We start from the raw sequence: 56190 nt of genomic DNA, 5'->3' as shown, positions 1-56190 counted from the left end.
CGTGCGTTCCGTATAGTGGCGATCATCCGGAGCGCTCGCCCCGTTTACTCTACAAGGTTGAGGAGACTTTCCATGTCCAAGTGGACCGCCGCGGACATTCCCGACCAGACCGGTCGCGTCGCCGTCGTCACCGGGGCCAACACCGGGCTCGGCTACGAGACCGCCCTGGCACTCGCCGACCACGGCGCCCACGTGGTGCTGGCGGTGCGCAACCTCGACAAGGGCAAGGACGCCGCCGCCCGGATCGTCGCGGCCAGCCCGAACGCCGACGTCGCGCTGACCGAGCTCGACCTGACCTCGCTGGATTCCGTGCGCGCCGCGGCCGACCAGCTCAGGTCCGCCTACGACCGAATCGACCTGTTGATCAACAACGCCGGCGTCATGTACACGCCGAAGGAGACCACCAAAGACGGCTTCGAAATGCAGTTCGGCACCAACCATTTGGGCCACTTCGCGCTGACCGGCCTGCTGTTGGACCGGCTGCTGCCGGCCCCCGGTTCGCGGGTCGTGACCGTGAGCAGCATGGGCCACCGCATCCTGGCCGACATCCACTTCGACGACCTGCAGTGGGAGCGCCGCTACAACCGCGTTGCGGCGTACGGGCAGGCCAAGCTCGCCAACCTGCTGTTCACCTACGAACTGCAGCGCAGGCTCGCCCCGCACGGCACGACCACCGCCGCCGCCGCCCACCCCGGCGGGTCGAACACCGAGTTGGGCCGCTACACGCCCAGGGCGTTCCGGCCGCTGGTCAACGTGTTCTTCAACGTGATCGCGCAGGACGCGGCGATGGGCGCGCTCCCGACGCTGCGCGCCGCCACCGACCCCGGGGTCCTCGGCGGCCAGTACTACGGGCCGGACGGCTTCGCCGAGACCCGCGGCTACCCGAAGCTGGTCTCGTCCAGCGCGAAGTCGCACGACGCCGAGCTGCAGCGCCGGCTGTGGGCGGTGTCCGAGGAGCTCACCGGGGTGGTCTATCCCGTCGACTGACCGGTGGGCCCCGACCGGCTAAGGCAGGTCGAGCAACTGCTCGTAGAAGCCGCCGAAGCCGCGGGCGCGATCGATGAGATGGATTTCGAGGATCCAGTGGCAGACGCGGCCGGTCGGGTCGCCGCGCCGCATCGGTTTGTCGGAGCCGGGCATGATGTACCACTCGACCCCGTCACCGGCGATCTTCTTGTGCGGAAACTCCCCCACCAGGTGGCCGGCGATGTGGCTGCCCCACTCGAAGCCCTCGGCGCGGGCCACATCGACGACGTGGTCGAACAACTGGGCGCCCGTGACGTCGGGGTGGTCGTCGAAATGGTCGCGCCCGGCCGTCCACACCCGCGCCAGCGCGTCGCGGAGGGCGGTCTTGTGCGGGTCGTCGCCCAGCACGAACGTGCGCCCGACGTCGGCCTCCCATTCCCCGAAGATCGGTCCCAGATCGAGGTAGACGATGTCGTCCTCGGCGATCGCGCAGTCCGGCGGGTGTTCCTTGAAGGGCTGCAGCGTGTTCTCCCCGGCCCGCACGATCCGGCGATGCCAGTGCCGGGTCACCCCGAACATCTCGGTGGCGAGGCGGGCGATTTCGTCGGACAACGCCTGTTCGCCGACACCCGGGCGGATCATGCCGCGCCTTTCGATCTCGTCGAACAGTTGCGAAGCCTTGCTCTGGGCGTCCAGAAGCCGTGCTACCCGCAGTTGTTCGTCGGCAGCCCCCACGCCAGCGATGCTAACTGGCAGGCTGAAAACATGTCCCTCGCCGTTCCGCCCTACCCGCCGCCCCGCTACACCAAGGACGAGCCGGAGGTCAGCGCGTGGCTCAAGCGCGCCGACGAACCGCCCGACTACGAGACGTTCGGGACCAAGTACCACTACCTGGCGAACCAGCAGGCCACCGACGGCGATTACGGCCTGTACCGGGTCGACATCGGCCCGGCCGGCGGCGGGCCCCCCGCCCACTTTCACCGGGCCATGTCCGAGGCGTTCTTCGTGCTGTCCGGGACGATGAAGCTCTACGACGGCAAGGAGTGGGTCGACGGGCATCCGGGCGACTTCCTGTACGTCCCGCCCGGCGGCGTGCACGGGTTCCGCAACGAGGCGGAGCAGCCGGCGTCCGTGCTGATGCTGTTCGCCCCCGGGGCGCCGCGCGAGGCCTACTTCGAGGGCTTCGGGGCGCTGGCCGACATGACCGACGACGAACGCCGCGACTGGTTCATCCGCCACGACAACCACTGGATCCACTAGGCCGAGTTAATGGTGGGCAAACTCTCGGTGCCGGGCGCCGACGGGGCGCACGGTGCTCGTAGGGTTTGGCCGTGCAGGTGAGGTCGAAGCGGTCCGCGGCGTGGCTGCGGATGAAGGTCGAGACGGCATTCAGCGCCCCGGCCAGGACGGGTGACCGCGTGAAGCGGCAGAGGCGCCCGGGGCTGACGGGTTTGCGGCGACAGTCACCGGCGTCGGGCGGCCTCCGCCACGGTGGCGGACGTGGGCTGCCCGGCCGGGCCGCCGCGCCTTCGGGGGTTCGCGGCAACGGGGTGGCACCGACCGCGCCCGCCCGGGCCCGCGGGCGCCGGCGCAGGGTCTCGGCCGGTTACCGGTCGAAGCGGTAGTCGGCGTCGACCAGCTCGCGGGTGCGGTCGTAGAACGTCCGCCCGCTGTACGGCAATTGCGTGACGACCTTGCCACTGGGATGCCGGAAGTAGTTGGTGCAGGCGAGCCAGACCTTGCCAGCCATGGCGGCCTGGATCTCGTCGTTGTAGCGGCGCTGCGCGTCCGCGGTGACCTCGATCGTGCGCGCGCCGCGGGCCCCCTTCACGTCGAGGATGTGGCGGACGAACGTGGTCTGCGCCTCGTGGATGTAGATGATCGAGTTCACGCCGTTGGTGTTCGGGCCGTACAGCGTGAAGAAGTTCGGATACCCGGCGATCAGCGTGCCGAGGTAGCCCTCCGCGCCGTCGCTCCAGTCGTCGCGCAGGTGGCGGCCGCCGGTTCCGTACACGTCGATGCTGGCGAGGTAGTCGGCGGCCTTGAACCCGGTCCCGTAGATGACGGTGTCGACGCGGTGCTCGACGCCGTCGGCGGTGCGCACCCCGCGCTCGGTCAGCTCGGCGATGGCGGTCGTTTCCAGGGTGACGTTGGGCAGCGCGAACGTGGGATACCACTCGCGCGACATCAGCGGCCGCTTGCAGCCCGCGGGGTAGTCCGGCGTCAGCTTGGCGCGCAGCTCCGGGTCGGCCACCTTGCGCCGCAGGTAGCTGCGGGCGAGCTCGGTGGCCTCGCGCGTCTGCGTGGCGTCGACGTCGAAGCTCGACGATTCGTAGGCGTCGAAGGCCTCGTCGCGCAGCTTGCGCGCCACCTCGGGGTGGCGCTCGAACTCGTCGTGCTGCTCGGGGGTGAACGGGAAGTCGAAGCGGGGCGCGATCCAGATCGGGGTGCGCTGAAACACCGTGAGGTGCGCCGTTTTCGGCGCGATCGCGGGCACGTACTGGATGGCGCTGGCGCCCGTGCCGATGGACGCGACCCGCTCCCCCGCCGTCGGCCTGCTGTGATCCCAACGGGCGGAATGGAATTGGCGACCGCGGAACCGTCGCGCCCCCGGAATGTCGGGAACGTGGGGCACGTCGAGCATCCCGACGGCGCTCACCACGACGTCGAAGTCGTACTGGGCGCCGTCCTCGGTCGTCAGCGTCCAGCGCCGGCGGTCGTCCGACCACCGCACCATGGCGATCGCGGTGCCCGGCCGCAGGTGCGGCCCCAGCCCGTGGTCGGCGGCGACGGATTCCAGGTACGCCAGGATCTCGGGCTGGTTCGCGTAGGTCTTGCTCCACCGCGGGTTGGGCGCAAAGGAATACGAGTACAGGTGCGACGGGACGTCGCACGCCGCGCCCGGGAACGTGTTGTGCCGCCACGTCCCGCCGAACCCGTCGGCGCGGTCGAAGATGGTGAAGTCGTAGCCGCCCTGCGCCAGCTGGATACCCATCGCGATGCCCCCGGCACCGGCGCCGATGATCCCCACGCGCGGCTTTACCCCCATTGCGCGAAGTACGGTCGCCCGGGCCGGCTCTTCTCCACGAGGATGAACACCACGCCCCACGGGTCGACGAACCAGGTGGTGCGGACCCGCGCCACTTCCGCGACGCCGCTGACCAGGAATCGCACCCCCTTGCCCTCCAGTTCCGCGCGGGTGGCGTCGAGGTCCTCACAGATCAGCCCGACGTGCGACAGGCCGTGATCGGTCAGGGCCCGTTCGGCTCCGTCGGTGCCGTCGACGTTGAGGTACTCGATCACCTCGAGCACCCGGTCGCCGTCGTCTCCGAATCCGACGATGGCCGCCTTCATGCTCGGGTCGGGCACCAGCTCGCCCATGTCGTCGCGAATGGCATTACCGCTCATGACGTACGGCGGCGAGAGCACACGCAGGCCCAACACGTCACGATAGAAGGCCACCGCGGCCTCGCAGTCGGGAACGCACACCCCGGTGTGGGCCAACCCGGTAATCACGTTCTCAACCTTACGTCGGCGAGGCGCCGATCGGGGAGGGCCGATAATGGCCGGGTGCGGTCAGTCGAAGAACATCAGCGAGTCGTGGCGGAGATGATCCGCGCCCGCCCACCGGTCGCGGTCGCGCTGGCCGACGCCCAGGGGCTGGCGCTGGCCGAGGACGTGGTCGCCCGGCTGGCGCTGCCGGTCTTCGACAACTCGGCGATGGACGGCTACGCGGTGCGCGCCGAGGACGTCGCGGGCGCCACCCCGGAACGCCCGGTGGTGTTGCCGGTCGCCGAGGACATCCCGGCCGGGCGGACCGACGAGCTGACGCTGCGGCCGAAGACCGCGCACCGGATCATGACCGGCGCGCCGGTGCCGGCCGGGGCCACGGCCGTGGTGCCGGTCGAGGACACCGACGGCGGTGTCGACTCGGTGGCGATCCGCAGCCCCCGCCCGGGCGGCGCGCACATCCGGCGGGCGGGTGAGGACGTCGCCCCCGGCACCACGGTGCTGCGCCGGGGCCAGGTGGTGACGCCGGCCGTGCTCGGCCTGGCCGCGGCGCTGGGAATGGCGGAGCTGCCGGTGCTTCCGCGCCAGCGGGTGCTGGTGATGTCGACGGGCTCGGAGCTGGTGTCGCCGGGCGAGGCGCTGCGGCCCGGGCAGATCTACGAGTCCAACTCGATCATGCTGGCCGGCGCCGTCCGCGACGCCGGCGCCGAGGTGGTCGCCGTCGTGACCGCCGAGGACGACGTGGCGCAGTTCAGCGCGCTGCTCGACCGGTACGCCGCCCCTGAAAACCAAGTCGACCTGATCATCACCAGCGGCGGCGTCAGCGCCGGCGCGTACGAGGTCGTCAAGGACGCCTTCGGGCGAGACGGGGACCAGGGGGTGGACTTCGTCAAGGTGGCGATGCAGCCCGGCATGCCGCAGGGCATCGGGCGGGTGGCGGGCGCGACGATCGTCACCCTGCCCGGCAACCCGGTCAGCGCGCTGGTGTCCTTCGAGGTGTTCATCCGACCCGCGCTGCGCCGGGCGATGGGCCTGCCCGACCCGGAGCGGCCGCGCCGGCCGGCGGTGCTCGCCGAGTCGCTGACCTCGCCGCGCGGCAAGCGCCAGTTCCGGCGCGCGATCCTCGACCGCGAATCCGGCACCGTCACCAGCTACGGGCCGCCGGCGTCCCACCACTTGCGCTGGCTGGCGTCGGCCAACGGGCTGCTGGACATCCCCGAGGACGTCGTCGAGGTGTCCGAGGGGACCGAGCTGGCCGTCTGGGACCTGAGCTGACGCACGCTCCGTAAGATGGCCGCGTGGCAAGACGCCCCCGCAGCCCTTCTTGTCCGGAAGGCCCCTCCTTCGAGGACCCGGCCTTCAGCCCGCAGCACGCCCTCGAGTTGGTGCGCTCCGCCGTACCGCCCGTGCACCCGGCCGGCCGGCCGTTCGTCGCCGCCGGCCTGGGGGTGGCGCTGGTCGGTCGCCGCCACCGCTGGCTGCGCCGGGCCGGGCTGCTGGCCGCCGGCGCCTGCGCGGGGTTCTTCCGGCACCCGTCCCGGGTGCCGCCCACCCAGCCCGGCGCCGTCGTCGCACCCGCCGACGGCGAGATCTGCGTGATCGACACCGCGGCCCCGCCGGCCGAATTGAGCATGGGCGACGCGCCGTTGCCGCGGGTCAGCATCTTCCTGTCGCTGCTGGACGCCCACGTGCAGCGGGCCCCGGTGAGCGGCGAGGTGGTCGCCGTGCAGCACCGGCCCGGCCGCTTCGGGTCGGCCGACCTTGCCGCGGCCAGCACCGACAACGAGCGGACCAGCCTGCGGATCCGGACCGATGGCGGGGCCGAGGTGGTGGCGGTGCAGATCGCGGGGCTGCTGGCACGCCGCATCATCTGCGACGCCCACGTCGGGGACAAGCTGGCGATCGGCGAGACCTACGGCCTGATCCGGTTCGGCTCCCGGCTCGACACCTACCTTCCGGCCGGGACGGAACCGCTGGTCAGGGTGGGCCAGCGCGCGGTCGCCGGCGAGACCGTGCTGGCCGAACTGCCATGACCGACAAGCCCCGCGGCAGGCGGCCGGTGAACCTGCAGATCCTGCCCAGCGCGATGACCGTGCTGTCCATCTGCGCCGGGCTGACCGCGATCCGGTTCGCCCTGCAGCACCAGCCGGTGCCCGCGATGGCGCTGATCGTCGCCGCCGCCATCCTGGACGGGCTCGACGGCCGGGTGGCCCGCATGCTGGACGCCCAGACCCGCATGGGCGCGGAGATCGACTCGCTGGCCGACGCGGTGAATTTCGGGGTGACGCCCGCGCTGGTGCTCTACGTGTCGATGCTGTCGCGCTGGCCGGTCGGTTGGGTGGTGGTGCTGCTGTACGCGGTGTGCGTCGTGTTGCGGCTCGCGCGCTACAACGCGCTGGCCGACGACGGGACCCAGCCCGCCTACGCCCACGAGTTCTTCGTCGGGATGCCCGCGCCCGCGGGCGCGGTCTCGATGATCGGCCTGATGGGGCTCAAGCTGCAGTTCGGCGAGGGCTGGTGGACCTCGGTGTGGTTCCTGTGCATCTGGGTGACCGGGACGTCGATGCTCATGGTCAGCGGGATCCCGATGAAGAAGATGCACGCGGTGCGGGTTCCGCCCAACTACGCGACCGCGGTGCTGCTGGTGCTGGTGCTCTTCGCCGCCGCCGCCGTGCTGGAGCCCTTCATCACGATCTGGGTGATCATCGTCGCCTACCTGTGCCACGTCCCGTTCGCGGTCCGCAACAAGCGCTGGCTCGACCGGCACCCCGAGGTGTGGGGCGACCAGCCCAAGCAACAGCGCGCCGTGCGCCGGGCGAGCCGCCGGGCGCAGCCGAGCCGCCGGTCGATGACGCGGCTGGGGCTGCGGAAGCCGAGCGGGCGCCTGCGATGATCCCGGCCTCCGGCGAGGCCCGTCAGCTCACCCTCACCGCACGGCTGAACACCTCCGCCGTCGACTCCCGCCGGGGCGTCGTCCGCTTGCATCCGAATGCCGTTGCGGCCCTGGGCATCCGGGAGTGGGACGCGGTGGCGCTCACCGGGTCGCGGACGACGGCGGCGGTCGCGGGCCTGGCCGGTCCGGACACCCCGGTCGGCATCGCGCTGCTCGACGACGTGACGCTGTCCAACGCCGGGCTGCGGGAGGGCACCGCGGTGATCGTCAGCGCGGTCACGGTCTACGGGGCGCGGTCGGTGACGCTGTCCGGCTCGTCGATGGCCGCCGCCTCCATCACGCCGGTCACCCTGCGCCAGGCGCTGCTGGGCAAGGTGATGACGGTCGGCGACGCGGTGTCGCTGCTCCCGCGCGACCTGGGCCCGGGGACCTCCACGTCCGAGGCCACCCGGGCGCTGGCCGCCTCGGTCGGGATCAGCTGGACCTCGGAGCTGCTGACCGTCACCGGCGTCGACCCCGACGGACCGGTCAGCGTGCAGCCGAACTCGTTGGTCAGCTGGGGAACCGGCGTGCCGGCGCCACCGCGCGAACAGCTGACCACCGGCACCCCGGAGATCCTGATCGAGGAGCTCAAGGGTTCCCAGCCGCAGGCCGCCAAGCTCGCCGAATGGCTCAAGCTCTCGCTCGACGAACCGCACCTGCTGAAGGCACTCGGCGCGGGCGCCAACCTCGGCGTGCTGGTGTCGGGCCCGGCCGGGGTGGGCAAGGTGACCCTGGTGCGCGCGGTGTGCGACGGCCGCCGGCTGATCGAGCTCGACGGCCCCGAGGTCGGCGCGCTGGCCGCCGACGATCGGCTGAAAACCGTTGCCGCGGCGGTGCAGCGGGTCCGCGACGGCGGCGGCATCCTGTTGATCGCCGACGTCGACGCGCTGCTCCCGGCCACCGCCGAGCCGGTGGCCGCCCTGATCCTGGGCGAGCTGCGCGCCGCCGTCGCCACCGCCGGCGTCGCGCTGATCGCCACCTCCGCCCACCCCGACCAGCTCGATGCCCGGCTGCGCGCCCCCGACCTGTGCGACCGCGAGCTCGGCCTGCCGCTGCCCGACGCCGGCACCCGCAAGGCGCTGCTGGAGGCGCTGCTCAAACCGGTGCCCACCGGCGACCTCCGCCTCGACGAGATCGCCGGCCGCACACCGGGTTTCGTCGTCGCCGACCTCGCCGCCCTGGTGCGCGAGGCCGCGCTGCGGGCGGCCTCGCGGGCCAGCGCCGACGGCCAGCCACCGAAGCTGAGCCAGGAGGACCTCGTCGGCGCGCTGACCGTCATCCGGCCGCTGTCCCGGTCGGCCAGCGAGGAATTGACCGTCGGGAACGTCACGCTCGACGACGTCGGCGACATGGCCGAGGCGCGGCAGGCGCTCACCGAGGCGGTGTTGTGGCCCCTGCAGCATCCCGACACGTTCGCCCGGCTGGGCGTCGACCCGCCGCGCGGGGTGCTGCTGTACGGGCCGCCCGGGTGCGGCAAGACGTTCGTGGTCCGCGCCCTGGCCAGCACCGGGCAGCTGTCGGTGCACGCGGTCAAGGGCTCCGAGCTGATGGACAAGTGGGTGGGCAGCTCGGAAAAGGCTGTGCGCGAACTCTTCCGGCGGGCCCGGGACTCGGCGCCGTCGCTGGTGTTCCTCGACGAGGTGGACGCGCTGGCGCCGCGGCGCGGGCAGAGCTTCGACTCCGGCGTGACCGACCGGGTGGTGGCCGCGCTGCTGACCGAGCTCGACGGGATCGACCCGCTGCGCGACGTCGTGGTGCTGGGCGCCACCAACCGGCCCGACCTGATCGACCCCGCGCTGCTGCGACCCGGCCGGCTGGAGCGGCGGGTGTTCGTCGAACCGCCCGACGCCGCGGCCCGCGGTGAAATCCTGCGCACGGCAGGCAAATCCATCCCGCTGAGCGACGACGTCGACCTCGATGAGGTGGCCGCCGGGCTCGACGGCTACAGCGCCGCCGACTGCGTGGCGCTGCTGCGCGAGGCGGCCCTGGGCGCCATGCGGCGCTCCATCGACGCCTCCGCCGTGACGGCCGCCGACCTCGAGGCGGCCCGCAAAACCGTGCGGCCGTCGCTGGATCCCGCGCAGGTGGACGGCCTACGGGCGTTCGCGAAAGCTCTCTAGCACCGCCCGCGCCGACGCGGCGACGTCGGCCTCCAGCCAGCCGGGCATCGGATCGTCGTACGCGTGGCGGCGCACCACGGCGTAGGGCAGGTCGGCGACCGCCCGCGCGACGGCGTCGACGGATCGCCGATCGCCGCGCCCGTACAGCTGCCTGGCCAGCGAGGCGACCCGTTCGGTCAGCGGCGCGTTCATCGCGGCGAGCGTCTCCCGAAAGGCCGCGTCGGGCTCCGCGTCGAGCAGGTCGGTCGGCCGGATGGTCAACAAGAACCGGGCGTCCTCGGGGAGTTCGCGCGCGAAGCCGACGGCTGCCACGGCCATGGCCACCGCGGCGTCCAGCGCGGTGTCCGCGTCGGCGGCCATCGCCCGCTCCTGGAAGCGTTCCAGCGCCCGCAGCCATGCCGCCGTCAGGATGCCGTCGCGATTGCCGAACCGGTGATACAGCGTGCCGGCGGGCGCGCCGCTCTCCTTCGCGATCGCCGCCACGCTCGCGGCGCGCGGTCCGTCGTCGAGCACCAGCGCGCGGGCTGCGTCGAGGATCACATCGGTTTCGTGCTTCCGCGGGGGTGCCATGATCTAGTACATTCCTTCTATATGGAACGATTACCCTATATCGATGAGCATGCCATAACCGTGAGCGCCGATCGCGCAGACACGTGGTCGGCGCTACTGCGGGTGCTGTGCCGCGACCCGCGCGATCCCTCGACGGTGCCGCCCGGATTCGTCCTCGATGAGGCGCGGGCGCCCGAGCGTTTGGCCCTGAGGGGCCGCCATCCCTTCGCCGTCTACCGCTGGGTGTTCGAGCTGGACGCCGGGTCCGCGCACCGCACCCGGGTGCGCGCGCTGACGTGGGCCGCCTTCCCCGGCATCCACGGCAAGGCCTATCGCGCGCTCGTCATCGGCACCGGCGGCCACCGCGTCGTGGTGCGCCGGACACTGCATCGCATCGCCGCGGCCGCGGCCCGAGCCGACTACACCGACGTCTTCGAAGTGCCCGTGGCTCAAGGGGATTCGCGCACCGCCGAACAGGCGCTCCGCGACGCGGTGGGGCGCCGCCCGGGCGCGCGCGGAGGCGCGGTGTTGTGGATCCACCGCCACGTGCTGAGGTTTCGCCTGGGCCCGTATTCCTCGCCCGACCACCTCATCGGCTGGCCGATCACGCGTTCGGCGCGCGACGAGATCGTCCTCACCGCGAGCGGTCCGCTGATGCGCGGCGAGCTGGCGCTGCGCCGCCGGCACGGCCGCGCCACGCTCACCACCCGCGTGCACTACGGCCACAAGATCGCCGCCCGAGCGGTCTGGGCCCTGATCGGCCCGCTGCACCGGGCCGTGACACCCCAACTGATGAAACGCATTGCGGCGCACGCCTGAACCATTCGGCTCGGTCGTTCGTGACCACATCGCTGTAACCAGCTCGCATACACACAGGCATGGAGAAGAGCCCCATGAACGACGAGCGGTCGCGATGATCAGGGCGGCGCCGACGACGCGGGTCCTCACGGTGGCCATCCTGGTGTCGACGGTCGTCTTCCTCGACGGCACCGTGGTGAACCTTTCGCTGCCGGCCACCGCGCGCGAACTCGGCGGGGGCATGTGCTCCCAGCAGTGGGTCGTCGACGGCTACCTGCTGGCCGTCGCGGCCATGGTGCTGCCGGGCGGCGCCATCTCGGATCTGTTCGGCCGCATACCGGTGCTGCGCTTCGGGCTGGTCGCCTTCGGGGCGGGCTGCGCGCTGGCGGCCACGGCCGGCACCCCGGCGATGCTGATCGCCGGGCGCATCGTCCAGGGGCTGGGCGGCGCGTTCCTGGTGCCCGGCTCGCTGGCCCTGATCAACTCGACGTTCGACCCCGCGCACCGGCCGGCGGCGATCGGGTCGTGGACGGCGTGGACCAGCACCGCCTTCGCGGTGGGGCCGCTGTTGGGCGGGCTGGCCGTGGACATGCTGAACTGGCGCTGGATCTACGTGTTGTCCGCGGTCCCGATGGCGATCGGATTCGGGTTGACGTTCTGGTTGCACCGGGTGCCCGCGCGCGCCGAACGCGCCCGCCTCGACGTCGCCGGCGCCGCGCTGTCGGCGGTCGGGCTGGCCGCCACGGTCTATGCCCTGATCGAACAGGGCCGCCGGGGGTGGGACGACGCCCTGGTCCGGGCGGCACTGGTGGCGGGCGTGGCGGCATTGCTGGCGTTCGTGGTGTGGCAGCGCCGCACGCCGCACCCGATGGTGCCGCTGAGCCTCTTCACGACCCGCAACTTCGCGGGCGCCAACCTGGTCACCGCGTTCGTCTATGGCGGCATCACGATGGGCTCACTGGCGATCGGCCTGTACCTCCAAGAGGTCGCGGGCTATTCGGCCACCGCCGCGGGGCTGACCACCTTGCCGAGCCCGATCATGTCGTTCCTGTTCGCCCGCGGGGTCGGCGGCATGGCCGCCCGGTTCGGGCACCGGATCTTCCTGATGGTCGGCCCGGCCGTGGCCGGGCTGGGGCTGCTGCTCATCCGCCCCGGACCCGGTTTGCACCTCGGCACGGACGTGCTGCCGGGCCGGATCCTGCTGGCCGTCGGCATGGTCTTGGCGATCACGCCGCTGTCCGCGGTCAATCTGTCGGCCGTCAAGTCCGCGCACAGCGGGATCGCCGCCGCGATCCAGAACGCGACGGGGCGGACCTCGGCGCTGATCGCCGTGGCCTGCGTGGGACTGATCACCGCCAACCGGTTGACCGACGCCAGCTTCACCCGGCTGCTGATGGTCAGCGCGCTGTTGTTCTTCGTCGGCGCCGCCGTCGGCGGCCTCGCGATCAAAAACGCGGCGGGTTCGGCCGAGTCCGCTTCCGACGAGATCACGTTCGCGCTCAACCCCGCGCGCTGACGCTACTGTCATCGACCATGACAGAACGTCGCACCGCCCTGCAGGTCGTCGACGGAATCGACCTCTCGGGCAAGACCTGCGTGATCACCGGTGCGTCCTCCGGGCTGGGCCGGGAGTCCGCACGGGCGCTGGCCGCGGCGGGCGCACACGTCGTCCTTGCCGCGCGCGACCGGGACGCCCTGGCACAGACCGCCCGATGGATCGTCGGCGAAGTGCCGGCCGCGCGGACCTCGGCCGTGCGGCTCGACCTGACCACGCTGGCCGGCGTGGGCGCGGCCGCGAGCGCCATCCTCGACATCGCGCCGGCGATCGACGTCCTGATGAACAACGCCGGCGTCATGTTCACCCCGTTCGGCCGGACCGACGACGGGTTCGAAACACAGATCGGCACAAACCATTTCGGCCACTTCGAGCTCACCCGGCTGCTCGTCCCCCAATTGGCGGTCGCCGCCGGGGCTGGTGGGCAGGCCCGCATCGTCACCCTGTCCTCGGGCGGCCATGTGCTGGGCGACGTCGACTTCGACGATCCCAACTGGGAGACCAGGGAATACGACAAGTTCGCCGCATACGGCGCGTCCAAGACGGCCAACATACTGCACGCGATCGAGGCGGACCGGCGGTTGTGCGAGTTGGGAATCCGCGCCCACGCCGTCCATCCCGGCACCGTGGCCACGTCCCTGGCGCGGTACATGTCCCGGGCGGACTTCGCCCGGCTGCGCGCGATGGCCGCCGCCCGCGGCGCCGCCATCGACCCGTCCACCCCCGAGCAGGGCGCGGCCACCCAGGTGTGGGCGGCGGTCAGCCCGGAGCTGGCGGGCCGGGGCGGGCTGTATCTCGAAGACTGCCGCATCAGCGACGCGGTCGCGCCCTACGCGCGCGATGAACAACGCGCGGCGGACTGGTGGGCCCTCTCCGAAAAGTATTGTGACAGGGCCTGAATCGAGTACGTCGGTGTTCTGACCGAATCCCACCGCGCTTGGACTGTCAACGAGGGACGTCGGGTGCTCTGTGCTGACTTTCCAGGTCCTCGAAGAACTCTCGCAGGTTGACGGTCAGACCGGCACGCGTGGCGGTTTCCTGCCAGCGGGCTTCGATGGCCGCGATCTCGGAGATCGCCGCGCGCACCGCGGCCTTGCCTTTCCTCGTCAGGTGCACCAGGCGGGCCCTGCCGTCGGAGGGGTCGGGTCGCAGCTCGAGGTAACCGTTGCGGCGCAAACCGTCGACCAACTCAGTCATCGCTTGGCGCGTCATGTCGGCGCGCTGAGCAAGCGTCGTCAATCGTGTTCCCCCGGGATCGAGGTTCTCGAAGACGACGTGCTGCGCGGCAGTCATGTCGGTATACCCCGCGGCGTGCAGGCCGGCGATGAGCTCATCGATCATGAGCCGCGCGACCGAGCGGACCGCGCTCACAGCGCTGTTCGCGATGTGGAACGGATGGACGCTGTCGGTGATGGCGGCGAACCGCACGGCGATCCTGCCGGGCGGGTCGACGAACGCGGTGCTGCGGTCGGGGCCCTTTCGGGTCAGTCGCAATCCGCTCTATCTCGGGCTGATCGCGCTTGACGCTGGACTGGCGCTGCTCACCCCGTCGGTGTGGGCGCTGCTGTTCGTCCCGGTGGGGGTCGCTGTGCTGCGCTGGGGCGCGATCGGCCCCGAGGAGCGCTACCTCGCGGCGAAGTTCGGCGCCGATTACGACGCCTACCGGACCAGCGTCCGCAGATGGCTCTAGCAGCGTGGCCCCGGCGGGCTCGCCTGGCACTCACGGCTCCGGCAGCTCGCTCCAGTCGACCGACAGCCGCGAGCTGAACCGCGGCGCCCGGCGATCCAGGAAGGCGCTGACGCCCTCGCGGGCGTCGGCCGTGCCCATCACGCGGTGGTGCAGCCGGGTTTCCAGCGACGCGACCTGCCTTGGGGTGTAGTTGTTGATCGCGGCGTCCCACAGCAGCCGCTTGCACAGCGCGGCCGACATCGGCGCCACGTGGGCCGCGATGTCACGGGCCATCTCGCGCGCATGGTCGAGCACCCGCTCGGAAGGCAGCGCCCGGTTCGCGACGCCGAGCGCCACCGCCTCGGCCCCGGTGAAGGTGCGCCCGGTGAGCAACAGCTCGGCGGCCACCCCCAGGGTGGCCAGGTGCGCGAGCGTCCAGTGCGACATGCAGTCCGGGATCACTCCCCGGCGCACTTGCACCACACCGTATTTGGCGTCTTCGGCGACGATGCGGATGTCGGCCTGCAGGGCGATCGTCAGTCCGATCCCGATGGCGTGGCCGTTGAGCGCGGCGATCACCGGTTTGCGCAACTCGAAGGCGGCCGGGTCGATCGGCGACGCGGAGAACGCGCTGGCGTCCGCCGGGGCGTCGAACGGCGAGATGTTGCCCGAGAAATCCGCCCCCACGCAGAAGGCGCGGCCGGCCCCGGTCACGACAAGGGCCCGGACGTCGTCGTCGGCGTCGCACTGCCGGTAGGCACGGCTCAGCAGCCGGCCCATGTCGGCGGTGTAGGCGTTGAGATGGTCGGGGCGATTCAGCGTCAGCACCGCCACGCCCTCGTTGATGTCGACCGTCACGTCGGCGCTCATCGCCTTGCCCCCTACTCGGACAGCTGGAACTCCACCATGTCGGCAAGCGCGTCCACGGCCTCGGAGAGCGCCGCGAAACGCTCGGCGGCCGACGGCGCCGACAGCACGGTGTAGCGGTCGGCCGCGCCGATCGGGATGCGAGACGCCAGCGCGAACAGGCGCCGTCCCGGGTCGCCCGCTCCGTCACCCAGGAGCGCGTCGCGCTCCGGCAGGCGCGCACCGCGCGCCTCGGCGACCCGCTCGAACAACGCCACCACGCGCTCCTCCAGTGCGAGCAGCTGCGCATCGCTCACCGGCTCCCCCGCTTCGTCGGGCCACACGGCGACCGTCGCGCGCGGATAGGGATCGTCGGGCAGCCACTCACGCACCCGGATCCGCTCGCCGGTCCGGCACCGCAACACGTATCGGCCCGCACCCTGTTCGGCGTGCTCGGCGATCCGGGACAGCACGCCGACGTCGCACCGCGCGTCGCCGCCGCCGACCTCGCGGCCCCGCGCGATCAGCACGACACCGAACGGTTCGTCGGCGTCGAGGCAGTGTTGCACCAGCGCGGCGTAGCGGGGCTCGAAGATGCGCAACGGCAGGTCCTCGTCGGGCAGCAGCGCCGACTCGAGCGGGAACATCGCCAGCTCAACGGGTGCGGAATCGGCCATGACTCCAACCTAGATGTCCAGCTCGGCCACCAGCGCGTCGACGACCGCGCGCAGGTCGCCGTCGTGTTCCTCGGCCACCCGGCGCTGGCGCTGGTAGGACGCGCCGTGGGTCGCGATGTCGGCCACCGCGCGCAGCTCGTCGGCGCACTGCAGCGACTCGGCGACGGGCTCCAGCCGGTTCAGCACGTCGGTGAGGTCGTCGGTCACCAGCCGCTCGTTGCTTTCGGCGTCCAGGATGATCACCGCGTCCAGGCCGTAGCGGGCCGCACGCCACTTGTTCTCCTGGACGTGCCAGGGCGGCATGGTGGGCAGCGTCTCGCCGGCGTCGAGCCTGCGGTCAAGGTCCACGATCAGGCAATGTGTCAACGCCACCAACGCGCCGAGCTCGCGCAGGTTGGAAACGCCGTCGCAGACGCGCACCTCCAGCGTGCCGAGGTGCGGCGAAGGCCTGATGTCCCAACGGATTTCGTCCATGTGGTCGATGATGCCGGTCTTCTTCTGATCGTAGACGAACCCCTCGAACTCCGACCATCGCTGAAAGTGAAACGGCAACCCGGCGGTGGGCAGCTGCTGAAACATCATCGCGCGGTTGCTGGCGTAGCCGGTGTCCTGGCCGCCCCACCACGGCGACGAGGCCGACAGCGCCAGCAGGTGCGGGTAGTACTTCAGCAGGGACGTCATGATCGGCATCACCTTGTTCGCCGACGATATCCCGACGTGGACGTGCACCCCCCAGATCAGCATCTGCCGGCCCCACCACTGGGTGCGCTTGATGAGCTCGGCGTAGCGGGGGGCGTCGGTCAGCTTCTGGGCGGACCACTGGGCGAACGGGTGGGTGCCCGCACAGAACAGCTCCATGCCGCGGTCCCGGACGATCCGGCGGGCCGGGCGCAGGGTCTCGCCCAGGTCCTCCATCGCCTGCGCGGTGCAGTCACAGATGCCGCTGACCACCTCGACGGTGTTGCGGAGCAATTCCTTGTGCACGCGCGGGTTTTCACCGATCTCGGCGATGACGGCGGTGGCCTCGTTGCTCAGGTCGCGGGTCTGCGCGTCGACGAGCGCGAACTCCCACTCCACGCCGATCGTCGGCCGCGGCGAGGGGGCGAAATCGATGCGGGATCTGGCCCTAGCCGGCACCGATGACACCGCACGCCACCCGCTTGCCGGCGTCACCGGTCGTCATCGTCGTCTGGTCGGGACCCGGCGTTCCGTTGGTCTGGTTGTAGCGGTCCGACGGGATGTTGGCGAAGTTGTCGGCGCCGGCGTGAATGATGATCGCCGTCTTCTCGCCGCTGGTCAGGTCCTCCATGGCGAACGCGTCCGTCGTGGTCACCAGCATGCCCACGCCGTCCTTGCGGACCTGCAGCGAGGTCAGGTCGCCGCTCTCGGGCATCCCGGAATGCCCGGGGGCCTGGAAGTGGCCACCGGCCGACAGGAAGTCGCCGGGCGCGCCGCCGGTCGGGGCCGTCGAATTGGGCTCGCACTTGCCCACCTTGTGGATGTGCACCCCGTGGAAGCCGGGCGTGAGGTGCCCCGGGCCGGACGTCGCGATGGTGACGGTGGCATAGCCGTTGCTGAAGTCGAACTTCGCGGTCGCGACCTGGGTCCCGTCCGGCGTCTTGAGCTGGGTGGTCAGGCTCTGCCCCGCCGGCTGCTGCTCGGCGCCGTCGGTGCCCGAGCTGGGCGAGGGCGCGGCCGCTCCGGTCCAGATCGCCGGCGTGGTGCCGGAGACCGTCGACGCGTGCTGGGGCGACGAGCACCCGGTTACCAATGCGATTGCGGACATGGTGGCGGCAGCGGCATTGCGGTGCTTAGGCATAGCGGAAGCCTAGCCCGACGGCCCCCGAAATTGGAGCAGCGCCAACGTCAGCCCGTCACCAGCACGATGACGCCGGGCGGCTGCCCGTTCAGCGCCGGAATGCGCGGCTGGACGGGGGCTCCCAGGTTTTTGCCGACCGCGTCCGCGGTGGCGTGTTCATCGTCGGCGTCGGTGTAGTAGACGGTGGTGGCCGTCACGTCGGGAATCGTCAGGTTGCCGACGTCGGTCACCTTGAAGCCGGCGCCCGAGAGCTGATCCTTGGTGTGGGCGGCGACGCCCTCTTTGGACGAGATGTTGTACACGCGGACCTCGGCCTGGTTCGCCGGGGCGGCGCTGGTGGTGGGCGGCGCGCTGACGCTGCTGGTCGCGGTGGAGACGGCCGACGCCGAGTCGTCGTCGGATTTGCCCGAGGAACTCAGCGCCTGCCAGCCGAGCAGCAGGAAGATGACGCCGAGGAACAACAGCACCATCACCATGGCCCGCAGGGGAAGCCCCGTGGAATCGGGAACACGCTCTTTCATCGCGCCCCACTGTAGCGAGTCAGGTCACCTCGAAGCCGAGCCGCCGCGCCGCCCGCGCCTTCTGCCGGCTGGCACGCAACCGCCGCAGCCTCTTCACCAGCATCGGGTCGGCGGCCAGCGCCTCGGGCCGATCGACCAGCGCGTTGAGCACCTGGTAGTAACGCGTCGCCGACATCGAGAACAGCTCCTTGATGGCGTCTTCCTTGACCCCGGCGTACTTCCACCACTGGCGTTCGAACGCCAGGATGTCGTGTTCACGGCGGGTGAGGCCATCTGCGATGTCAGCGTCGTCCCCCGATCGATTTGCCCGCGCCATGGCGCTGTCCATATCGCTTCCCCTGGACCCTTCCGGCGATGCTCAAAGTGTTCGAATGACTTAATACATAGGCGTTTTTAGGGCATGCTTCGCGCGAATATTGAACCACGCCGCGAACCCTCAAGCCGTAATGCAGACCCGCGAGTCTCCCGATTGGCCGCGATTGCCCGGCGCCGTCCACCCCCGCCCGCGAACGTAACGGCACGGTGGAAAATCACGCGAAGATTCGCCACGGCGTTACGCTCGCGGGCACGCGGCGGTCGGGCACCCGGCCCGCGCATCGCCGCCGGGCCTAAGCTTTCCGACCATGGCAGTCGTACCGATACGCATCGTGGGGGATCCGGTGCTGCACACCCCGACGACGCCGGTGCCCGTCGGCGCCGACGGTTCGCTGCCGCCGGACCTGGCCGAGTTGATCGCCACCATGTACGACACCATGGACGCCGCGCACGGCGTCGGCCTGGCCGCCAACCAGATCGGCTACGGCCTGCGGCTGTTCGTCTACGACTGCGCCGAAGACCGCGGGCTGACCGACCGCCAGCGCGGCGTCGTCATCAATCCCGTTCTGGAAACCTCCGACATCCCCGAGACCATGCCCGACCCGGGCACCGACGAGGAGGGCTGCCTGTCCGTTCCCGGCGAGTCGTTCCCGACCGGCCGGGCGAAATGGGCGCGGGTCACCGGACTCGACGCCGACGGCAAGCCGATCACCATCGAGGGCACCGGCCTGTTCGCGCGGATGCTGCAGCACGAAACCGGGCACCTGGACGGGTTCCTGTACCTGGACCGCCTCATCGGCCGGTACGCGCGGAGCGCGAAACGGGCGGTGAAGTCCCACGGTTGGGGCGTCCCCGGATTGTCGTGGCTACCGGGCGAGGGGCCGGACCCGTTCGGTCACTGATGGTTTCGTGGCCGGCCCTGGGAACCCGGGTCACGGTTCGCTACCGGCGCCCGGCCGGATCGGTTCCGCCGCTCACCGACGCCGTCGGGCACCTGCTGGCGGTTGATCCGCTGGTGCGCGTGCGGACGAAGACGGGCGCGGAGGTCCAGTTCCCCGCCGCCGACGTCGTCGCGCTGCGGGCGCTGACCGACGCGCCGGTGCGCACCTCCGACATCCGGGCGCTCGAGCACGCGGCCGCCACGGCCCGGCCCGGTGCCGAACGGGTCTGGCTCGACGGGTGGCTGCTGCGAGCCGGGCATGGGGCCGCGCCGGCCGCCAATTCGGCCGTGCCGCTGGATGTTTCGGCCCGGTGGACCGCGATCCCCGAGATCGTCGCGTGGTACGAGCTTCGCGGCCTGGCGCCGCGGCTGGCCATTCCCGAGCGCTTGTTGTCGCTGCCGCCCGGGGTCACGGCCGAGCTCACGGAGCAGGTCCTGGTGCGCGACCTGGCCGGCGTCACGCCGGGACAACCGGACCGCGGGACCTGGCGCGCGACGGTGACCGACGCGCCCGACGGCACCCGGTGGCTGGGGCTGTCGGCGCCACTGCGCGAGGGGGTGTTGGCCTGGGGCGCGAGCCGCGGGGCGACCCGCGCCTACGTGGAACTCGCCGACGGCGACACCGACACGATTGGCCTCGCCGAGTCCCTCGGCTTCCGCCCGCACCATCGTCGGCGCTACATCCGGGCCCGACGAGCCGATACCGTCTAGCCATGCTTCGCCTGGCCACCTGGAACGTGAACTCGATCCGCACCCGGCTGGACCGCGTCCTGGACTGGCTGGCCCGCGCCGACGTCGACGTGCTGGCCATGCAGGAGACCAAATGCGCCGACGGCCAATTCCCCACCCTGCCGTTCTTCGAGCTCGGCTATGAGGTGGCACACGTCGGGTTCAATCAGTGGAACGGCGTGGCCATCGCCTCCCGCGTCGGCCTCGACGACGTGCAGGTCGGGTTCGAGGGCCAGCCCACCTGGAGCGCGAAACCGGAAGTGGCCGCCACCGCGGAGGCGCGCGCGCTGGGGGCCACCTGCGACGGCATCCGGGTGTGGAGCCTGTATGTGCCCAACGGGCGCGCCGTGGGTGATCCGCACTACACCTACAAGCTGAATTGGCTTGCGGCGCTGCGGGATACGGCTTCCGGCTGGCTGCGCGACGATCCCGGCGCGCCGATCGCACTCGTCGGCGACTGGAACATCGCCCCGACGGATGAAGACGTGTGGAGCACCGAGTTCTATGCCGGCGCGACCCACGTCTCCGCGCCGGAGCGGAACGCCTTCAACGCGATCGTCGACGCGCAATTCACCGACGTGGTAAGGCCTTTCACGCCCGGCCCCGGCGTCTACACCTACTGGGATTACACCCAGCTGAGGTTCCCGAAGGCACAGGGCATGCGCATCGACTTCATCCTCGCCTCGCCGGCGCTGGCCGGCCGCGTCACCGGCGCGCAGATCGTCCGGGACGAACGCAAGGGCAAGGCGCCAAGCGATCACGCACCCGTCCTGATCGATGTGAGCCCGCTCTGAGAAGTTGCTCGTTGTACGCGCGTTTGTAACGTGGCAGGCTTTCGCCCTAGAGAACAATTTCGTTGTTGCTGTTAACCTCGCGTTCAACGGGTATACGGGTTGCCACGCGGTTCCCAGTGAGAGCGATCAGAGACCAGGGAGTCACCATGGGCGTCGTCGGCGGGGCAGTCCGCAACGTGAGCAAAACAGTGGGTCGTGCCGCGGACGCGACCACAGCGGCCGCCGGCGCTGTCGGCGGCGCCGCGGTCAACGGAATCGTCGGCGGCGTAACGGGAGCCGCGGACGGCATCAAGCGCGGCATCAGCAGCGGCAGTCACTCGACGCCGGCCGCCGCGCTGGCCCTCGGCGCGATCGGCGTCGCCGGCCTGGTCGAATGGCCGGTGTTGCTCGCCGTCGGCGGCGGCGCGCTGTTGCTGCACCGGATGCAGCACAAGCAGCAGGGCCAGACGGCATCGAAGGCCAACCTCAAGCCGGTGCCGTCGGAGCCCGCACCCAAGAAGGTCACGCCGGCAAAGTCCGCCGCCAAGCCGGCGGCCAAGAAGGCGACCGGGCGCCGCGCCGGTGCCGCCGAGTTGCGCAGCACCAACTGAGACCCGTCTGAGCCGCCCTTGAGCATTGTCACGTCATTACCACGATCGACACCGCTGCGGGCTCTCACCTCACTGGCGCACGAGGCCGTCCACATCGCGGCGATTCCGCTGCGCGAAGGCGCCCGGGCGCTCACCGGCGACCTTCCCCACGAGACGCTGGGCCGGCGCTGCTGGCGTGGCCAGAGCCGCGCCTGGATCGAAGTGCGCGGCCTCGAGGACGACGAATCGGGTGAACTCGGGCCCGCCGTGCTCGACGCGGTCCGCGCCCACCGCGGCGTCACCGCGGCCGGCCTGAACCGCCCGTTGTCGCGTGTCGTCGTCACGCCCGGCGATGCGGACACCTCGCTGCGCGACCTGTGCCGCCTCGTCGAGGGTGCCGAAAGGCATTGCCGCTCAACGAGAAAACCCTCGGCGATGGCCCTTCCCGGCGACGGGGTGGTGGCCGCGACCAGAGCGGTGACCGTGGCCGCCAACGCCGCCGGGCTGGGCATTGCGCTGGCCGGGCGGGCGCTGCGCTGGCCCCGGCTGCCGATCGGCGTGCAGGCGCCCATCGTGGCGCTGGATTACCAGCCCTGGCTGCGGCGCCTGCTCGAGGACCGCATCGGCGGCCCTGCGACGGACACCGTCCTGACGCTGGCCATGACGGCGGCGGAAACCGTCACGCTGGCGCCGGCGTCGCTGTCGGTGGGCCTGCTGATGCAGTCGCTGAAGGCCGCCGAATGCCGCGCCGAGGCGCGCGCGTGGCGCCGGCACGAGCCCGAGCTGGCGCGCCACGCCGGGCAACCGGGCGGTGACGCGCCGCCGCCGCGACCGCCCCGCGCCCGCATCGTGGAGCGCAACGCGGGCCGTTTCGCGCTGGTGCAGGCGCTGGGTGCCGGGCTGGTCGGCGCCACCACCCGCAACCCGAACATGGTCGCCACCGCGCTGCTGGTGACCGCCCCCAAGGCCAGCCGCACCACGCCGGAGGCGTTCGCCGCGGCGCTCGGACGCGGATTGGCCGACCAGCACGCCGTCCTGTCGCTGCGGCCCGACGCGCTGCGCCGCCTGGACCGCGTCGACGCGATCGTCATCGACCCGCGCGTGTTGTGCACCACCGGGCTGCGGGTGGCGCGCATCCGCGGCGCCGGCGAGATCGACCTCTCCGCGGCGTGGGACCGCGCCCAACTGGCGCTGGAGCGCAACGGGCACCGGCCGGGCTGGCACCGGGTGCCCGGCATGTCGGCCGCCGAACGGGGCTCCGCGGTCGAGGCGCTCTTCCGCCCCGGCCACGACCCGTTGGCGTCGGCCGTGGTCGCCGAGGCGCATCGCACGGGCGCCGAGCTGGTCTCGGTCGACGTCGATTCGCTGGGTGAGTTGCGGCCGGCGTTCGACGACATCAAGCCGTTGGGCGAGGGCTCGGTCGACGACGCGCTCGCCCGCGCGGTCACGGACCTGCAACGGGCCGGCCGCACCGTGGCGGTGCTGTCATCGCTTGGCGCACAAGCGATCTCGGCTGCCGACGTGGCGCTGGGCGTGCTGCCCCAGCCCGCCGCGGGCCCGCCGCCCTGGTGTGCCGATCTGCTGCTGCCCGACCTCGCGGCCGCCTGGCGGGTGCTGCACGCGCTGCCGGCGGCCAGGACCGCCACCCAGCGCGGCGCCGGGATTTCGGCCGGCGCGACGGCGATGGGTTCGCTGCTGATGATCCCGGGCATCCGCGGCCTGGGCCCCGGGCCGGTGACCACCGGCGCGGCGGCCGGCGCGCTCTCCGGTTACCTGCTGGCGCGCGGGATCATGACCGCGAACGTGCCGCGGCCGGCGTCGGTCCACGAGTGGCACGCGATGTCGGTCGACCAGGTCCGCCGGGCGCTCCCCCCGCCGCCCCCATCGGAGGCGGACGCCTCGCCGCAAGGGCGGGCCCCGACGCCCCCGCCCGCGCTCTGGCAGCTCGTCAAGGCCGTCCGCGCCGAGCTGACCGACCCGCTGACCCCGGTGCTGGCGCTCGGGTCGGCGGCCAGCGCGGTGCTGGGTTCGCCCGTCGACGCCGTCCTGGTGTTCTCGGTGCTGACCGGCAACTCCATCCTGGCGGCCAGCCAGCGGCTGCGCGCCGAGAACCGCCTGAACCGCCTGCTCGAGCAGCAGATCCCGCCCGCCCGGAAGGTCGGGATCGGTCCCGACGGGCAGCGCACCTACACCGACGTCATCGCCGCGCAGTTGCGGCCCGGCGACGTCATCGAGATCCGGACGCACGAGGTGGTGCCGGCCGACGCCCGCATCGTCGAGGAGGTCGACGTCGAGGTCGACGAGTCGACGCTCACCGGCGAGTCGCTGTCGGTGGAGAAGCAGGTCGACGCCACACCCGGAGCCGACCTCGCCGAGCGTCGCTGCATGCTCTACGCCGGGACCACCGTGGTCGCGGGCACCGCGGTCGCGCTGGTGACCGCGGTCGGGGCCGACACCCAGGAACGCCGGGCCGCCGAGCTGGTGTCCGGCGACCTGTCATCCGACATCGGGCTGCAGCACCAGCTCAGCCAGCTCACCAACCGGGCCTTCCCCGTCAGCGTGACCGGCGGCGCGCTGGTGGGCGGGCTGGGGCTGTTGCGCGGCACGGGACTGCGCCAGGCGGTGTCCAGCGGCATCGCCATCGCCGTCGCGGCGGTGCCCGAGGGCATGCCGCTGGTGGCGACGCTGGCGCAATCGGCGTCGGCGCGGCGGCTCACCAGGTTCGGCGCGCTGGTCCGCGTGCCGCGCTCGGTGGAGGCGCTCGGCCGCATCGACGTGGTCTGCTTCGACAAGACGGGAACGCTCAGCCAAAACCGCCTGCGGGTGGCGCAGGTCCGCACGGCGCCGGGTTGCTCGCCCGAGGAAGTTCTGCGCCACGCCGCGCACGCCGCACCGGCCGCCAACGGCAACCCACACGTGCACGCCACCGATGTCGCGATCGTCGAGGCGGCCAGGCGTTCGCTCAACGGCTCCACACCGGACACCGAGTCGGACGCCCATCTGCCCTTCCGCTCCGGCAGGTCGTTCTCGGCCTCCGTCACCGGAACCGAGCTGACCGTCAAGGGTGCGCCCGAGGTGGTGCTGGCCGCGTGCGGGAACGTCGACCCGAAGATCGACGCGACGGTCTCCGAGCTGGCCACCGACGGGCTGCGGGTGATCGCGGTGGCCCGGCGCGAGCTGACGCCGCAACAGGCCCGCGCGATCCGGGACGACCCGGACGACATCGCGGAGTTCTGCACCGACGGGCTGACACTGACGGGGTTCCTCGGCCTGTCCGACACCCCGCGCCCCGAGGCCGTCGGGCTGCTCGCCGACCTGCGCCGGCAGGGCGTGGGCGTGAAGCTGATCACCGGTGACCACCCCATCACCGCGCTGGCCATCGCCCGCGAGCTGGGCCTGTCGGTGACCGACGAGCAGGTGATCAGCGGGGTCGAGTGGGACTCGCTGTCGCGCAAGGACCAGGCGCGGGTGGTGACCGAGCGGGTGATCTTCGCGCGGATGACGCCTGAGAACAAGGTGCAGGTCGTGCAGACCCTCGAGGGCGCCGGCGTGCTGTGCGCGATGGTCGGCGACGGCTCCAACGACGCCGCCGCCATCCGGGCCGCCACCGTCGGCATCGGGGTGGTGGCGGGGGGCAGCGACCCGGCCCACCTGGCCGCCGACGTCGTCCTGGTCGACGCCCGCATCGAGGCGCTGGTGGAGGCCATCGCGGAAGGCCGCCAACTGTGGCAGCGGGTGCAGGCGGCGGTGTCGGTGCTGCTCGGCGGCAACGCCGGCGAGGTGCTGTTCGCCATCATCGGCAGCGCGATCACCGGCACGTCGCCGCTGAACACCCGGCAGCTGCTGCTGGTGAACATGATGACCGACGCGCTGCCGGCGGCCGCCCTGGCGGTCAGCAAGCCCAGCGGCCAGATCGACCCCGGCCTGCGCGGCCCGGACCGTCCCGCGCTGTGGCGGGCCGTGGCGATCCGCGGGGTCACCACGGCCGCGGCGACGACGGCGGCGTGGGCGATGGCGGGCGTCACCGGACGCCCCCAGCGGGCGTCCACCGTCGCGCTGGTCGCGCTGGTCGGGGCCGAATTGGGTCAGACGCTGCTGGATTCCCGCGCCCCGCTGGTGGTGCTCACGGCGGTCGGGTCGCTGGGTGCGATGGGGACGCTGATCAGCATCCCGGTGGTCAGCCAGTTGCTCGGCTGTACACCGCTGGGTCCGGTCGGCTGGGGGCAGGCTCTGGGAGCCGCCGCCGGGGCGACCGTCGGGGTGGCCGTTCTGAATCGTGTCGCGGAAGGTTGGGGCAGGCCGAGCCCATCGCACACGCTGCCACCCGGACCTGGCGCGCCCCGGCCGAACGTTGAGCCCGGCGACCGGGATGACGAATCTCCACAATCCCGACCCGCCACAACAGCGCATAGAGTTCCAGTAACGGCACCCGCAGCACCAGAGCAATCGACGAAACCAGCGGATCGCCGCCGGGGTCGGTCATCGTCGACATAGCTCCGACGGTGGCCTCAGTACCCGGCGGGGCGGCAAACCTATAGTTACCGGAAGGCAAATGATGGCGGAAAAGAAGACCCGCAGGGGGACCTCGCAGCGCGAAGCGGTAGAGAAGATCCGCGAGGGCGAGACGTTCGTGGTGAACGTGCCGGTGGTGGGGCAGGTGGAGATACCGCGCCCGGAGCAGTTGGCCTACTTCGGAGGCCTGGCCGCCCTGGCCGCGCTCGAGCTCATCGACTGGCCGGTCGCCCTGGTCATCGCGGCGGGGCACCTGCTGGCCAGCAACCACCACAACAAGATCCTGGAGGAGCTCGGCGAGGCGATGGAAGAGGCCTAGGCTTCCCGGCCGCTCACGTGACGGCGACGGCTCGCTCGAAGGTCAGCGTGACCCGGGTGCCCCCGGGGGTCCGGACGGTGTCGACGCGGTCGGCGAGCCCACCGATCAGGGTCAGCCCGCGGCCGCGCCGCCTGCTGCGCAGGCTGGCCGACGAATCACCGACCCAGCGCCCGCTGTCGCTGACGGTTATCGCGACGGTCTCGTCGTGCAGGAAGGCCTCGACGGACACGGTTTTGCGTGGCTGGCTCTGGCTGCCGTGCTCGATCGCGTTGGTCACCGCTTCCCCGGTCGCCAGCAGGATGTCCTCCTCGCGGCCTGGATCCACGGCGATGCTGTCCAGCCAGGCCCGCAACTGCTTGCGCGCGACGGGAATCTGCGGCGGCGCGGCCGGCAGCACCGTGGCGAAGCTGCGCGCCGCCGAGTGGCTCGGCCGCAGCGCGAGCACCACGACGTCGTCGCGGTAACCCTTGGGCGGCGTCATCCGCGCGAGCAGTTCGGTGCAGACGGATTCGACCGGCAGCCCGGCGCACTCGGCGGCGGCGGCCCTCAGCCGGGCGAATCCGTCGTCGAGCGTCTCGCCGGCCCGCTCGATGAGCCCGTCGGTGTACAGCAGGATCATGCTTCCGGGCGCCAGCTCGACCGTCGCGGCGGCGCCGGCCGGCTGGCCGTCCTCGACGGCCACCGGGGGGCGGCGCCCCGACTCGAGGAAGACCGGGTCACCGTCGGACGGGACCAGTAACGGGTAGGGATGCCCGGCGCAGCTGTAGCTCACGGTGGCGCCGCCCGCGCCCGCCCCGGTGTCGACCAGGGCGTAGGCCACCGTCGCACAGCGAGCGCCGGTGACGCTGGCCGCGTACCTGTCCAGGGCGGCCAGCACCGCGGGCGGTTCGGCGGCGGTGAGCGCCGAGGCGGCCACGGCGGCGCGCAGCCGGCTCATCACGATCGCGGCGGCCAGGCCGTGCCCGACGACGTCGCCGACCGAGATCCCGATCAGGCCGGCGCGGCCGAGCGGGGTGACCGAGTACCAGTCGCCGCCCACCCGCATCGCTTCGCCGGCCGGCTGGTAGACGGCCGCCACGACCGCGGCGGTCGAGCCGCGATCCAGGTCCAGCAGGTGCTCTTGGAAGTCGACGGCGATCCGGTGTTCCTGCGCCATCGCCCGGACCCGGTCCAGGGCGGACTGGGTCAGCTCGGCGATCCGGCCGAACGTGGCGAGCTCGGCGGGCTCGAACTGGCGCGGCGTGGGCCACAGCAACGCCAGCGCGCCGACGACGCGACCGGTGTTGTCGCGCAACGGTTGCGCGACGCAGGCGCGCACGCTGTCCGCCGTGTCGCGCACGGCGTGCTGATAGCGCTGCGGCAGGCCGAACGTGTCGGGGACGATCATCGGCTCGCCGCTGCTGATGACGTCGGCGCCGATCAACGGCGCGTCGAGCGCGGCCACGTGGTAGCGATCCCGCACTTCCACCGGCAGGTCCCCGGCGTACTCGAAGCGGACGTGGTGCTCCCCGTCGAGCACGCCGATGGTCACCGCGGCGGGATCGCCCGACCCGGATGCGTGGCCGATCAGCGCGTCCAGGATCCCGGCGACCGAGTCGGTGGCCTGCAGGGCGGAGTCGAGGTGCACCAGGTCGAGCCGCGCCTCGCGGCGCTGGCGGTCGCGCTCGCGGGCGACCGCCGACAACCGCGACGCCACCCTGTCGACCAGCTCCTGGGAGCGGAACGGTTTCGGCAGGTAGTCGTCGGCCCCGCCGGCGAAGCCCTCGTCGACGGCCTCCGCGCCGGCCCGGGCCGACAGCATCAGGACCGGCGTGGCCGCCAGCGCGGGATCCGCGCGGATCGCCGCAACCAGCTCGAAGCCGTTGAGGCCGGGCATCATGACATCGGTCACGATCGCGTCCGGGTGCAGCTCTTTGGTGGCGGCCAGGGCCGACTCGCCGTCGGCGGCCAGAACCGTGTCCCAGTGGGCGGACAGCACCCGGTCCAGGTGCGCGCGCATGTCGGCGTTGTCGTCGGCGATCAGCACCAGCTGGCGGGCGCCGCCGGGCGCCCGGTGGGCGGTCGGCACGGCGGCGGGCTCGGCGGCCGGCGGCAGCCACTGACGCGCCTCGGCCACGTACGGGTTGCTTTCGTCCGGCGCTCCCGCGGGGACCTGCTCGACCGCCTCGCCCGCGACCGACCGCGGCAGCCGGATGGTGACCGTCGTTCCGCGATCCAGTTCGCTGTCGATCTCCACCGTTCCGCGTTGCAGGTCGACCAGGCCGCGCACCAGCGCCAGTCCGATGCCGGTGCCCTCCACGCTGCGCCCGCGCACGTTGTCGGCCCGGTAGAAGCGTTCGAACAGGCGGTCCAGGTCCTCGGGGGCGATCCCGACCCCGGTGTCGGCCATCGTGATCCGGCACTGCGCGGACTCGGCGCGGACCCGGACCGAAATGGAGCCCCGCAGGGTGTATTTGACGGCGTTGGACAGCAGGTTGAGGACGATCGTCTCCCACATGCCCGGATCGACGTCGGCCAGCGCCGGGCCGCAGTCCAGCACGAGGTCCAACCCCGCCCGTTGGCACAGCTCGGTGAACGACGACGCGATGTGGGCGGTCAGCGCGCCCACGTCGGTGCACACCAGCTTCGCGTTCGCGCGGCCGGCCTCGATGCGGGAGAAATCGAGCAGCGAGTCGACCAGGCGCTGCAGGCGCCGCGCGTTGCGTCCCGCGGCGCTCAGCCGATCCGCCAGGACGCTTTCCGGCGGGGCGTCGGACAGCGCGTCGTCGAGCGGTCCCAGCAAAAGCGTTAGCGGCGTGCGGAATTCGTGGCTGACGTTGGCCAGAAACGCCGTCTTGGCCCGATCCAGCTCGGCGAGCGCGTCCGCTCGCCGCCGCTGCTCCTCATAGGAGACCACGGAGGCCAGCGCCGACGACAACTGGTCGGCGAGCAGCTGGCAGAAGCCGCGGTACATCGCGTCGAGGGGGCGGCGCGGGCTGGCCCCGATCACCAGCGCCCCGGCGTCCGCGCCCTCGCCCAGCGGCAACACCACGGCCTGCCGCGGGCAGTTCTCGCCGAGAACGCCCGCGATGCCCGGGATCGTCTGTTCGAGCGCGTCGATGGTGTGTGCGGCCCGCGAATGCGGTGCCGGGTCCCGGCCCGTGAGCTCGGTCAGGGAGCCCGGCAGCAGCCCCAGGACCGAGGGCGTCGCGCCGCGCAGCGTGCCGCCGAGGTACACCGCGATGAACGGGAGGTCCAGCGGCTGCGCGCCGCACACCGCAACGGCGCTGTGCACGGCGTCGTCGATGGCGTGGACGTCCATCAGGGCGGTCGCCACCGCATTGAGCAGATGCAGCCGGCGTTCGCTCAACACCCGCTCGGTGGTTTCCCGGACGGCGCAGAAGATCCCGTAAACGTCTCCCGCACTGCCGATCAGCGGGCTGTAGCTGAAGGTGAAGTACCGCTCCTCGGGCTGGTCGCCGGTAATCAGCGACAGCATCAGGTCGTCGGACCAGGTCGCTTTTCCGGTGTCGAGGACGCTGGTGAGCATCGGGTGAATCTGGTCCCAGATCTCCCACCACACCTGCTCCGCCGGGCGGCCCAGGGCCGCCGGGTGCTTGTTGCCCAGGATCTGCGCGTAGGCGTCGTTGTACACGAGGTACAGATCCGTCGGGCCCAACCACAGGACGATGGGAAACCGCGACGTCAACGCCACCGCCACGGCCACCCGCGCCTCGGCCGACCATTGATCCGGCGGACCCAACGGGTGGGCGGCCCAGTCGCACTCGGCGAAACGGCGACCCATCTCGCCGCCCAACGCGACCGCAGCCGCCAGATCAGCCGGCAGCCCGGGGTTCATTGCCGGTGGTCGCGGTGCAACGCGTCGGCCAGCGTCGGAGAGATGTCGAGGATGCGGTCCAGCTCGGTCACCTGGATCGGCCTGAGCACCAGGTCGTGGTCGGCCACCAGACGGACCGACGTACCGGCTGCCTTCCCCTCCTCGTGGCACTCGAGGACGGCGTTCAGCGCCGCGCTTCCGAAGAAGCTGACCGATTGCATGTCGATGACGACCAGCCGCCGCGGGTGGGTCGCGGCCACCTGGAGCGCGGCGATGAGGTGGGTGGCGAGCTCGTCGACGTTGCTGGAATCGACGTCGCCCTTGACGCGCACGACTACCGCATCCTCATTGGCCTCGTGGTCGACCGCCAACAAATCCATGCCTTTCGCCCTACAGCATGTGCCGTCCAGATTTTGAAGATTAACCCGTGCCCGACCCGGTGCGTTCGCATAGTGCGCTGGTTACCCAATGGGCTCGTCGGGAATCCTCTCGTGCACCGTCAGCAACAAGTGGTCGAACTGACTCTGCACCGCGGGCGCGGGGGCGATCAGCGTCGTCACCTCGGCGAGCAGTTGCTTCGCCAGGGCACGCAGCTTCACGTTGGTTTCCTGCGAGCGCCACTGCAGCACGCGAAAGGCTTGCTCGGCGCTGACCCGGTAGACGTACATCAGCACGCCCTTGGCCTGCTCGATGGCCGCACGGTTCTCGAACAGATCGGGCAGAGCCGCGTCGAGCACCTCCTGCCGCGCCTCGTCGAAGGTGTCGGTGAGATCGATGTAATAGCCCGCGGTCCCCACCACCGCGCCCGACTCGTCCAGCATCCGGTCGGCGACCACGATCGCGTCGTGCACGGTGCCCCCGGTGTCGATGAACCGGTGCCGGCTGGAGAATGATTCCGCCGACTGCAGGGCGTAGTCGAGCAATTCCTGGACGTGCGCGCGGTCGTCGGGATGCTTGTGCGATAGCAGCAGTTTCGTCGTCGGCTCGACGGTCCCCGGTTCGTAGCCGTGCATCCTGGCGACCTCGTCGGACCATTCCCAGCGCTGGCCGACGAACCAGAACCGGAAGGCGCCGACGTTCAAATACCGCGCGTCCGCCTCGAGCGCGCTCGCCGGCTGGTCGGGGGTCCCCGCTGGTTGCACGATTAGCATCCTTCCACCCGGCGGGTATCCCGGGCTACCGCTGCAGGGGGTAACGTCGCGTGCGGACCATCCACACAACGCGGGAGCGCACGCCGAGTGCGCTGAGAGGACGGCTCGGGGCCGTCGACCGTACGAACCTGACCGGGTAATGCCGGCGTAGGGAGATGAGAAAATGACCGAAACCCTGTCGAGCGCTGCACCGAGCGTCACCACCGGCCCCATCGCCGGCAGCACGAAGGCCTACCGCGAACTGGAGGGCGTACCCGGCGCGCGCGTTCCGTTCCGGCGGGTCCACCTGTCGACCGGGGACCACTTCGATCTCTACGACACGTCCGGGCCCTACACCGATCCGGACGCCGTCATCGACCTGACGGCGGGGTTGCCGGCGCGTCCCGGGGTGGTGCGCGACAGCGGCACCCAGCTGCAGCGCGCCCGCGCCGGCGAGATCACCGCCGAGATGGCATACATCGCCGCCCGCGAGGAACTGCCCGCCGAGCTGGTGCGCGACGAGGTCGCCCGCGGCCGAGCGGTGATCCCGGCCAACCACAACCATCCCGAGAGCGAGCCGATGATCATCGGCAAGGCGTTCGCGGTCAAGGTCAACGCCAACATCGGCAACTCGGCGGTGACGTCGTCGATCGCCGAGGAGGTCGACAAGATGGTGTGGGCCACCCGCTGGGGCGCCGACACCATCATGGACCTGTCCACCGGCAAGAACATCCACGAAACCCGCGAGTGGATCCTGCGCAACTCCCCGGTGCCGGTCGGCACGGTGCCGATCTACCAGGCGCTCGAGAAGGTCAAGGGTGACCCGACCGAGTTGACGTGGGAGATCTACCGCGACACCGTGATCGAGCAGTGCGAGCAGGGCGTGGACTACATGACCGTGCACGCCGGCGTGCTGCTGCGGTACGTGCCGCTGACGGCCAAGCGGGTCACCGGGATCGTGTCCCGCGGCGGGTCGATCATGGCGGCCTGGTGCCTGGCACATCACCGGGAGTCGTTCCTCTACACGCATTTCGAGGAGCTCGCCGACATCTTCGCGCGCTACGACGTGACGTTCTCCCTCGGCGACGGGCTTCGACCGGGATCGATCGCCGACGCCAACGACGCCGCGCAATTCGCCGAGCTGCGCACCCTGGGCGAGCTGACCAAGATCGCGAAAGCCCATGGCGCGCAGGTGATGATCGAGGGCCCCGGGCACATCCCGATGCACAAGATCGTCGAGAACGTGCGGCTGGAAGAGGAGCTGTGCGAGGAGGCCCCGTTCTACACGCTGGGCCCGCTGGCGACCGACATCGCGCCGGCCTACGACCACATCACCTCGGCGATCGGCGCGGCGATCATCGCCCAGGCCGGCACGGCGATGCTGTGCTACGTGACCCCGAAGGAGCACCTGGGTCTGCCCGACCGTAAGGACGTCAAGGACGGGGTGATCGCCTACAAGATCGCCGCGCACTCGGCCGATCTGGCCAAGGGGCATCCGCGCGCGCAGGAGCGCGACGACGCGCTGTCGACGGCCCGCTTCGAATTCCGCTGGAACGACCAGTTCGCGCTGTCACTCGACCCCGACACCGCGCGGGAGTACCACGACGAGACGCTGCCCGCCGAGCCCGCCAAGACCGCGCACTTCTGCTCGATGTGCGGGCCGAAGTTCTGCTCGATGCGGATCACCCAGGACGTGCGCGACTTCGCCGCCAAGCACGGGCTGGAGACCGAAGAGGACATCGAGGCCATGCTGAGCGAGGGGATGGCCGAGAAGTCGCGCGAGTTCGCCGAGCACGGCAATCGGGTGTACCTGCCCATCACCCAGTGAGCTACCTGCCGCTGGCCCAGGCGGGCAGCACGCCGTTGCGCGTGCTGACCATCGCCGGATCGGACTCGGGCGGCGGGGCCGGCATCCAGGCCGACATGCGGACCATGGCGCTGCTCGGCGTGCACGCCTGCGTCGCGGTCACCGCGGTGACGGTGCAGAACACCGTGGGCGTGAAGGACTTTCACGCGGTGCCTGCCGATGTCGTCGCCACCCAGATCGAGGCGGTGGTCACCGACATCGGCATTCACGCCGCCAAGACCGGGATGCTGGCGTCGTCGGACATCATCGGCGCGGTGGCCGCCACCTGGCGCCGGCTGGGTCTGACGGGCACGCCGCTGGTCGTCGATCCGGTGTGCGCGTCCATGCACGGCGACGCCCTGCTGGCGACGTCCGCCCTGGATTCCCTTCGCGACCAACTGTTTCCGCTGGCCACGTTGGTGACGCCGAACCTCGACGAGGTGCGCCTGCTGGTCAATATCGACGTCGTCGACCCGGCCTCGCAGCGCGCGGCGGCCAAGGCGCTGCACGCGCTGGGCCCGCGGTGGGCCCTGGTCAAGGGCGGTCACCTGCGGTCCTCCGATCGCAGTTGCGACCTGCTCTATGACGGCGACTCCTACTACGAGTTCGACGCCGAGCGGCTGCCGGGCGGCAACGACCACGGCGGCGGCGACACGCTCGCATCCGCGGTCGCGTGCGCGCTGGCGCACGGCCTCACCGTGCCGGACGCGGTCGGTTTCGGAAAGCGTTGGGTCACCGAGTGTCTGCGCGCCGCCTATCCCCTGGGCCGCGGACACGGGCCCGTGTCCCCCCTGTTCAGGCTCGCATGAATCTCGAGGACATCGCGGGCGTCGCGCACGAACCCGAGGGCGCGTCGTCGGGCGTGGTGGTGCTGACCCACGGCGCCGGCGGGGACCGGGATTCGGTTCTCCTGCAGCAGATTTGCGACGAATGGGCCCGGCGCGGCTGGCTCGCGGTGCGGTACAACCTGCCCTACCGCCGGCGCCGGCCCAAAGGTCCGCCATCGGGGTCCGCGGCCGCCGACCGCGCGGGAATCGTCGAGGCGATCGCCGTGTGCCGCGGCCTGTCCGGCGGCCCGCTGATCGCCGGCGGGCATTCCTACGGCGGCCGGCAGACGTCCATGGTGGTCGCCGCCGGGGAGGCGCCGGTGGACGCGCTGACGCTGTTCTCCTACCCGGTCCACCCACCGGGCAAGCCGGAGCGCCTCCGCACCGAGCACCTGCCCGGCATCCGGGTGCCCACCGTGTTCACCCACGGCACGTCGGATCCGTTCGGCACGCCCGACGAGGTGCGCCGCGCCGCGGCGATGATCGCCGCGCCCACCGAGGTCGTCGAGATCGCCGGCGCGCGGCACGATCTGCGCTCGAAGACCCTGGACGTGCCCGCGCTCGCGGTCGACGCGGCGCTGCGGCTGCTTGGCTGAAGGGACCGCGCACGTCGGCACGGCTCGAATTAGACAGCTGAAACTGGACAGTTTCAACTGTCTAATCTAGCCTGGGTTCATGGACGGCATCGGTGACTCTGCCGTGACGGCCGCCCGCGACCTGCGGGTGTTGTTCAGCCGGCTGCGACGCCGGTTGCGGAGTCTGCGGGTCGACGACGACCTGACGCCGTCCCAGACCGCGGTGCTCACCCGCCTCTGGAAGGAGGGGGCGTCCTCGGCCAGCGCGCTGGCCGGTGCCGAAGGGGTGCGCCCGCAGTCGATGGCCACCATCGTGGCCGCGCTCGAGCAACGTGGGCTCGTCGCCCGCGCTCCCGACCCCGAAGACGGCCGCCGCCAGGTCGTTTCGCTGACCGCCGCCGGGCGGCGGCGCGCCGAGAGCAATCGGCAGGTGCGGGAGGAGTGGCTGGCACGCGCCATCCAGGAGCGGTATTCCGAACGGGAACGGCGCATCATCCTCGAGGCGCTGTCGCTGCTCGAGCGTCTCACCGAGTGACGAGAGGGGAACCGCTGCAATGGAATTGGGTGTGCACTTCATCGATTTTCTCCCCGGGGATCCGGCGAGGCTGGGTCCGACGCTGGCCGAGTCCGCCAGGGCCGCCGAGCAGGGCGGCGCCACCATGTTCACGCTGGCCGACCACTTCTTCCAGATGGAAAACGTTGGGCGAGCAGAGGATCCGTTCCTGGAGGGCTACACGTCGCTGGGTTTTCTGGCCGCGCAGACCACGACGATCGAGTTGACCCTGCTGGTCACCGGGGTCACCTACCGCTTTCCGGGCGTGCTGGCCAAAACGGTCACCACGCTCGACGTGTTGTCGCAGGGCCGGTCGATGCTGGGGCTCGGCGCGGCGTGGTACGACCGCGAGCACCTCGCCCTGGGCGTTCCGTACCCGCCCCTTGGTGCGCGGTTCGAAATGCTGGAGGAGACGCTGCAGATCTGCCGGCAGATGTGGAGCGACGACGACGGGCCGTACCGCGGCAAGCACTACCAGCTGGCCGAGACGATCTGTGTGCCGCAGCCGATCCGGCGACCGCCGATCCTGCTCGGCGGCGACGGCGAGAAGAAGACGCTGCGACTGGTGGCGCAGTATGCCGACGTCTGGAACAGCACGACGAGCGACGTCGCCGAACTCGAGCACAAGATCGACGTCCTGAACAGGCACTGCGACGCGGTGGGCCGGGATCCGCGCGAAATCCGCAAGACGGTAGGGCTTTTCGTCGACCCGTTCGCGGACACCGCAGGGTTCCTGAAGACGGTGCAACGCCACGCCGAGCTGGGCGTGGAGTTGATCAACCTGGGTCCCTTCCCCGGAAACCCCGATCCCGTCGGCTTCATCCGCCGCCTCGGCGACGAGGTGGTTCCCAGGATCGCCGACATCGCCTGACGGCTATCCGGGATAGCGCGAATAGCAGGCGTCCATGTTGCCGGCGACGCCGCCGCGGAAGGCGGCGATACGGGTGAACCCGGCGGGCACGCTGACGCCGTCGGCGTCGCTGGCGACCAGGTGGTTGGTGAGCAGGCCGGAGACGGCTTCGTCGAGGTCGCCGGCGGTCAGGATGAGCTGCTTCTGCGACGGCGTATCGATCGGTTCGGCCATCTTGCGATGCACCACACCGGTCAGGCACGCGGTTCGCAAGGCGGTCCAGGGGCTTTGCATGGGCAGGCCGCGCTCGTGCTGCACCGCCAGCGCGTACCTCGACATGACGATCGACAGCGCGGTGTCATCGCCTTGTGGCAGCGTGTGCTCGTTCTCGGCGGCGGCCTGGCCCACCTTCGCGAGCGCGGGAAGGTCGATCACGATGGTGTTGGTCGCCGGACAGTAGGACGCCGGCGGGCTGGGCTTGGCGTCCGGGCAATCGGCGGGCTGGTAGGACAGCGTCGGCGGGCTCTTCGGGGAGAAGATCTTTCCCAGGAGTTCGATGAGGGTCGACAGCGTGTCTTCGTCGATCGCGACCCCGCCCGTGCCCGGGTCCCGGTTCGGGTCGGCCTGCATGGTGGTGGGCAGGTCGCCGCGGCGCTGCGCGATCTCCTGCTTGTTGATGGTCGCGCATGCCGGGGCGCCCGTGAGGAAGCCCATCTGGAACGCGCTGATCCGATCCAGCGCCGACCCGTGTTCGTCGTCGTTGGTGGTGTCGGCGTCCATCACCGGGTCGCGGGTGGTGATGATGCCGGCCAGCACGTGGTCGAGCCCGTCGGCGGTGCTCAGTGTGAAGCGCGGCGACTTGCCGTCGGCGACCCAGTACAGGTAGACGCCCGCGAAGCAATCGGCCTGCTGCTCGCGAACGATGGTCGGGTCCCTTCTGGTCACGAGTTTGGCCATCTGCTGCAAGGCGTGCCCGAATTCGTGCGCGAGCACACCGGTGACGGACATGTCGCCGAAGTAGCGCTGCGCGACCGGCATGAAAACCCCGCGATCCCAGGCGATCAGGTTGCAGCGGGCGGTGAAGAAGGCGTTGACGAGCTGATAGGTCTCGCTGTGGCAAACGATCGGACTGCTCGGATTCTCGGAGTCGTAGGACACCAGCTTGCCGACCGGCACGAAGGTTCCCTTCAGCGATTGGCTGTACACCGACTGCCAATACTCCTCGATATCGTTGACCGAGAGCAAAGACAGCTTGTCGATCGGCCCGTTGTCCGTGTTGACCACCGTGCCGGTGGGGCTGGGCGCGTTCGACCGGATTCCGCTGGGCCCGTTGGTCGCCGGCAGGCCGCCCACCCGGAACGGGTCGTTGAGCATCGAAAGAGCGCGCCCGTCGACGAAGCTGGTGCATCCCGCCACCACGAGTGCCGCCCCGGCGCAGGCGATTGCCGCCCTCAGACGTCGACTCCGCCGGCGCACGCTCATGACGACCTCATCCCGACCGGGCTGCAAGGCAGCATCAAAGGGATCCCATTGTAAATCCCGCGGCTAACTCTGACAGCCCGAATCAAACTTGCGGTTTGCGCCGGTTACCCATTGCGAAACGTCAACGGGCGGGCTGCCATTCGGACTGCAAACGACGGGTGCCGAGTCTCGCGGGGCGGCCCCTCGCGGGCCGGCTCCTACTAGTCGTCCCCGATCGCGTAACCGTGGGCCGCGTGCCTGCCGTGGCTGAAGGATTCGCTGATTCCCACGCGATCGTGCACCCAGGCGAGTGGTTTTGGGGCCCACCAGTTGAGCCGGCCCAGCACATGCATGAATGCCGGCAGCAGCACCGTGCGCACCAGGGTCGCATCCATCAGCACCGCAAGCGTGAGACCGAGCCCGAACATCCTCATGAATGACACCTGCGATGCCGTCAGTGCGGCGAACGAAATTGCCATCACCAGCGCGGCGGCGGTGATCACGCGCCCGGTGCGAGCAACGCCCAGCGCCACGCTCTCGTCATTGGCTCGGCGGGTGCGTGAGGACGCGAGCCAATACTCGCGGATCCTGGATACCACGAACACCTCATAGTCCATCGACAAGCCGAATGCGACGCAGAACATCAGGACCGGCGTGTTGGCGATCAACGTTCCGGTCGGTGTGGTTCCCAAGGCGCCAAGGTGACCCTCCTGGAAAATCCAAACCATCGCGCCGAACGTCGCCGTCAGCGACAACACGTTGAGGATCAACGCTTTTAGCGGCAGAACCACGCTGCCGGTGAGAAGAAACAGCAGCAGGAAGGTGATGACAGCCATCAACCCGAGCACCAGCCCCAGCCGCGAGGTGATGGCCTCGACGCTGTCTCGATTGGCTTGCGCGAGCCCGCCGAACAGGACCGGCCGGCCGGCCGGAGCCGGCACATCGTGCAGCCGGTCGAGCTGGACGTCCGATGCCGGCGAGTTCAGCGGCGCGGTGCTGACGACGGTCAGATACGCACTGCCGCCGGCCACGCCGGTGGGCGCCGCGGGTGGTCCGACTTTAGCGCCGCCGCTGAAGGTGCCGGTCGGGGCGGCCACGGCCGAGACATCGGGCACCCGCGACAGGTCGGCGGCGTAGCGGTCCAGATCGGCCCGGTCGGGAGCATCCCGGATGACGACGGGTATCGCGGCAGCGGAGTCGTTGGCGAAATCATTGCGCAGCTGATCGCCCACCTGATGCGCGGACGCGGAGCGCGGCAGCATCCGGTCGTCGGAAAAACCCCACTGGATTCGCAGAAATGGAACCCCGAGCAGCACCAGCACGGCCGTCACAACCAGACCGATGGGCACAGCTCGGCGCATCACCAGGATGGTTGCCCGGTACCACAACAGCTGCTCCGGCGGTTTGGGCACCGGGTCGTGCCGGTGCAGCACCCGTCGTACCAGCCGGCGAACATCCACGGAGTCCAACCGCGGGCCCAGCAGCGTGATGGCCGCCGGGGTTATCACGATCGCCGCGATGCCGGCGAACGCGACGGTGGCGACTCCGGCGTAGGCGAACGATCTCAGGAAGGACATCGGGAACAACACCATCACCGCCATCGACAGCGCGACCGTCGTGGCGGAAAACAACACGGTGCGCCCGGCGGTGGCCATCGTCCGGATCAGCGCCTCGCGGGGGGCGGCGCCCACGGTCAGCTCGTCGCGGTAGCGGCTGACGATCAGCAGCGTGTAGTCGATCGCCAGCGCCAGGCCCAACGCGGTGGTCAGGTTGAGCGCGAAAATCGACACCTCGGTGCCGAAGGTGATCAGGCGCAGGATCGACATCGAGCCCACGATGGCGAACAGCCCCACGGCAATCGGCAAACCCGCCGCCAGCACCCCGCCGAACACCCACACCAGCGCCAAGAAGCTGAGCGGGACGGCAATGGATTCCATCAGCACCATGTCGCGTTGGATCTGATCGTTGACCTGCGCGTAGGTCACCGCGATGCCGCCGGCACGCACGGTGGCGCCGTCCCGGTCGCGCACCACCTCGCCGGACAGTGTTCTGGCGTACTTCTGCGCGCTGTTTTCCCCGCCTTCGAGGTTCGCCACGATCAAGCCGGCCTTGCCGTCCTTGCTCACCAGCCCCGCCGCGACCTGTGGCGCGGACGTCCACGCCGAGGCCACGCTGTAAACGTGGGGGGACCGCTGCAGGTGGTCAACGATATCGGCGCCGACCCGATGAGCCTGCTCGCTGCGGGCGCCCGCGGGCGCGGTCACCACGATCAGCATCTGCTGATCGCTTTGACCGAACCTATCCGCCAACAGCTCACCGGCCCGCGCCGACTCCGAGCGCGGATCCCGAAATCCCCCCGCGGAAAGGCTTTGGGCGACCGGAATGCCGAACACCGACGCCCCGATGAAGATCAGCACGGCCACCGCGATGACCCGCCGTGGGGCCGCGATGGCCATCATCGCGATCCGGTGCAGCATGTAGTGTCCCTCCGAGGTTGTCGCAAAGACATGGCCCAATGACGCACCCTAGTCGGTGCAGTAACATGAGTACACACCGCTGGCAGCAACGTGAAACGAGAGTACAAATGGGCGGTGACGTGACGGCTAAAGCTGCGGAGACGGGCGACCTGGCGGGCCGGCTGAACAAGCTGTTCGAGGTCATCCGTCGACCGAATACGCCGCCGCTGTCGAACGCCGCGGCCGCGGCCGCGATCACCGATCAAACCGGCGTCTCGATCAGCCCGGCCTACCTGTGGCAGCTGAGAAACGGCCTCAAGGACAACCCCACGGTCCAGCATCTGCGCGCCATCGCCGAGTATTTCGGGGTGCCGGCGAGCTATCTCATCGACCGCGACCCGAACCCGCGGATCGACGCGCAACTCGATCTCCTGCAAGCATTGCGGGACAGCGGCGTGCGGGACTTGGCAACGCGCGCATCCGGGCTGACTCCCCAGGCGCTCAACAGCCTGGCAGCGATCATCGACCATCTTCGCGAACTTGAGCACCTGCCCCCAATTGCCCCCCAGGGAGACGACCAATCCGATGGCAGTATCGAACGCTGACCTGCTCGCGCTGACGCGCGGGCTCCCGATCCCGGTGCCGTGGAATCGCGGCGTCTTCGTCGACAACGTGGCAAAAATGCGCGGTCGGGCGATCAGGCTGATCCCGACGGACACCGCGACCCTGGCGGAGAGCCCGTGCGGACTCTGGCTGGCTTGCGACGACGAGGACCTGATCCTGCATGAGGTCGGAACCACCGCCTACCACATCGACCAGATCGTGGGCCACGAGATCGGGCACATCCTGCTGGGCCATGGTCGAAGCGGCGCTCGCGGTGTCGAGGATGCACGCGCACGGATGCTGTGCCGCCAGGCGTTGCCCGACATCGATCCTGACACGGTGCGCGCCGTATTGGGCCGCACCGACTATGGCAGCGATCAGGAACGCGATGCCGAGATGTTCGCCTCCCTGCTGATGATCGCCGCCGCCGAGGTCAACGAACGCTCCTCGGTGATGATGCGTAGCGCCTTCTTCCGCCGATGACGTCCACGATCCCGGGGATCGTCGCCTGGCCCGTGATCACGTTGATGGCGATCCTTCTCGCGGCGCGTTTGCGGTGGTGCAGGACCAACCTCTACGACATCTACTACGGCAATCTGATGGCATGGCTCATGCTGGCCCAGCTCTTGCGTGAGCGCGACGTCGAAGTCGTGTTGTCCAGAAGCGCCCTGATGACCGTCACCATGGCCCAGCAATTGTCTTGCGTGGCAATGATTTTAGCCTGCGTCGAACTGATCGGGTTCACTTTGCTGTGGCGGCGGCTCTCGCCGGCTGAAACCCGCCGAGGTCACCGCTATTACCGTTTGACGGCCGTCGCCTTGAGCGTGGCATTCCTGGTCGCGGCCACCCGCGCTCGCGTCGCGGGTCAAACGCTTGAAGTCTCCGGTGGCTGGGACGCGATCCTGGCGTGGAGCTGTTATGTGGCCCTGATTCTGGTTCTGGCGGCTCAGGCAAGTTGGATGTTCGCCGCCGAACTGAGCACGAGCACCCGCAACCGTGAGTTCCTGCTCGCCGTCGGCGGGCTGTTGCTCGGTGTCGTGACCGCGGCGGGCTGCCTGGAGGCGCTGGTCTTGGCCGTGACCGACCAGATCGGCTGGACCGACACGCTGAAGTTCCGCCTGTGGTTCCACGGCTTCGAGTTCTTCTGGGTCGCGGTCGTCGTCTACCTGTTCGGCGCGGTTCCACTCGCAACCAGACTGCTGTGTTACCTCGGGCTGGATCCCACCAGTCGAGCCTGGAAAAAATTGGAGCCGCTGCGGCTCAGCATGATAACCGCGGTCCCAGAAAGCAGATTCAACCCCGATCACGGCGACCATCGATTTCAGAAGACAAGCCTGCAGCTGCACCAAACCGTGATCGAAATCCGCGACGCGATCCTGCAGCTGCGACCGTATTTCCGGGACATCGCCCCAGACACGCTCGCCGGCTTGCTCGAGGCACACTCCGTGCCGGCCGACGAACGCGGCGCCGCCACCTACGCGTTTCAGCTGGCCAATGCCGTCCGAGCCAAAACCACAGGCGCTCAACCGGAATCACCCGATCTGGCCCTGATCGTGCGCTCACGATCGACAAGCCTGGACGAAGAGGCCGCCGATCTCCTGTCACTGGCGAAATGGTGGACGCCCGCCTGCGCAGCCACCGACCACTCCGCCCCGGTGACCCCCGAAGCGCAACTGCACTCGCAAGGATGACCGCTGGCACTCGGCCCACCCGTCACGTCGGCAACAACCGCTCGGGCCCCTACGGCATCCGCTTGCGGTGCCGCTTGTCGTGCGGCGGGACGCCGTTGACCCCGCCGATCGACTCCGCATAGGTGCCCACCGCGAACGCCACGCCGGAACCCATGACGGCCAAGGCATCCCGGTTGACGGCCTCGACGGTGTCGCGGGGACCCTGGAAATCGGGGTCGAACGGGACGCCCGCCTGGCCGCCCCACAGGCGCGCCTGCACGGTCGTCTTCAGCTGCGAGGCGCCGGCCGTCATGCCCCCGACCGGCACACCCGCGATCATGAAGGGGTGGTAGTCGGTCCTGGCGCCCAAGGGCATGTCGGCGGGCCGCTTCCCGGCCAGGTTCAGGTAGCCGCCCAGCGTGCGCTCGATGCCGGCGGAGCCCTCGGGCACGTCGCCGGCGGCGATTCCGGGCGTGGGCGGACCGGACTGGTCGCCGTCGTCGGTGAAGAAGCCGGCATTCGGTGACCCGAGCATGGTGAAGTCCAGGTACATCGCGATGTCGTTGAGCTGATCCCGATCCATGCCGAACACGTAATCCGTGACACCGTTGAGCCCGTCCTCGTCGGCGCCCCAGAACGCGAACCGCACCGCGTCGTTCACGGGGGCCAACGGGCCCAGTTGCAGCGCCGTCTCCAGCACCGCGGCCACGCCGGTCGCGTTGTCGTTGATGCCGGGACCGTCGCGCGGGCCGTCGAGGTGCGCACCGACCACGACCGCCTCATGCGGCGATCCGGTTTCAGTCTGCGCCAACACGTTTCGCGAGGTGATCTTGATGTTCTCGGCGTCGAGCACCAGGCGAACAGGCGCGGTGTCCCGCTCGAGCGCGGCGGCACCGTCGGCGCCGACGACGGCGACCGGCACCGTCAGTTGCTTGAAGTAACCGGGGACGAAGAGGCCCGGCGGAGCGCCCTGGCTGCTGGGCCCGCTGACCACGATGAGCGCCGCCGCGCCCCGGGCCACCGCGCTGTTCTGCTTGTCGACCACCGAGCAGCCCGAATCGTCGACGACGGCGATCGCGCCCTTGGGCATCGCGGCCGGGTAATCGCCGACGGCGCAGCCCGACGGTCGCGCCGGGTGGACCGGCTGCCCGGTCAGCCCGCCGGGCGGCGTTCGGACGAGCATCGACGCCTGGTCGACCTGAAAGGTGCGGCCGGTCACCGTGAGGGCGGGCTTACCGGGCGAAACGTTGTAGAGCCGGTCGAACTGCGGTGTCGACACGTTGAAACCCCTGGCCCGCAACGCGTTGGCCACATAGTCGACGCTGGCGTCGTAGCCCGGGGTGCCGTCCGCGCGGTTGCCGCGGTTGGCGTTGGCGATATCCTGCAGCGCACGCAGGTGGGCTACCATCCGGTCGGCGGTGACCTTCGCGGCCAGTCCCCGAGCGAGGTCCGGTGCGGAAGCCGGCGGTGCGGGACGGGGCCCTGAGCACCCCGCCACCAGAGCCATCAGCACCAATGCGGACCCGAGCCGGCGGTTCACGGCCCCCATCATGGCTTGGTGAGCACGTGGCGCGTGCGATCCGCCAGCACCGGAACCCCGTTGCGGCCGCCGAGGTCCTGCGCGTACAGGGCCACCGCGTAGGCGACACCGGCGCCGTTGACGCCCAGCGAGGTGCGGTCGATATGGTCGAGGGTGTCGGTCTTCTGGTGATAGTTGGGGTCGAACGGCTGGTCGGCGGCCCCGCCCCACAGCTTGGCCTGCTCGGCGGACTTCTTGACTTCCGCGCCCGAGAACAGGCCGCCCGCCGGGATGCCGGCCAGCGTGAATCCGTCGTAGTCCGAACGCCCGTCGAACGAGGTGTCCTGCGCGGTTTTGCCGGCCGAGTTCAGGTAGGCGACCAGCGTGCGCTCGATGCCGGCCGAGCCCTCCGGCACCACCGGCTGGCCCCGCGCGTCCGCAGGCAGCGACTGGTCGCCGTCATAGGTGAAGTAACCGGGGTTGGGCGACGCGAGCATGTCGAAGTTCAGGTACAGCGCAAGGTCTTTGAGCGCGTCGAGGTTCAGCGATTCCACGTAGTTGCGCGATCCGATCAGGCCGAGCTCCTCGGCGCCCCAGAACGCGAACCGCACCGCGTTGTGCACCGGCGGCGAACTGCCCAGCTGCACAGCGGTTTCCAGGACGGCGGCCACCCCAGACCCGTTGTCGTTGATGCCCGGCCCCTCGGGCACGCTGTCCAGGTGGGCACCCGCCATCACCACGTCGGTGGGCGACCCGGTCTTGGTCTGCGCGATGACGTTGCGGGCCTTGACGTTTTGGACGCTCGCGTTGAGCTTGATGGTGGTGGGCCCCGGTTGCGCGCGCAGCTGAATCCCGAGGGATTTGGTGACGCTCAATACCGGGATCTTCACGTCGGTGTCGGGCCCAAGGGTGCCGCCCATCTGCTGCTCGTCGACGTTGTCGGTGACGATCATCGCGACGGCGCCGCGCTGCGCGGCGGCGTTCTCCTTCTGGGCGAACGGGCAGGTCCCGCGTTCCACCAGCACCACCGCGCCCTGCACCCGTGGCCCGTCGTAATCGGCGGGCTGACACCCGTCGCCAATGGCTACCGGCACCAGTGGCCCGCTCACCCCGTCGGGCGGGGTGCCGAGGCTGAACTCCAGCGGGCGCGCCTCCACAGCCGTGCCGCCGACCGTCACCGCCGGCTTGTCGCCGTGGAACACCCGGGCCGAGAACTCCGGCGTCTGGACGTCGAAACCGCTGTTGCGCAACGTGTTAGCCACATAATCGACGCTGGCCTCGTAGCCGGGGGTGCCCACGGCGCGGGTGCCGTTGTTGGCGTTCGCGATGTCCTGCAGTTTCGACAGGTGCGCCATCATCGCGTCGGTCGTGACCTTGTTGTGCAGGGCGGTGGCGAACTCGGCGGCGGCGGGGTTACCGCTCGCCTGCCCCGGGTTGGCGCAGCGCTGCGAGCAGCCGGCCGGGAAGGCGGTCAGAGCGACGACGGCCACGACCGCCGGGATCGTCCGCGACTTTTTTACCATCGCGCCCAAGGTTAGACATACAGCGCGCTGAATGGGGCAAAAGGAATGTTGCGCACCACAAACCAAACCGCCACCAAAAGCAGCGTCACCATCGCAGCCCAGCGCTGGTGCTGCCAGCCCCTGATCCGCCGGCCCGTCACCCGGCCGTAGGTCCACGCCCCATACGCCCACACCAACAGGACCAACGCCACCAGGCCCAGCGCGTTGAAGCGGGCGGCCGCCGCCACGTTGCCGTGCATCAGCGAATACAACATCCGCGCGCTGCCGCATCCCGGGCAGTCGATGCCCAGCAGCGCCTTGGTGGGACAGACCGGCAGTGGACCGCCCGGCGTGGTGGGATCACCCACCCAGGTGGCGGCGCACACCAACGTGGCGGACGCCGCCACCAGGAGCGGCGCGCCCAAGGCGAACCGAACCGGCCGTTGGCGGGTAACCACGAGCGTGCGCCTAGAACATCGCGGCGATCATCGCGGCGCTCGTGTTGTCGGCGTTCATGCCCACCGTCACCGTGTAGACGATGGCGACGACCACCCAGATGACCCAGATGACGACGGACCAGATGACCCACTTGCGGGCGCTGGCGGCGGACGCCTGCGCCTCGGCGTGCAAACCCTGCGCCCACATTCCGTTCACCTGGGCGGCTTTCACGATCGCGACGATCCCGGTGATGGGAAAGCAGAATATCGTCGCCAAAATCGCCCACACCAAGTAGTTATTCGGCGCTCGCCCGGCGGGTTGCTGCGGCGGGTATCCCGGCGACGGCGGTGGCTGTGTCATGGATTCTCCGGTCGGGAGCAGTTAACTGGCATGAGGCGGTGATTACCCTACCCGAGGGACGCGATGACGGCACCATCTCGATGAAAATCGCCCGAAAACCGCTGGCCGTTAACCGCTTTGCTGTGCGGTAATGGCCGTGCGGTTCCGGCCGAAAAGATGCCCAAACAGACAATTTCCGGCGGAATGTGTTGCATGGACAGGACATACCCCTACGATCCCCTTAGCGGAAACATTGTTTCCGGCGAGCGCCGCAACCGTTAGGAGTCAAGGATGCCTCATCTCAGCAAGGCGCTGCGGGCCGCGACGGCCACCGCGCTCGCGGGCGGTTTCGCGTTCGCCGGTGCCGCCGCTGCGACCGCGGACCCCACCAACACCGGTAACTCGGCGGACATCAACACGCTGGCCGCCTCGCTGTCCAAGGGCTACGGCCTCAACAACTGCACCGCCGGCAACATCGATGCGGGCGAATTGGCCGTGCTCACCTGCGGGCAGAACCCCGACCCCAGCGGCCCGGTCCAGGCGAGGTACATCTTGTTGAACAACGCCGACAGCCTGGCCGGCTCGTTCAAGGCCAGCATCAAGGACGACGTGTTGACCGCGTGCGGGGACAGCGGCCAGTCGCCCACGACCTGGCACCAGGGCAGCAACAACGCCAACTCCGGATCCGTGGCGTGCGGCACCTACCAGAATGCCGCGGAGGTCATCTGGACCACGGATTCCAAGAACGTGTTGGGCCTTGTCCGCGGAGCCAACTCCGACGTCGCGGCGCTCTACCAGTGGTGGCGCGCGAACGGCTGACGTCAACGCCCGGGCCGCAACGCATTCCGTCGCCGCGGCCCGAAAGATGCTCGGATTCCTCGAATTTCCCCACAACAAAGGAGTTCAGAATGTCCCCTCTCTCCAAGGCGCTGCGAGCCGCGACGGCCCTGGCGCTCATGGGCGGTTCCGCCCTCGTCGGCGCGGCCACGGCGACCGCGGACCCCGGCACCGGCAGCTCGGCGGACATCAACACCCTGGCGGGCGCGCTGTCGAAGGGCTACGGCCTCAACAATTGCCAGGCCGCGCCGCTGTCGGGTCCCCTTCTGGCCGAACTGGATTGCGGGCAAAACCCCGATTCCAACGGGCCGGCCGCCGGCGTCTACCAACTCTTCAGCAACGGCAGCGACCTGGCCGCCGCTTTCACCTCCGGCATCAACGGCGTGTCGCTGAGCGCGTGCGGTGACAACGGTCAATCGCCGGGCACCTGGCATCAGGGCAGTTCGGGCGCCACGGCGGGACAGGTGGCGTGCGGAACCTACAAGAACGCCGCCGTCATCACCTGGACCACCGATGCCAAAAACGTGCTGAGCCACGTCCGCGCGTCCAACACCGATGTGAACGCGCTTTACCAGTGGTGGCGCACCAACGGCTGACGATCACAGCCGGGCCGCTACCAGGTCGGCGACCGCGCGCATCCCGGCGCCGTTGGGGTGCAGCGGCGCCGGCCGACCCGGCAGCGGCACACCGGGTTTCGTCGTCCACGGCTCCGCCGACCAGGCGTGGTGTTGCCGGCTGGCCTCCGCGGCGCCGACGATTCCGCACCCGGTGGCCGCGGCCGCGTCGGCGGTGAGGCGTTCCAGCGTCGCGGCGACGTGCCGGCCCAGGTCGGCGTCGGCGTCCGCGAGCGGCGGAGCGGGCACACCGGCGGGCGGCAGCAGCGTCAGGTAGTCGACGAAGAACACCCGGGCGCCCGCGGCACGCCGGCGCACCGCGGTGCCGACCGCGCACAGCGCATCGAAGACGTCGGCCAGCGCCCGATCGCGCGCGTCGCGGTCCAGCAGTTCGGCCACCCGCCCACCCAGCAGCGGCAGCCCGCGCGCGATCCGCGGCAGCGCGGCGGCCATCAACAGCGGCACGTAGCCGACGTCGTTGCCGCCGATGGTCACGGTGACCAGGCTCTCCGAGCCGTCCAGCGCGGCGATCTGCGGTGGCCTGCCGTGCTGGCGATCGGAGAGCACGTGGGCGGTGGTGGCGCCGGAAAAGGTGACGTCGACCAGATCGAGGTTCAGCCGCCGGGCCACCAGGTGGGGGTAGTTGCGGGCCGAGCGGCCCGACCACCGCGGGGCGCCCTCCACCCGGGGCCGGATGCCGGGACCGGCGGCCATCGAACTGCCCAGCGCGACATAGCGTTTCATCGACGGTACCTGATTGCCCGGCTCCTCAGCGGCCTACCGCGCGGGCCGCGTCGTCGCCAGGTCGGGGCTGGAGGCCTGCGCCCAGAACCGCTTGGGGATCCGTCCGGCGCGCCGCGCCAGGTGGCCCGCGGTGACGGCGGCGGCCATCGCGGCGGCCATCGCCGGGGGGTCGGCGGCGCGGGTCACCGCGGTGGCCAACAGCACGGCGTCGCAACCCAATTCCATCGCCAGCGCGGCGTCGCTGGCGGTGCCGATGCCGGCGTCGAGCACCACCGGGACGCCGGCGCGCGCGACGATCATCTCGATGTTGTGCGGGTTGGTGATGCCCAGGCCGGTGCCGATCGGGGCGCCCAGCGGCATCACCGCCGCGCAGCCGGCGTCTTCCAGCCGACGGGCCAGCGCCGGATCGTCGTTGGTGTAGGGCAGGACGACGAACCCGTCGTCGACCAATTGCTCTGCCGCCCTGACCAATTCCACCCCGTCGGGCAGCAGCGTGCGCTCGTCGGCGATCACCTCGAGCTTGACCCAGTTGGTGTTCAGCGCCTCGCGTGCCAGCTGCGCGGTGAGCACCGCCTCGGCCGCGCTGCGGCACCCCGCGGTGTTGGGCAGCGGCGTGATGCCCAGCCTGCCCAGCAGGTCCAGCAGCCCGGTCCCGCCCTCGGCGTCGACGCGCCGGATCGCGACGGTGGTCAGCTCGGTGCCCGACGCGATCAGCGCCTCCTCGAGCACCGCCAGGTTCGACGCACCCCCGGTGCCCATGATGAGCCGCGAGGCGAAGCTGCGATCGGCGATCGCCAGTTTGGTTTCCGAGGAACGGGACAGTCCGGATTCAGCCACCTTGCACCGCCGTCACCACCTCGAGTCGCGCGCCGTCGAAAAGCGGTGCGGTCCAGCCGGATCGGGGCAGGACCGCGTCGCCCACCGCCACCGCGACACCTCGGTCGGGGAAGCCCAGCGACTCCAGCAGCGCGGCGACGGTGGTCCGCTCGTCGACCTCGACCCGTCGCTCGTTGACCGTGACGATCATGGGTGCGCTCCGACCGGCAGGAGTTCGGACACGATCTGTTCGGCGGTCCACGGCGCCAGCAGGAATCCCGACCGGCCGTGGCCGGCGGCGACGAGGGTTCGCTCGTCCAGGCGTTGCACGATGGGCAGATTGTCGGGCGTCATCGGCCGCAACCCGGCGGCGCACTCGGCCAGCTCGTACTCCCCCAGCGCGGGCAGCACCGCACACGCGTCGTCGAGCAGGTCGCGCACCCCCGACACCACCGGCGCCGTGTCGCGTCCGTGTTCGTATTGGGTGGCGCCGACGACGACGCCGTCCGGGCGCGGCACCAGGTACACCTGCCGCCCGTGCACGCGGGCCCGAATCACCCTCTGCAGCAATGGCATACACCCCTTTCGCCAGCGCAGCCGCAGCACCTCGCCCTTCACCGGGCGCACCGGCAACCCGGGCCACAGCGCGGGCGCGTCGATGCCGTTGGCGATCACCACCGCGTCGGCGCCCACCCGGGCCAGCTCGGTGACCGGCCCGGCCCAGCTCACGCCCAGGCGCTCGCAGGCGGCGCGCAGCGCGTCGAGCACCGCGCGGTTGTCCACCGCGAGCTCGGTGGGCGCCCGGAAGCCGTGCCGGATACCCTGCGCCAGCAGGGGCTCCACATCCCGTGCGGCCGACTCCCAGACCACCGGGTGCCCCTGCGCGGACAACCAGTCGGCGACGGTGCGCAGGTCCGCGACGTCGGCCCGGTCGACGGCCACCACCAGCGACTCCCGCGCCGTGACCACGCCCGGGGACAGCCCGTCCAGATAGCCGCCCTCGCGCCACAGCCGTAGCGATTCCAGGCCCAGCCGCAGCAACTTCTCCTCACCCGGCCAGCCTTCGCTGTGCGGGGCGAGCATGCCGCCCGCCACCCACGACGCGCCCGCGTCCCGGGTGCGATGCACGCGCACCGACCATCCGGCCTGCGCCGCCCGGCGCGCCACCGACAGCCCGATGACGCCGCCGCCGATGACGGCGAGTGAGTTGGGCATCCTGTGCTCCCTTCGCCGGCATGACCCGGATCAGGTGTGACGGTAAGGGCACGCGCGCCCACTCTCAGTCCCCGCTCGCCGGGACTCCCGTGTTCTTCGGTGTCCACGCTAGCGCGATACCGTCGCGCTGTGCACCACGCTGCCCGTCTCGCCGCCGCGAGGCTGTACCTGTGTACCGACGCGCGCCGCGAGCGGGGTGACCTGGCCGAGTTCGCCGACGCCGCCCTGGCCGGCGGCGTCGACATCATCCAGCTGCGCGACAAGGGGTCGGCCGGTGAGCAGCGCTTCGGCCCCCTCGAGGCGCGTGACGAGCTGGCCGCGTGCGAGGTCCTCGCCGAGGCGGCCCGCCGGCACGGCGCCCTGTTCGCGGTCAACGACCGCGCCGACATCGCCCGCGCGGCCGGCGCCGACGTGCTGCACCTGGGCCAGGGCGACCTGCCCTTGGCCGTGGCGCGCGAGATCGTCGGGCCGGACACGGTGATCGGGCTGTCCAGCCACGACGCCGACCAGGCCGCCGCGGCCGCGGAGAGCCAGGCCGGCTACTTCTGCGTCGGCCCGTGCTGGCCCACCCCGACGAAACCCGGGCGCCGGGCGCCGGGCCTGCCGCTGGTCCGGCTGGCCGCCGGGCTCGCCACCGACAAGCCCTGGTTCGCGATCGGCGGCATCGATGCGGACCGGCTGCCCGAGGTGCTCGACGCCGGGGCGCGACGCGTCGTGGTGGTGCGGGCCATCACCGGGGCCGAGGATCCGCGGGCCGCCGCGCGGCGGCTCAGGTCAGCGCTTGCAGCAGCGAGTTGATCCGGGGATGCGTCGGCGTCTCATCGGCCTGAAGGGGATCGCCCGGCATGCACCACACGAATACCCCGGCCTCGATCTCGAGCGTGCGGGGCAGGTGCCGGCGCCGTTCGTCGCCGTGGTCCAGCGGCACCAGCGCCGGGGCGGCGCGCAGCCGCTGCCAGCTGGCCGCGAAACCGGGGTGCAGCGGCAGGTCGGCCACCTCGCTCTCGGCGACCCAGCGCATCTCGGCGCTTTCCCGGTTGGGCACGGTCTGCAGCAACTCGGCCGCGTCGGCGACGACGGTGGTGTAGCTCCAGCGGGTGCCGCCCATCCCGGAGACCTCCGCGGTGACGACCGTGGCGCGGACGGCGACCAGGTCCGCCGGCAGGCCGGCCTCCTCGTGCGCCTCGCGGACCGCGGTCTGCTCCGGGGTCTCGTGGCTGTCCCGGGCGCCTCCCGGCAGCCCCCAGGTGCCACCCTGGTGGCTCCACACCGCCCGATGCTGCAGCAGCACCGCGGGCGTGCCGTCGGCCGCGGGGGCCCGCAGCAGCAGGCCGGCCGCGCCGTACCGGCCCCAATAATGAGCGCCGCCGTCGGATACCACCCATCCGTCACCGTCGCCGTGCACGAGATCAGGATATGCAGGCCATCCGCCCGGTCAATCGGGTCGCATCCCCCCATCCGGCGCAACATTCTCTTAGAATTCGCTTATTCGGGTTCGTGCGGCGAATTTCCAGGCCGAAGGATGAGGGCTGAGCAGACGTGACGGTTGAGCTGGCGCACCCGTCGACCGAGCCGAAGGGGTCGCGGTCGCCGGCCGAACCGGCGCATCCGCGCTGGTGGTTCATCTCCACGACGCCGGGCCGGATCCTCAGCATCGGGATCGTGCTGGCCGCCCTGGGCGTCTCCAGCGCCTTCGCCACCTCGACGACGATCAACCACCGCCAGCAGGTGCTGTCCACGGTGCTCAACCACACCGAGCCGTTGTCGTTCGCCGCCGGGCGGCTGTACACCACGCTGTCGGTGGCCGACGCGGCAGCGGCCACCGCGTTCATCGCCCAGGCCGAGCCGCGTCCGGTCCGGCTGCGCTACGAGCAGGCCATCACCGACGCCGCGGTGGCCGTGACCCGGGCGTCGAGCGGGCTGACCGACGAACCGCTGGTGCAGTTGCTGGGCCGGATCAACGCCGAACTGGCCGTCTATACCGGGCTGATCGAGATCGCGCGCACCAACAACCGGGAGGGCAACCCGGTCGGGTCGTCGTACCTGTCCGAGGCCTCGGGGCTGATGCAGTCGAGGATCCTGCCGGACGCCGCGCAGCTGTACCAGGCGACGTCGGAGCGGGTGGACAGCGAGACCACCGCGTCCACGCACTTCCCCGCCCCGGTGATCCTCGTCGTCGCCAGCACGGTGGTGTTCGGCGCGTTCTCCCATCGCTGGCTGGCCCGGCGCACCCGGCGCCGGATCAACCCGGGGCTGGTCGTCGGCGCCCTCGGTATCCTCGTCATGGTGGTATGGGTCGGGACCGCGCTAACCATCTCCACGACGGCGAGCCGTAGCGCCAAGGACACCGCCGCGGAGTCGCTGCGGACCGTCACCAACGTCGCCATCACCGCCCAGCAGGCGCGGGCCGACGAGACGCTGTCGCTGATTCGCCGCGGCGACGAGGAGATGCGCAAGCAGTCGTTCTACGACCGCATCGACTCCATGCACTCCCAGCTCGACCAGTACCTGTCGCGCAGCGACGCCGTCGACAAGCCCGACCTGCAGGGCGCCGACCAGCTGCTGCTGCGCTGGCGGCAGGCCAACGACCGGATCAACTCCTACATCTCGGTGGGCAACTACCGCGCCGCCACCCAGGTCGCCCTCGGCAGCGGCGAGGACGACTCCACCCCGGCGTTCGACAAGCTCGAGGACCTGCTGGGCAAGGCCATGGACCAGAGCCGCACGCACCTGCGCAACGACGTGCTCAACGCGCGCAGCGGGCTGTCCGGCGCCCAGGTGGGCGGCGTGGTGCTGTCCCTGGGGGCCGCGATCGCCGTGGCGCTGGGGCTGTGGCCGCGGTTGAAGGAGTACCGATGATGACGGCCCTGCGCCGGGGGCTCGCCGCGGCCGCGGTCGGCACGGTGCTGGCGGGCTGCGGGCACACCGAATCGCTGACCGTGGCCACCGTGCCGACGCTGCCGCCGCCCACGCCGGTCGGGATGGAGCAGCTGCCGCCGCAGCCGCCGCTGCCGCCGGACGACGCCGGCCAGGGCTGCAACGCGACCGCCAGCCTGCGCCCGTTCCCCACCAAGGCCGAGGCCGACGCGGCCGTCGCCGACATCCGGGCCCGCGGCCGGCTGATCGTCGGGCTCGACATCGGCAGCAACCTGTTCAGCTTCCGCGACCCGATCACCGGCGAGATCACCGGCTTCGACGTCGACGTCGCCGGCGAGATCGCGCGCGACATCTTCGGCGCCCCGTCGCATGTCGAGTACCGGATCCTGTCGTCGGAGGAGCGGGTCACCGCGCTGCAGCGCTCCGAGGTCGACGTCGTGGTCAAGACCATGACCATCACCTGCGAGCGGCGCAAGCTGGTGAACTTCTCCACCGTCTACCTCGACGCCAATCAGCGCATCCTGGCCCCGCGGGACTCGCCGATCGCCAAGGTGGCCGACCTGTCCGGCAAGCGGGTCTGCGTGGCCAGGGGCACCACGTCGCTGCACCGCATCCAGCAGATCGACCCGCCGCCGGTCATCGTGTCGGTGGTGAACTGGGCCGACTGCCTGGTGGCCATGCAGCAGCGGGAGATCGACGCCGTCAGCACCGACGACTCGATCCTGGCCGGGCTGGTCGAAGAGGACCCCTATCTGCACATCGTCGGGCCGAATATGGCCACCCAGCCGTACGGCATCGGCGTCAACCTGAACAACACCGGCCTGGTCCGGTTCGTCAACGGCACGCTGGAACGCATCCGCCGGGACGGCACGTGGAACACGTTGTACCGCAAGTGGTTGACGGTTCTCGGTCCCGCGCCCGCCCCGCCGACGCCGAGGTACGTGGACTGATGGCCGAGCTGGATCACACCGAGCAGCCCGGCGCCGACGAGGGCGCCGCAGCCCCGGACACGCAGGGCGGTCCGGTAACGGGGCGAATCCAGGCCACCCAGGCGCTGTTCCGCCCCGACTTCGACGACGATGACGACGACTTCCTCATCCCCGGGATCGACACCGACGCGCCGATGACGGTCGCCACCCGAGTGCTGCCGCCGACCCGGCAACTCGGCGGCGGCCTGGTCGAGATCCCGCGGGTGCGGGACATCGACCCGCTCGAGGCGCTGATGACCAACCCGGTGGTGCCGGAGTCCAAGCGCTTCTGCTGGAACTGCGGCAAACCGGTCGGCCGGTCCGGGGAGGGCGACAAGGGCGCGTCCGAGGGCTGGTGCCCCTCCTGCGGCAGCCCGTATTCCTTTTTGCCGCAGCTGAACACGGGCGACATCGTCGCCGGCCAGTACGAGGTCAAGGGCTGCATCGCGCACGGCGGGCTGGGCTGGGTGTACCTGGCGCTCGACCACAACGTCAACGACCGCCCGGTGGTGCTCAAGGGCCTGGTGCATTCCGGTGACGCCGAGGCGCAGGCCATCGCGATGGCCGAGCGCCAGTTCCTCGCCGAGGTGGTGCACCCGCAGATCGTGCAGATCTTCAATTTCGTCGAGCACACCGATTCGCACGGGGACCCCGTCGGCTACATCGTGATGGAGTACATCGGCGGCCAGTCGCTCAAGCGGGTCCTCAAGGACCGCAAATCCGAGAAGCTACCCGTCGCCGAGGCGATCGCCTACCTGCTGGAGATCCTGCCCGCGCTGACCTACCTGCACTCCATCGGCCTGGTCTACAACGACCTGAAGCCGGAGAACATCATGCTCACCGAGGAGCAGCTCAAGCTCATCGACCTGGGCGCGGTGTCGCGGATCAATTCGTTCGGATACCTCTACGGCACACCGGGTTTCCAGGCGCCGGAGATCGTGCGGACCGGTCCGACGATCGCCACCGACATCTACACGGTGGGTCGCACGCTGGCGGCGCTGACGCTGAACCTGCGCACCCGCAACGGACGCTACGTGGACGGCCTGCCGGACGACGATCCGGTGCTGAAGAACTACGACTCGTTCGGCCGGCTGCTGCGCCGCGCCACCGACCCCGACCCGCGGCGCCGGTTCTCCACCGCGGACGAGATGTCCGCCCAGTTGATGGGCGTGCTGCGCGAGGTGGTCGCGCACGACACCGGGATACCGAGACCCGGTCTGTCGACGGTCTTTTCGCCCAGCCGATCGACGTTCGGGGTGGACCTGCTCGTCGCGCACACCGACGTGTATCTGGACGGGCAGGTGCACTCGGAGAAGCTGACCGCCCGGGAGATCGTGACCGCGCTGCCGGTGCCGTTGGTCGACCCGACCGACGTCGCCGCGCCCGTGCTGCAGGCGACGGTGCTGTCCCAGCCGGTGCAGACGCTGGACTCGTTGCGTGCGGCCCGGCACGGCTCGCTGGACGCCGACGGCATCGAGGTGGCCGAGTCGATCGAGCTGCCGCTGATGGAGGTCCGCGCGCTGCTGGACCTCGGCGACGTGGCCAAGGCCACCCGCAAACTCGACGACCTGGCCGAGCGCGTCGGCTGGCGGTGGCGGTTGGTCTGGTACCGGGCCGTCGCCGAGCTGCTCACCGGCGACTACGAGTCCGCCACAAAGCATTTCACCGAGGTGCTGGACACCTTCCCCGGCGAGCTCGGGCCCAAGCTGGCCCTGGCCGCCACCGCCGAGCTGGCCGGCAACACCGACGAGCACAAGTTCTACCAGACCGTGTGGAAGACCAACGACGGCGTGATCTCCGCGGCCTTCGGCCTGGCCAGATCCCTTTCGGCCGAGGGCGATCGGGAGGCCGCGGTCAACACCCTGGACGAGGTGCCGCCCACCTCAAGGCATTTCACCACCGCGCGGCTGACCAGCGCGGTGACCCTGATGTCCGGCCGGTCCACGAGCGAGATCACCGAGGCGCAGATCCGCGACGCTGCCCGGCGCGTGGAGGCGTTGCCGCCCACCGAGCCGCGCGTGCTGCAGATCCGCGCCCTGGTGCTGGGCGGCGCGATGGACTGGCTGCAGGACAACGAGGCCAGCACCAACCACATCCTCGGCTTCCCGTTCACCGAGCACGGCCTGCGGCTGGGCGTCGAGGCGTCGCTGCGCAGCCTGGCCCGCGTCGCGCCCACCCAGCGGCACCGCTACACGCTGGTGGACATGGCCAATCGGGTGCGGCCGACGAGCACGTTCTAGGTCTCGGGTTTCGGCCCATGTGAGTGTGAATCCTGGGCTTTGGCTTTCGCGCCGAGTGCGGATGGCGCTGGTCGAACGCGGTCGGATCGCGGGTTGACGCGTTGATTGTGCGCCTACGGCTTTGACTGTGAAGCCTGGGCTTTGAGTGTG

At 70.6% G+C, this 56190-nt stretch carries 55 protein-coding genes, 1 pseudogene and 2 riboswitches; of the genes and pseudogenes, 30 read left to right on the top strand and 26 right to left on the bottom strand.

The window, feature by feature from the left end:
* The first annotated feature begins 72 nt into the window (after positions 1–72).
* Positions 73–987 (top strand): SDR family NAD(P)-dependent oxidoreductase, encoded by a 915-nt coding sequence (locus A5705_RS18610; RefSeq protein WP_068279214.1) that lies wholly within the window; start codon positions 73–75, stop codon positions 985–987.
* Between the two features lie 18 nt (positions 988–1005).
* Here the strand turns inward: A5705_RS18610 and A5705_RS18605 are convergent, their stop codons facing one another.
* Positions 1006–1701, bottom strand: a complete 696-nt coding sequence (locus tag A5705_RS18605) for a M24 family metallopeptidase (protein ID WP_068279210.1) — start codon at positions 1699–1701, stop codon at positions 1006–1008.
* A gap of 30 nt (positions 1702–1731) precedes the next feature.
* Between A5705_RS18605 and A5705_RS18600 the strand changes: the two genes are divergently transcribed.
* Positions 1732–2226 (top strand): cupin domain-containing protein, encoded by a 495-nt coding sequence (locus A5705_RS18600; protein ID WP_068279207.1) that lies wholly within the window; start codon positions 1732–1734, stop codon positions 2224–2226.
* 346 nt (positions 2227–2572) lie between these two features.
* Here the strand turns inward: A5705_RS18600 and A5705_RS18595 are convergent, their stop codons facing one another.
* Both A5705_RS18595 and A5705_RS18590 read right to left on the bottom strand, forming a co-directional pair.
* Positions 2573–4015, bottom strand: coding sequence for an NAD(P)/FAD-dependent oxidoreductase (locus tag A5705_RS18595; RefSeq protein ID WP_068279205.1), 1443 nt, complete (start codon positions 4013–4015; stop codon positions 2573–2575).
* Positions 4006–4482 (bottom strand): VOC family protein, encoded by a 477-nt coding sequence (locus tag A5705_RS18590; RefSeq protein WP_068279202.1) that lies wholly within the window; start codon positions 4480–4482, stop codon positions 4006–4008. Before A5705_RS18590 ends, A5705_RS18595 begins: the two co-directional genes overlap by 10 nt.
* A gap of 54 nt (positions 4483–4536) precedes the next feature.
* Between A5705_RS18590 and glp the strand changes: the two genes are divergently transcribed.
* The 4 genes from glp to A5705_RS18570 are packed head-to-tail and all read left to right on the top strand — an operon-like array spanning position 4537 to position 9531.
* Positions 4537–5751 carry a gephyrin-like molybdotransferase Glp gene (glp, locus tag A5705_RS18585; RefSeq protein ID WP_068279199.1) on the top strand — a complete coding sequence of 405 codons (1215 nt, stop codon included), beginning with the start codon at positions 4537–4539 and terminating at the stop codon, positions 5749–5751.
* Between the two features lie 23 nt (positions 5752–5774).
* Positions 5775–6509 carry a phosphatidylserine decarboxylase gene (locus tag A5705_RS18580; protein WP_068279195.1) on the top strand — a complete coding sequence of 245 codons (735 nt, stop codon included), beginning with the start codon at positions 5775–5777 and terminating at the stop codon, positions 6507–6509.
* Positions 6506–7369 carry a CDP-diacylglycerol--serine O-phosphatidyltransferase gene (gene pssA, locus A5705_RS18575; protein WP_067882778.1) on the top strand — a complete coding sequence of 288 codons (864 nt, stop codon included), beginning with the start codon at positions 6506–6508 and terminating at the stop codon, positions 7367–7369. The genes A5705_RS18580 and pssA overlap by 4 nt, the downstream gene beginning before the upstream one ends.
* The gene (locus A5705_RS18570) at positions 7366–9531 is read left to right on the top strand and encodes an AAA family ATPase (protein WP_068279193.1); all 2166 of its coding nucleotides are present in this window, start codon (positions 7366–7368) and stop codon (positions 9529–9531) included. Before pssA ends, A5705_RS18570 begins: the two co-directional genes overlap by 4 nt.
* Here A5705_RS18570 and A5705_RS18565 read toward each other — a convergent pair.
* Positions 9505–10101 (bottom strand): TetR/AcrR family transcriptional regulator, encoded by a 597-nt coding sequence (locus A5705_RS18565; protein WP_068279190.1) that lies wholly within the window; start codon positions 10099–10101, stop codon positions 9505–9507. The two genes, A5705_RS18570 and A5705_RS18565, sit on opposite strands and share 27 nt — an antisense overlap.
* 21 nt (positions 10102–10122) lie before the next feature.
* On the opposite strand from A5705_RS18565, the gene A5705_RS18560 reads away from it, so the two are divergent.
* The 3 genes from A5705_RS18560 (at position 10123) to A5705_RS18550 (ending at position 13332) form a co-directional block, all read left to right on the top strand.
* Entirely contained in the window at positions 10123–10899 is a 777-nt protein-coding gene (locus A5705_RS18560; protein ID WP_068279187.1) for a DUF2867 domain-containing protein, read from the top strand.
* A 94-nt stretch (positions 10900–10993) separates the two neighbouring features.
* Positions 10994–12394, top strand: coding sequence for an MFS transporter (locus tag A5705_RS18555; protein WP_068279184.1), 1401 nt, complete (start codon positions 10994–10996; stop codon positions 12392–12394).
* Between the two features lie 17 nt (positions 12395–12411).
* Complete coding sequence (locus A5705_RS18550) at positions 12412–13332, top strand: SDR family NAD(P)-dependent oxidoreductase (RefSeq protein ID WP_068279181.1); 921 nt, start codon at positions 12412–12414, stop codon at positions 13330–13332.
* Between the two features lie 46 nt (positions 13333–13378).
* On the opposite strand, the gene A5705_RS18545 is transcribed toward A5705_RS18550, so the two are convergent.
* Positions 13379–13774 (bottom strand): MarR family winged helix-turn-helix transcriptional regulator, encoded by a 396-nt coding sequence (locus A5705_RS18545; protein ID WP_067882772.1) that lies wholly within the window; start codon positions 13772–13774, stop codon positions 13379–13381.
* Here A5705_RS18545 and A5705_RS18540 point away from each other — a divergent pair.
* A complete protein-coding gene (locus tag A5705_RS18540; protein ID WP_068279179.1) occupies positions 13773–14123 on the top strand; it encodes an isoprenylcysteine carboxylmethyltransferase family protein in 351 nt (116 codons plus the stop codon). The genes A5705_RS18545 and A5705_RS18540 overlap by 2 nt on opposite strands.
* A gap of 30 nt (positions 14124–14153) precedes the next feature.
* Here the strand turns inward: A5705_RS18540 and A5705_RS18535 are convergent, their stop codons facing one another.
* Genes A5705_RS18535 through A5705_RS18510 form a run of 6 tightly spaced genes read right to left on the bottom strand, consistent with a single transcriptional unit; the run spans position 14154 to position 18293 of the window.
* Positions 14154–14972 (bottom strand): enoyl-CoA hydratase-related protein, encoded by an 819-nt coding sequence (locus tag A5705_RS18535; RefSeq protein ID WP_067882770.1) that lies wholly within the window; start codon positions 14970–14972, stop codon positions 14154–14156.
* 11 nt (positions 14973–14983) lie between these two features.
* Entirely contained in the window at positions 14984–15625 is a 642-nt protein-coding gene (locus A5705_RS18530; protein ID WP_067882769.1) for an LON peptidase substrate-binding domain-containing protein, read from the bottom strand.
* A 9-nt stretch (positions 15626–15634) separates the two neighbouring features.
* Positions 15635–16762 carry a glutamate--cysteine ligase gene (locus A5705_RS18525; RefSeq protein ID WP_082956549.1) on the bottom strand — a complete coding sequence of 376 codons (1128 nt, stop codon included), beginning with the start codon at positions 16760–16762 and terminating at the stop codon, positions 15635–15637.
* Positions 16752–17444: a superoxide dismutase family protein gene (locus A5705_RS18520; protein ID WP_067882767.1), complete on the bottom strand. Its 693-nt coding sequence runs from the start codon at positions 17442–17444 to the stop codon at positions 16752–16754. The genes A5705_RS18525 and A5705_RS18520 overlap by 11 nt, the downstream gene beginning before the upstream one ends.
* Before the next feature lie 47 nt (positions 17445–17491).
* Positions 17492–17965 (bottom strand): LytR C-terminal domain-containing protein, encoded by a 474-nt coding sequence (locus A5705_RS18515; RefSeq protein ID WP_067882766.1) that lies wholly within the window; start codon positions 17963–17965, stop codon positions 17492–17494.
* Positions 17966–17984: 19 nt separating this feature from the next.
* Positions 17985–18293 (bottom strand): DUF3263 domain-containing protein, encoded by a 309-nt coding sequence (locus tag A5705_RS18510; RefSeq protein ID WP_066917645.1) that lies wholly within the window; start codon positions 18291–18293, stop codon positions 17985–17987.
* Between the two features lie 295 nt (positions 18294–18588).
* On the opposite strand from A5705_RS18510, the gene A5705_RS18505 reads away from it, so the two are divergent.
* The 5 genes and pseudogenes from A5705_RS18505 to A5705_RS29220 form a co-directional block, all read left to right on the top strand.
* Positions 18589–19182 (top strand): peptide deformylase, encoded by a 594-nt coding sequence (locus A5705_RS18505; RefSeq protein ID WP_067882765.1) that lies wholly within the window; start codon positions 18589–18591, stop codon positions 19180–19182.
* The gene (locus A5705_RS18500) at positions 19182–19931 is read left to right on the top strand and encodes a GCN5 family acetyltransferase (protein ID WP_067882764.1); all 750 of its coding nucleotides are present in this window, start codon (positions 19182–19184) and stop codon (positions 19929–19931) included. The genes A5705_RS18505 and A5705_RS18500 overlap by 1 nt, the downstream gene beginning before the upstream one ends.
* A 2-nt stretch (positions 19932–19933) precedes the next feature.
* Positions 19934–20743 (top strand): exodeoxyribonuclease III, encoded by an 810-nt coding sequence (locus tag A5705_RS18495; RefSeq protein ID WP_067882763.1) that lies wholly within the window; start codon positions 19934–19936, stop codon positions 20741–20743.
* A gap of 146 nt (positions 20744–20889) precedes the next feature.
* On the top strand, positions 20890–21333 hold the full coding sequence (locus A5705_RS18490; RefSeq protein WP_068279175.1) for a hypothetical protein: 444 nt from the start codon (positions 20890–20892) through the stop codon (positions 21331–21333).
* A 414-nt stretch (positions 21334–21747) separates the two neighbouring features.
* Positions 21748–25518: pseudogene (locus A5705_RS29220) on the top strand (HAD-IC family P-type ATPase); the annotation flags it as partial.
* On the opposite strand, the gene A5705_RS28900 reads toward A5705_RS29220, so the two are convergent.
* Positions 25490–25795, bottom strand: coding sequence for an Rv1535 domain-containing protein (locus tag A5705_RS28900; protein WP_255382823.1), 306 nt, complete (start codon positions 25793–25795; stop codon positions 25490–25492). The pseudogene A5705_RS29220 and the gene A5705_RS28900 overlap by 29 nt on opposite strands.
* 72 nt (positions 25796–25867) lie before the next feature.
* Here A5705_RS28900 and A5705_RS18480 point away from each other — a divergent pair, with 72 nt between their 5' ends.
* Positions 25868–26143, top strand: coding sequence for a hypothetical protein (locus tag A5705_RS18480; protein ID WP_156738553.1), 276 nt, complete (start codon positions 25868–25870; stop codon positions 26141–26143).
* Positions 26144–26156: 13 nt separating this feature from the next.
* Here A5705_RS18480 and A5705_RS18475 read toward each other — a convergent pair whose 3' ends face one another.
* The 3 genes from A5705_RS18475 to A5705_RS18465 form a co-directional block, all read right to left on the bottom strand.
* Positions 26157–29981 carry a SpoIIE family protein phosphatase gene (locus A5705_RS18475; protein ID WP_068279169.1) on the bottom strand — a complete coding sequence of 1275 codons (3825 nt, stop codon included), beginning with the start codon at positions 29979–29981 and terminating at the stop codon, positions 26157–26159.
* Complete coding sequence (locus A5705_RS18470; RefSeq protein WP_068279167.1) at positions 29978–30340, bottom strand: STAS domain-containing protein; 363 nt, start codon at positions 30338–30340, stop codon at positions 29978–29980. The genes A5705_RS18475 and A5705_RS18470 overlap by 4 nt, the downstream gene beginning before the upstream one ends.
* Before the next feature lie 81 nt (positions 30341–30421).
* Complete coding sequence (locus tag A5705_RS18465; RefSeq protein ID WP_068279163.1) at positions 30422–31111, bottom strand: PAS and ANTAR domain-containing protein; 690 nt, start codon at positions 31109–31111, stop codon at positions 30422–30424.
* A gap of 60 nt (positions 31112–31171) precedes the next feature.
* A riboswitch (TPP riboswitch) is annotated at positions 31172–31282 on the top strand.
* On the opposite strand from A5705_RS18465, the gene thiC reads away from it, so the two are divergent.
* The 5 genes from thiC to A5705_RS18440 all read left to right on the top strand — a co-directional run bounded on the left by thiC (position 31275) and on the right by A5705_RS18440 (position 35762).
* Entirely contained in the window at positions 31275–32918 is a 1644-nt protein-coding gene (thiC, locus tag A5705_RS18460; protein WP_068279160.1) for a phosphomethylpyrimidine synthase ThiC, read from the top strand. It overlaps the preceding riboswitch by 8 nt.
* Positions 32915–33745 carry a bifunctional hydroxymethylpyrimidine kinase/phosphomethylpyrimidine kinase gene (thiD, locus tag A5705_RS18455; RefSeq protein ID WP_068279158.1) on the top strand — a complete coding sequence of 277 codons (831 nt, stop codon included), beginning with the start codon at positions 32915–32917 and terminating at the stop codon, positions 33743–33745. Before thiC ends, thiD begins: the two co-directional genes overlap by 4 nt.
* Positions 33742–34359, top strand: coding sequence for an alpha/beta family hydrolase (locus A5705_RS18450; protein WP_068279155.1), 618 nt, complete (start codon positions 33742–33744; stop codon positions 34357–34359). Before thiD ends, A5705_RS18450 begins: the two co-directional genes overlap by 4 nt.
* Positions 34360–34438: 79 nt before the next feature.
* The gene (locus A5705_RS18445; protein ID WP_068279152.1) at positions 34439–34873 is read left to right on the top strand and encodes a MarR family winged helix-turn-helix transcriptional regulator; all 435 of its coding nucleotides are present in this window, start codon (positions 34439–34441) and stop codon (positions 34871–34873) included.
* 19 nt (positions 34874–34892) lie between these two features.
* Positions 34893–35762, top strand: a complete 870-nt coding sequence (locus A5705_RS18440) for an LLM class F420-dependent oxidoreductase (protein ID WP_067883235.1) — start codon at positions 34893–34895, stop codon at positions 35760–35762.
* A gap of 3 nt (positions 35763–35765) precedes the next feature.
* On the opposite strand, the gene A5705_RS18435 is transcribed toward A5705_RS18440, so the two are convergent.
* Together A5705_RS18435 and A5705_RS18430 are read right to left on the bottom strand one after the other, a co-directional pair.
* A complete protein-coding gene (locus tag A5705_RS18435) occupies positions 35766–37223 on the bottom strand; it encodes a peptidase (RefSeq protein WP_068279149.1) in 1458 nt (485 codons plus the stop codon).
* Between the two features lie 200 nt (positions 37224–37423).
* Positions 37424–39679, bottom strand: a complete 2256-nt coding sequence (locus A5705_RS18430; RefSeq protein ID WP_068279140.1) for an MMPL family transporter — start codon at positions 39677–39679, stop codon at positions 37424–37426.
* Between the two features lie 107 nt (positions 39680–39786).
* Between A5705_RS18430 and A5705_RS18425 the strand changes: the two genes are divergently transcribed.
* The 3 genes from A5705_RS18425 to A5705_RS18415 are packed head-to-tail and all read left to right on the top strand — an operon-like array spanning position 39787 to position 41952.
* A complete protein-coding gene (locus A5705_RS18425) occupies positions 39787–40263 on the top strand; it encodes a helix-turn-helix domain-containing protein (RefSeq protein ID WP_067883238.1) in 477 nt (158 codons plus the stop codon).
* Entirely contained in the window at positions 40244–40744 is a 501-nt protein-coding gene (locus A5705_RS18420; protein ID WP_068279137.1) for a hypothetical protein, read from the top strand. The genes A5705_RS18425 and A5705_RS18420 overlap by 20 nt, the downstream gene beginning before the upstream one ends.
* The gene (locus A5705_RS18415; RefSeq protein ID WP_068279134.1) at positions 40741–41952 is read left to right on the top strand and encodes a DUF6545 domain-containing protein; all 1212 of its coding nucleotides are present in this window, start codon (positions 40741–40743) and stop codon (positions 41950–41952) included. Before A5705_RS18420 ends, A5705_RS18415 begins: the two co-directional genes overlap by 4 nt.
* Before the next feature lie 49 nt (positions 41953–42001).
* Here the strand turns inward: A5705_RS18415 and A5705_RS18410 are convergent, their stop codons facing one another.
* The 4 genes from A5705_RS18410 to A5705_RS18395 are packed head-to-tail and all read right to left on the bottom strand — an operon-like array spanning position 42002 to position 45750.
* Positions 42002–43471, bottom strand: a complete 1470-nt coding sequence (locus tag A5705_RS18410; RefSeq protein ID WP_156763160.1) for a M28 family peptidase — start codon at positions 43469–43471, stop codon at positions 42002–42004.
* A gap of 8 nt (positions 43472–43479) precedes the next feature.
* Positions 43480–44973, bottom strand: a complete 1494-nt coding sequence (locus A5705_RS18405; protein ID WP_067883282.1) for a M28 family metallopeptidase — start codon at positions 44971–44973, stop codon at positions 43480–43482.
* Positions 44974–44984: 11 nt separating this feature from the next.
* A complete protein-coding gene (locus tag A5705_RS18400) occupies positions 44985–45410 on the bottom strand; it encodes a DUF2752 domain-containing protein (RefSeq protein WP_067883242.1) in 426 nt (141 codons plus the stop codon).
* A gap of 10 nt (positions 45411–45420) precedes the next feature.
* A complete protein-coding gene (locus A5705_RS18395) occupies positions 45421–45750 on the bottom strand; it encodes a CD225/dispanin family protein (RefSeq protein ID WP_067883243.1) in 330 nt (109 codons plus the stop codon).
* A 270-nt stretch (positions 45751–46020) separates the two neighbouring features.
* Between A5705_RS18395 and A5705_RS18390 the strand changes: the two genes are divergently transcribed.
* On the top strand, positions 46021–46548 hold the full coding sequence (locus A5705_RS18390) for a serine/threonine protein kinase (RefSeq protein ID WP_067883244.1): 528 nt from the start codon (positions 46021–46023) through the stop codon (positions 46546–46548).
* Between the two features lie 89 nt (positions 46549–46637).
* Positions 46638–47162 (top strand): serine/threonine protein kinase, encoded by a 525-nt coding sequence (locus A5705_RS18385; RefSeq protein ID WP_067883245.1) that lies wholly within the window; start codon positions 46638–46640, stop codon positions 47160–47162.
* Positions 47163–47165: 3 nt separating this feature from the next.
* Here the strand turns inward: A5705_RS18385 and A5705_RS18380 are convergent, their stop codons facing one another.
* The 4 genes from A5705_RS18380 to thiO form a co-directional block, all read right to left on the bottom strand.
* Positions 47166–47924, bottom strand: a complete 759-nt coding sequence (locus A5705_RS18380) for an SGNH/GDSL hydrolase family protein (RefSeq protein WP_067883246.1) — start codon at positions 47922–47924, stop codon at positions 47166–47168.
* A gap of 33 nt (positions 47925–47957) precedes the next feature.
* The gene (locus A5705_RS18375) at positions 47958–48746 is read right to left on the bottom strand and encodes a thiazole synthase (protein WP_255382824.1); all 789 of its coding nucleotides are present in this window, start codon (positions 48744–48746) and stop codon (positions 47958–47960) included.
* Between the two features lie 7 nt (positions 48747–48753).
* Entirely contained in the window at positions 48754–48951 is a 198-nt protein-coding gene (gene thiS / locus A5705_RS18370) for a sulfur carrier protein ThiS (RefSeq protein WP_068279130.1), read from the bottom strand.
* Positions 48948–49955 (bottom strand): glycine oxidase ThiO, encoded by a 1008-nt coding sequence (thiO, locus tag A5705_RS18365; RefSeq protein WP_068279227.1) that lies wholly within the window; start codon positions 49953–49955, stop codon positions 48948–48950. The genes thiS and thiO overlap by 4 nt, the downstream gene beginning before the upstream one ends.
* Positions 49946–50056, bottom strand: a riboswitch (TPP riboswitch). Its footprint overlaps the gene before it by 10 nt.
* Before the next feature lie 28 nt (positions 50057–50084).
* On the opposite strand from thiO, the gene thiE reads away from it, so the two are divergent.
* Positions 50085–50753 (top strand): thiamine phosphate synthase, encoded by a 669-nt coding sequence (gene thiE, locus A5705_RS18360; protein WP_067883248.1) that lies wholly within the window; start codon positions 50085–50087, stop codon positions 50751–50753.
* Here the strand turns inward: thiE and A5705_RS18355 are convergent.
* On the bottom strand, positions 50725–51360 hold the full coding sequence (locus A5705_RS18355) for an NUDIX hydrolase (protein WP_067883249.1): 636 nt from the start codon (positions 51358–51360) through the stop codon (positions 50725–50727). The two genes, thiE and A5705_RS18355, sit on opposite strands and share 29 nt — an antisense overlap.
* 134 nt (positions 51361–51494) lie before the next feature.
* Between A5705_RS18355 and glnX the strand changes: the two genes are divergently transcribed.
* The 3 genes from glnX to A5705_RS18340 are packed head-to-tail and all read left to right on the top strand — an operon-like array spanning position 51495 to position 56040.
* Entirely contained in the window at positions 51495–52814 is a 1320-nt protein-coding gene (glnX, locus tag A5705_RS18350; protein ID WP_067883250.1) for a protein kinase G-activating protein GlnX, read from the top strand.
* Positions 52814–53782, top strand: coding sequence for a glutamate ABC transporter substrate-binding protein (locus A5705_RS18345; protein WP_369829610.1), 969 nt, complete (start codon positions 52814–52816; stop codon positions 53780–53782). The genes glnX and A5705_RS18345 overlap by 1 nt, the downstream gene beginning before the upstream one ends.
* Positions 53782–56040, top strand: a complete 2259-nt coding sequence (locus tag A5705_RS18340) for a serine/threonine-protein kinase PknG (protein ID WP_067883252.1) — start codon at positions 53782–53784, stop codon at positions 56038–56040. The genes A5705_RS18345 and A5705_RS18340 overlap by 1 nt, the downstream gene beginning before the upstream one ends.
* Positions 56041–56190 lie beyond the last annotated feature (150 nt).

This window comes from Mycobacterium sp. E787 (genome assembly GCF_001668725.1).
Taxonomy (GTDB): Bacteria; Actinomycetota; Actinomycetes; order Mycobacteriales; family Mycobacteriaceae; genus Mycobacterium.
Note: the sequence above shows the minus strand (reverse complement) of the source record. Positions and strands in the feature narration are given on the sequence as shown.

Bases quoted from the DNA above. Each gene is read 5' to 3' on its own strand.
- A5705_RS18610 (WP_068279214.1), top strand. From the start codon at position 73: ATGTCCAAGTGGACCGCCGCGGACATTCCCGACCAGACCGGTCGCGTC.
- A5705_RS18600 (WP_068279207.1), top strand. From the start codon at position 1,732: ATGTCCCTCGCCGTTCCGCCCTACCCGCCGCCCCGCTACACCAAGGAC.
- A5705_RS18595 (WP_068279205.1), bottom strand. From the start codon at position 4,015: ATGGGGGTAAAGCCGCGCGTGGGGATCATCGGCGCCGGTGCCGGGGGC.
- pssA (WP_067882778.1), top strand. From the start codon at position 6,506: ATGACCGACAAGCCCCGCGGCAGGCGGCCGGTGAACCTGCAGATCCTG.
- A5705_RS18570 (WP_068279193.1), top strand. From the start codon at position 7,366: ATGATCCCGGCCTCCGGCGAGGCCCGTCAGCTCACCCTCACCGCACGG.
- A5705_RS18565 (WP_068279190.1), bottom strand. From the start codon at position 10,101: ATGGCACCCCCGCGGAAGCACGAAACCGATGTGATCCTCGACGCAGCC.
- A5705_RS18560 (WP_068279187.1), top strand. From the start codon at position 10,123: ATGGAACGATTACCCTATATCGATGAGCATGCCATAACCGTGAGCGCC.
- A5705_RS18555 (WP_068279184.1), top strand. From the start codon at position 10,994: ATGATCAGGGCGGCGCCGACGACGCGGGTCCTCACGGTGGCCATCCTG.
- A5705_RS18550 (WP_068279181.1), top strand. From the start codon at position 12,412: ATGACAGAACGTCGCACCGCCCTGCAGGTCGTCGACGGAATCGACCTC.
- A5705_RS18540 (WP_068279179.1), top strand. From the start codon at position 13,773: ATGAGCCGCGCGACCGAGCGGACCGCGCTCACAGCGCTGTTCGCGATG.
- A5705_RS18545 (WP_067882772.1), bottom strand. From the start codon at position 13,774: ATGATCGATGAGCTCATCGCCGGCCTGCACGCCGCGGGGTATACCGAC.
- A5705_RS18535 (WP_067882770.1), bottom strand. From the start codon at position 14,972: ATGAGCGCCGACGTGACGGTCGACATCAACGAGGGCGTGGCGGTGCTG.
- A5705_RS18530 (WP_067882769.1), bottom strand. From the start codon at position 15,625: ATGGCCGATTCCGCACCCGTTGAGCTGGCGATGTTCCCGCTCGAGTCG.
- A5705_RS18520 (WP_067882767.1), bottom strand. From the start codon at position 17,444: ATGCCTAAGCACCGCAATGCCGCTGCCGCCACCATGTCCGCAATCGCA.
- A5705_RS18515 (WP_067882766.1), bottom strand. From the start codon at position 17,965: ATGAAAGAGCGTGTTCCCGATTCCACGGGGCTTCCCCTGCGGGCCATG.
- A5705_RS18510 (WP_066917645.1), bottom strand. From the start codon at position 18,293: ATGGACAGCGCCATGGCGCGGGCAAATCGATCGGGGGACGACGCTGAC.
- A5705_RS18505 (WP_067882765.1), top strand. From the start codon at position 18,589: ATGGCAGTCGTACCGATACGCATCGTGGGGGATCCGGTGCTGCACACC.
- A5705_RS18500 (WP_067882764.1), top strand. From the start codon at position 19,182: ATGGTTTCGTGGCCGGCCCTGGGAACCCGGGTCACGGTTCGCTACCGG.
- A5705_RS18495 (WP_067882763.1), top strand. From the start codon at position 19,934: ATGCTTCGCCTGGCCACCTGGAACGTGAACTCGATCCGCACCCGGCTG.
- A5705_RS18490 (WP_068279175.1), top strand. From the start codon at position 20,890: ATGGGCGTCGTCGGCGGGGCAGTCCGCAACGTGAGCAAAACAGTGGGT.
- A5705_RS28900 (WP_255382823.1), bottom strand. From the start codon at position 25,795: ATGACCGACCCCGGCGGCGATCCGCTGGTTTCGTCGATTGCTCTGGTG.
- A5705_RS18480 (WP_156738553.1), top strand. From the start codon at position 25,868: ATGGCGGAAAAGAAGACCCGCAGGGGGACCTCGCAGCGCGAAGCGGTA.
- A5705_RS18475 (WP_068279169.1), bottom strand. From the start codon at position 29,981: ATGAACCCCGGGCTGCCGGCTGATCTGGCGGCTGCGGTCGCGTTGGGC.
- A5705_RS18470 (WP_068279167.1), bottom strand. From the start codon at position 30,340: ATGGATTTGTTGGCGGTCGACCACGAGGCCAATGAGGATGCGGTAGTC.
- A5705_RS18465 (WP_068279163.1), bottom strand. From the start codon at position 31,111: ATGCTAATCGTGCAACCAGCGGGGACCCCCGACCAGCCGGCGAGCGCG.
- thiC (WP_068279160.1), top strand. From the start codon at position 31,275: ATGACCGAAACCCTGTCGAGCGCTGCACCGAGCGTCACCACCGGCCCC.
- A5705_RS18450 (WP_068279155.1), top strand. From the start codon at position 33,742: ATGAATCTCGAGGACATCGCGGGCGTCGCGCACGAACCCGAGGGCGCG.
- A5705_RS18445 (WP_068279152.1), top strand. From the start codon at position 34,439: ATGGACGGCATCGGTGACTCTGCCGTGACGGCCGCCCGCGACCTGCGG.
- A5705_RS18440 (WP_067883235.1), top strand. From the start codon at position 34,893: ATGGAATTGGGTGTGCACTTCATCGATTTTCTCCCCGGGGATCCGGCG.
- A5705_RS18435 (WP_068279149.1), bottom strand. From the start codon at position 37,223: ATGAGCGTGCGCCGGCGGAGTCGACGTCTGAGGGCGGCAATCGCCTGC.
- A5705_RS18430 (WP_068279140.1), bottom strand. From the start codon at position 39,679: ATGCTGCACCGGATCGCGATGATGGCCATCGCGGCCCCACGGCGGGTC.
- A5705_RS18425 (WP_067883238.1), top strand. From the start codon at position 39,787: ATGGGCGGTGACGTGACGGCTAAAGCTGCGGAGACGGGCGACCTGGCG.
- A5705_RS18420 (WP_068279137.1), top strand. From the start codon at position 40,244: ATGGCAGTATCGAACGCTGACCTGCTCGCGCTGACGCGCGGGCTCCCG.
- A5705_RS18415 (WP_068279134.1), top strand. From the start codon at position 40,741: ATGACGTCCACGATCCCGGGGATCGTCGCCTGGCCCGTGATCACGTTG.
- A5705_RS18405 (WP_067883282.1), bottom strand. From the start codon at position 44,973: ATGGTAAAAAAGTCGCGGACGATCCCGGCGGTCGTGGCCGTCGTCGCT.
- A5705_RS18395 (WP_067883243.1), bottom strand. From the start codon at position 45,750: ATGACACAGCCACCGCCGTCGCCGGGATACCCGCCGCAGCAACCCGCC.
- A5705_RS18390 (WP_067883244.1), top strand. From the start codon at position 46,021: ATGCCTCATCTCAGCAAGGCGCTGCGGGCCGCGACGGCCACCGCGCTC.
- A5705_RS18385 (WP_067883245.1), top strand. From the start codon at position 46,638: ATGTCCCCTCTCTCCAAGGCGCTGCGAGCCGCGACGGCCCTGGCGCTC.
- A5705_RS18380 (WP_067883246.1), bottom strand. From the start codon at position 47,924: ATGAAACGCTATGTCGCGCTGGGCAGTTCGATGGCCGCCGGTCCCGGC.
- thiS (WP_068279130.1), bottom strand. From the start codon at position 48,951: ATGATCGTCACGGTCAACGAGCGACGGGTCGAGGTCGACGAGCGGACC.
- thiO (WP_068279227.1), bottom strand. From the start codon at position 49,955: ATGCCCAACTCACTCGCCGTCATCGGCGGCGGCGTCATCGGGCTGTCG.
- A5705_RS18345 (WP_369829610.1), top strand. From the start codon at position 52,814: ATGACGGCCCTGCGCCGGGGGCTCGCCGCGGCCGCGGTCGGCACGGTG.
- A5705_RS18340 (WP_067883252.1), top strand. From the start codon at position 53,782: ATGGCCGAGCTGGATCACACCGAGCAGCCCGGCGCCGACGAGGGCGCC.